Origin of the sequence: Massilia sp. CFBP9012, from assembly GCF_034045115.1 — a bacterium.
In the GTDB taxonomy this organism is placed as follows: domain Bacteria; phylum Pseudomonadota; class Gammaproteobacteria; order Burkholderiales; family Burkholderiaceae_D; genus Telluria.
Genome location: NZ_JAXCWM010000001.1, coordinates 103,988 through 159,017, shown reverse-complemented (window position 1 = coordinate 159,017; position 55,030 = coordinate 103,988). Strand labels below are relative to the sequence as shown.

At 67.8% G+C, this 55,030-nt stretch carries 56 protein-coding genes (1 of these 56 only partly in view); 38 read left to right on the top strand and 18 right to left on the bottom strand.

The genetic code is table 11. The annotated features are described in order from the left end of the window. Together SOM61_RS00645 and SOM61_RS00640 are read right to left on the bottom strand one after the other, a co-directional pair. Positions 1 to 642 carry the 5' portion of an SDR family oxidoreductase gene (locus tag SOM61_RS00645; RefSeq protein ID WP_320472281.1) on the bottom strand. The gene continues 171 nt to the left of window position 1, outside the view, so the window shows 642 of its 813 coding nt (coding positions 1–642); the start codon lies at positions 640 to 642; its stop codon lies off the left edge, out of view. A gap of 38 nt (positions 643 to 680) precedes the next feature. Next, positions 681 to 1,085, bottom strand: coding sequence for a GlcG/HbpS family heme-binding protein (locus SOM61_RS00640; RefSeq protein ID WP_320472280.1), 405 nt, complete (start codon positions 1,083 to 1,085; stop codon positions 681 to 683). Positions 1,086 to 1,301: 216 nt separating this feature from the next. Here SOM61_RS00640 and SOM61_RS00635 point away from each other — a divergent pair, with 216 nt between their 5' ends. From SOM61_RS00635 to htpX, 4 genes are all read left to right on the top strand, one after another. Continuing rightward, complete coding sequence (locus SOM61_RS00635) at positions 1,302 to 2,195, top strand: AraC family transcriptional regulator (protein WP_320472279.1); 894 nt, start codon at positions 1,302 to 1,304, stop codon at positions 2,193 to 2,195. A gap of 45 nt (positions 2,196 to 2,240) precedes the next feature. Continuing rightward, positions 2,241 to 2,624 (top strand): hypothetical protein, encoded by a 384-nt coding sequence (locus tag SOM61_RS00630; protein WP_320472278.1) that lies wholly within the window; start codon positions 2,241 to 2,243, stop codon positions 2,622 to 2,624. A gap of 134 nt (positions 2,625 to 2,758) precedes the next feature. Then, positions 2,759 to 4,342, top strand: coding sequence for a TerC family protein (locus SOM61_RS00625; RefSeq protein WP_320472277.1), 1,584 nt, complete (start codon positions 2,759 to 2,761; stop codon positions 4,340 to 4,342). 39 nt (positions 4,343 to 4,381) lie between these two features. Beyond that, on the top strand, positions 4,382 to 5,257 hold the full coding sequence (htpX, locus tag SOM61_RS00620; RefSeq protein ID WP_320472276.1) for a protease HtpX: 876 nt from the start codon (positions 4,382 to 4,384) through the stop codon (positions 5,255 to 5,257). 4 nt (positions 5,258 to 5,261) lie between these two features. Here htpX and SOM61_RS00615 read toward each other — a convergent pair whose 3' ends face one another. From SOM61_RS00615 to SOM61_RS00595, 5 genes are all read right to left on the bottom strand, one after another. Then, complete coding sequence (locus SOM61_RS00615; protein WP_320472275.1) at positions 5,262 to 5,873, bottom strand: TadE/TadG family type IV pilus assembly protein; 612 nt, start codon at positions 5,871 to 5,873, stop codon at positions 5,262 to 5,264. 13 nt (positions 5,874 to 5,886) lie between these two features. Beyond that, positions 5,887 to 6,363, bottom strand: coding sequence for a TadE/TadG family type IV pilus assembly protein (locus SOM61_RS00610; RefSeq protein WP_320472274.1), 477 nt, complete (start codon positions 6,361 to 6,363; stop codon positions 5,887 to 5,889). Continuing rightward, entirely contained in the window at positions 6,360 to 7,874 is a 1,515-nt protein-coding gene (locus tag SOM61_RS00605; RefSeq protein WP_320472273.1) for a pilus assembly protein TadG-related protein, read from the bottom strand. The genes SOM61_RS00610 and SOM61_RS00605 overlap by 4 nt, the downstream gene beginning before the upstream one ends. 72 nt (positions 7,875 to 7,946) lie before the next feature. Next, positions 7,947 to 8,993, bottom strand: a complete 1,047-nt coding sequence (locus SOM61_RS00600; RefSeq protein ID WP_320472272.1) for an Lnb N-terminal periplasmic domain-containing protein — start codon at positions 8,991 to 8,993, stop codon at positions 7,947 to 7,949. Further along, a complete protein-coding gene (locus SOM61_RS00595) occupies positions 8,990 to 10,369 on the bottom strand; it encodes a nucleobase:cation symporter-2 family protein (RefSeq protein ID WP_320472271.1) in 1,380 nt (459 codons plus the stop codon). The genes SOM61_RS00600 and SOM61_RS00595 overlap by 4 nt, the downstream gene beginning before the upstream one ends. A 66-nt stretch (positions 10,370 to 10,435) precedes the next feature. On the opposite strand from SOM61_RS00595, the gene SOM61_RS00590 reads away from it, so the two are divergent. After that, complete coding sequence (locus SOM61_RS00590) at positions 10,436 to 11,827, top strand: MBL fold metallo-hydrolase (protein ID WP_320472270.1); 1,392 nt, start codon at positions 10,436 to 10,438, stop codon at positions 11,825 to 11,827. On the opposite strand, the gene SOM61_RS00585 is transcribed toward SOM61_RS00590, so the two are convergent. Continuing rightward, a complete protein-coding gene (locus tag SOM61_RS00585) occupies positions 11,821 to 12,525 on the bottom strand; it encodes a lipid-binding SYLF domain-containing protein (RefSeq protein WP_320472269.1) in 705 nt (234 codons plus the stop codon). The two genes, SOM61_RS00590 and SOM61_RS00585, sit on opposite strands and share 7 nt — an antisense overlap. 215 nt (positions 12,526 to 12,740) lie before the next feature. On the opposite strand from SOM61_RS00585, the gene SOM61_RS00580 reads away from it, so the two are divergent. From SOM61_RS00580 to SOM61_RS00550, 7 genes are read left to right on the top strand one after another with little or no spacing between them, the layout of a single operon-like run. Beyond that, positions 12,741 to 13,613, top strand: a complete 873-nt coding sequence (locus tag SOM61_RS00580; protein WP_320472268.1) for a hypothetical protein — start codon at positions 12,741 to 12,743, stop codon at positions 13,611 to 13,613. Positions 13,614 to 13,637: 24 nt separating this feature from the next. Beyond that, positions 13,638 to 14,582: an HAD family hydrolase gene (locus SOM61_RS00575; protein WP_320472267.1), complete on the top strand. Its 945-nt coding sequence runs from the start codon at positions 13,638 to 13,640 to the stop codon at positions 14,580 to 14,582. Then, complete coding sequence (locus SOM61_RS00570) at positions 14,579 to 17,077, top strand: autotransporter (RefSeq protein WP_320472266.1); 2,499 nt, start codon at positions 14,579 to 14,581, stop codon at positions 17,075 to 17,077. Before SOM61_RS00575 ends, SOM61_RS00570 begins: the two co-directional genes overlap by 4 nt. A gap of 29 nt (positions 17,078 to 17,106) precedes the next feature. Beyond that, positions 17,107 to 18,108 carry a DUF1254 domain-containing protein gene (locus SOM61_RS00565; protein WP_320472265.1) on the top strand — a complete coding sequence of 334 codons (1,002 nt, stop codon included), beginning with the start codon at positions 17,107 to 17,109 and terminating at the stop codon, positions 18,106 to 18,108. A 12-nt stretch (positions 18,109 to 18,120) separates the two neighbouring features. Continuing rightward, positions 18,121 to 18,591 carry a YidH family protein gene (locus SOM61_RS00560; protein WP_320472264.1) on the top strand — a complete coding sequence of 157 codons (471 nt, stop codon included), beginning with the start codon at positions 18,121 to 18,123 and terminating at the stop codon, positions 18,589 to 18,591. Positions 18,592 to 18,622: 31 nt separating this feature from the next. After that, positions 18,623 to 20,185: an arylsulfatase gene (locus SOM61_RS00555; protein ID WP_320472263.1), complete on the top strand. Its 1,563-nt coding sequence runs from the start codon at positions 18,623 to 18,625 to the stop codon at positions 20,183 to 20,185. Positions 20,186 to 20,197: 12 nt separating this feature from the next. After that, the gene (locus tag SOM61_RS00550) at positions 20,198 to 21,211 is read left to right on the top strand and encodes a formylglycine-generating enzyme family protein (RefSeq protein ID WP_320472262.1); all 1,014 of its coding nucleotides are present in this window, start codon (positions 20,198 to 20,200) and stop codon (positions 21,209 to 21,211) included. Here SOM61_RS00550 and SOM61_RS00545 read toward each other — a convergent pair whose 3' ends face one another. Together SOM61_RS00545 and SOM61_RS00540 are read right to left on the bottom strand one after the other, a co-directional pair. Then, complete coding sequence (locus SOM61_RS00545; RefSeq protein ID WP_320472261.1) at positions 21,212 to 21,523, bottom strand: hypothetical protein; 312 nt, start codon at positions 21,521 to 21,523, stop codon at positions 21,212 to 21,214. It abuts the gene before it with no gap. Positions 21,524 to 21,532: 9 nt separating this feature from the next. After that, positions 21,533 to 22,240, bottom strand: coding sequence for a DUF3313 domain-containing protein (locus SOM61_RS00540; protein ID WP_320472260.1), 708 nt, complete (start codon positions 22,238 to 22,240; stop codon positions 21,533 to 21,535). Positions 22,241 to 22,367: 127 nt separating this feature from the next. Here SOM61_RS00540 and SOM61_RS00535 point away from each other — a divergent pair, with 127 nt between their 5' ends. From SOM61_RS00535 to SOM61_RS00515, 5 genes are all read left to right on the top strand, one after another. After that, a complete protein-coding gene (locus SOM61_RS00535) occupies positions 22,368 to 24,554 on the top strand; it encodes a patatin-like phospholipase family protein (protein WP_320472259.1) in 2,187 nt (728 codons plus the stop codon). An 83-nt stretch (positions 24,555 to 24,637) separates the two neighbouring features. Then, positions 24,638 to 25,384 (top strand): hypothetical protein, encoded by a 747-nt coding sequence (locus SOM61_RS00530; protein ID WP_320472258.1) that lies wholly within the window; start codon positions 24,638 to 24,640, stop codon positions 25,382 to 25,384. Between the two features lie 280 nt (positions 25,385 to 25,664). Further along, positions 25,665 to 26,318: a response regulator transcription factor gene (locus SOM61_RS00525; protein WP_320472257.1), complete on the top strand. Its 654-nt coding sequence runs from the start codon at positions 25,665 to 25,667 to the stop codon at positions 26,316 to 26,318. Positions 26,319 to 26,436: 118 nt separating this feature from the next. Continuing rightward, entirely contained in the window at positions 26,437 to 27,186 is a 750-nt protein-coding gene (aqpZ, locus tag SOM61_RS00520) for an aquaporin Z (protein ID WP_320472256.1), read from the top strand. Between the two features lie 220 nt (positions 27,187 to 27,406). Beyond that, a complete protein-coding gene (locus tag SOM61_RS00515; RefSeq protein WP_320472255.1) occupies positions 27,407 to 28,312 on the top strand; it encodes a PLP-dependent cysteine synthase family protein in 906 nt (301 codons plus the stop codon). Positions 28,313 to 28,344: 32 nt separating this feature from the next. Here SOM61_RS00515 and SOM61_RS00510 read toward each other — a convergent pair whose 3' ends face one another. The 3 genes from SOM61_RS00510 to SOM61_RS00500 all read right to left on the bottom strand — a co-directional run bounded on the left by SOM61_RS00510 (position 28,345) and on the right by SOM61_RS00500 (position 31,420). Then, complete coding sequence (locus SOM61_RS00510; protein WP_320472254.1) at positions 28,345 to 29,034, bottom strand: trimeric intracellular cation channel family protein; 690 nt, start codon at positions 29,032 to 29,034, stop codon at positions 28,345 to 28,347. 89 nt (positions 29,035 to 29,123) lie between these two features. After that, a complete protein-coding gene (locus tag SOM61_RS00505) occupies positions 29,124 to 30,566 on the bottom strand; it encodes a catalase (RefSeq protein WP_320472253.1) in 1,443 nt (480 codons plus the stop codon). A 29-nt stretch (positions 30,567 to 30,595) separates the two neighbouring features. Beyond that, positions 30,596 to 31,420, bottom strand: a complete 825-nt coding sequence (locus tag SOM61_RS00500; protein WP_320472252.1) for an alpha/beta fold hydrolase — start codon at positions 31,418 to 31,420, stop codon at positions 30,596 to 30,598. A 303-nt stretch (positions 31,421 to 31,723) separates the two neighbouring features. On the opposite strand from SOM61_RS00500, the gene SOM61_RS00495 reads away from it, so the two are divergent. Further along, a complete protein-coding gene (locus SOM61_RS00495) occupies positions 31,724 to 32,521 on the top strand; it encodes a winged helix-turn-helix domain-containing protein (protein WP_320472251.1) in 798 nt (265 codons plus the stop codon). Here SOM61_RS00495 and SOM61_RS00490 read toward each other — a convergent pair. Together SOM61_RS00490 and SOM61_RS00485 are read right to left on the bottom strand one after the other, a co-directional pair. Continuing rightward, complete coding sequence (locus SOM61_RS00490; RefSeq protein ID WP_320472250.1) at positions 32,508 to 33,059, bottom strand: cysteine hydrolase family protein; 552 nt, start codon at positions 33,057 to 33,059, stop codon at positions 32,508 to 32,510. The genes SOM61_RS00495 and SOM61_RS00490 overlap by 14 nt on opposite strands. A gap of 73 nt (positions 33,060 to 33,132) precedes the next feature. Then, positions 33,133 to 33,885: a hypothetical protein gene (locus tag SOM61_RS00485; RefSeq protein WP_320472249.1), complete on the bottom strand. Its 753-nt coding sequence runs from the start codon at positions 33,883 to 33,885 to the stop codon at positions 33,133 to 33,135. A 260-nt stretch (positions 33,886 to 34,145) separates the two neighbouring features. Between SOM61_RS00485 and SOM61_RS00480 the strand changes: the two genes are divergently transcribed. The 5 genes from SOM61_RS00480 to SOM61_RS00460 all read left to right on the top strand — a co-directional run bounded on the left by SOM61_RS00480 (position 34,146) and on the right by SOM61_RS00460 (position 39,188). Continuing rightward, positions 34,146 to 34,850, top strand: a complete 705-nt coding sequence (locus tag SOM61_RS00480) for an SDR family oxidoreductase (protein ID WP_320472248.1) — start codon at positions 34,146 to 34,148, stop codon at positions 34,848 to 34,850. A gap of 125 nt (positions 34,851 to 34,975) precedes the next feature. Beyond that, positions 34,976 to 35,194, top strand: a complete 219-nt coding sequence (locus SOM61_RS00475) for a hypothetical protein (RefSeq protein ID WP_320472247.1) — start codon at positions 34,976 to 34,978, stop codon at positions 35,192 to 35,194. Between the two features lie 138 nt (positions 35,195 to 35,332). Continuing rightward, on the top strand, positions 35,333 to 35,872 hold the full coding sequence (locus SOM61_RS00470) for a 2Fe-2S iron-sulfur cluster-binding protein (RefSeq protein ID WP_320472246.1): 540 nt from the start codon (positions 35,333 to 35,335) through the stop codon (positions 35,870 to 35,872). Continuing rightward, complete coding sequence (locus SOM61_RS00465) at positions 35,869 to 36,855, top strand: FAD binding domain-containing protein (RefSeq protein WP_320472245.1); 987 nt, start codon at positions 35,869 to 35,871, stop codon at positions 36,853 to 36,855. Before SOM61_RS00470 ends, SOM61_RS00465 begins: the two co-directional genes overlap by 4 nt. An 11-nt stretch (positions 36,856 to 36,866) precedes the next feature. Further along, entirely contained in the window at positions 36,867 to 39,188 is a 2,322-nt protein-coding gene (locus SOM61_RS00460) for a xanthine dehydrogenase family protein molybdopterin-binding subunit (protein WP_320472244.1), read from the top strand. A gap of 46 nt (positions 39,189 to 39,234) precedes the next feature. On the opposite strand, the gene SOM61_RS00455 is transcribed toward SOM61_RS00460, so the two are convergent. Genes SOM61_RS00455 through SOM61_RS00445 form a run of 3 tightly spaced genes read right to left on the bottom strand, consistent with a single transcriptional unit; the run spans position 39,235 to position 41,696 of the window. Then, complete coding sequence (locus SOM61_RS00455; protein WP_320472243.1) at positions 39,235 to 40,602, bottom strand: TadE/TadG family type IV pilus assembly protein; 1,368 nt, start codon at positions 40,600 to 40,602, stop codon at positions 39,235 to 39,237. Position 40,603: 1 nt separating this feature from the next. Further along, positions 40,604 to 41,221 (bottom strand): TadE/TadG family type IV pilus assembly protein, encoded by a 618-nt coding sequence (locus SOM61_RS00450; RefSeq protein WP_320472242.1) that lies wholly within the window; start codon positions 41,219 to 41,221, stop codon positions 40,604 to 40,606. Between the two features lie 40 nt (positions 41,222 to 41,261). Then, entirely contained in the window at positions 41,262 to 41,696 is a 435-nt protein-coding gene (locus tag SOM61_RS00445; RefSeq protein WP_320472241.1) for a TadE/TadG family type IV pilus assembly protein, read from the bottom strand. A gap of 128 nt (positions 41,697 to 41,824) precedes the next feature. On the opposite strand from SOM61_RS00445, the gene SOM61_RS00440 reads away from it, so the two are divergent. From SOM61_RS00440 to SOM61_RS00370, 15 genes are all read left to right on the top strand, one after another. Then, complete coding sequence (locus SOM61_RS00440) at positions 41,825 to 43,546, top strand: sensor histidine kinase (protein WP_320472240.1); 1,722 nt, start codon at positions 41,825 to 41,827, stop codon at positions 43,544 to 43,546. A gap of 23 nt (positions 43,547 to 43,569) precedes the next feature. Then, positions 43,570 to 44,223, top strand: coding sequence for a response regulator transcription factor (locus SOM61_RS00435; protein WP_320472239.1), 654 nt, complete (start codon positions 43,570 to 43,572; stop codon positions 44,221 to 44,223). Positions 44,224 to 44,434: 211 nt separating this feature from the next. Continuing rightward, positions 44,435 to 44,569, top strand: coding sequence for a hypothetical protein (locus tag SOM61_RS00430; protein WP_267871923.1), 135 nt, complete (start codon positions 44,435 to 44,437; stop codon positions 44,567 to 44,569). Between the two features lie 35 nt (positions 44,570 to 44,604). Next, positions 44,605 to 44,787, top strand: a complete 183-nt coding sequence (locus SOM61_RS00425; RefSeq protein WP_320472238.1) for a Flp family type IVb pilin — start codon at positions 44,605 to 44,607, stop codon at positions 44,785 to 44,787. 81 nt (positions 44,788 to 44,868) lie between these two features. After that, complete coding sequence (locus SOM61_RS00420; protein WP_320472237.1) at positions 44,869 to 45,444, top strand: A24 family peptidase; 576 nt, start codon at positions 44,869 to 44,871, stop codon at positions 45,442 to 45,444. A gap of 8 nt (positions 45,445 to 45,452) precedes the next feature. Then, entirely contained in the window at positions 45,453 to 46,808 is a 1,356-nt protein-coding gene (locus tag SOM61_RS00415; protein ID WP_320472236.1) for an ATP-binding protein, read from the top strand. Further along, positions 46,801 to 47,664 (top strand): Flp pilus assembly protein CpaB, encoded by an 864-nt coding sequence (cpaB, locus tag SOM61_RS00410; protein WP_320472235.1) that lies wholly within the window; start codon positions 46,801 to 46,803, stop codon positions 47,662 to 47,664. The genes SOM61_RS00415 and cpaB overlap by 8 nt, the downstream gene beginning before the upstream one ends. A gap of 14 nt (positions 47,665 to 47,678) precedes the next feature. Continuing rightward, positions 47,679 to 49,121 (top strand): type II and III secretion system protein family protein, encoded by a 1,443-nt coding sequence (locus SOM61_RS00405; RefSeq protein WP_320472234.1) that lies wholly within the window; start codon positions 47,679 to 47,681, stop codon positions 49,119 to 49,121. A 2-nt stretch (positions 49,122 to 49,123) separates the two neighbouring features. Further along, the gene (locus SOM61_RS00400; RefSeq protein WP_320472233.1) at positions 49,124 to 49,366 is read left to right on the top strand and encodes a hypothetical protein; all 243 of its coding nucleotides are present in this window, start codon (positions 49,124 to 49,126) and stop codon (positions 49,364 to 49,366) included. A 19-nt stretch (positions 49,367 to 49,385) separates the two neighbouring features. After that, on the top strand, positions 49,386 to 50,564 hold the full coding sequence (locus SOM61_RS00395; RefSeq protein ID WP_320472232.1) for a CpaE/TadZ family protein: 1,179 nt from the start codon (positions 49,386 to 49,388) through the stop codon (positions 50,562 to 50,564). A 39-nt stretch (positions 50,565 to 50,603) separates the two neighbouring features. Then, positions 50,604 to 51,989 carry a TadA family conjugal transfer-associated ATPase gene (locus tag SOM61_RS00390; RefSeq protein WP_320472231.1) on the top strand — a complete coding sequence of 462 codons (1,386 nt, stop codon included), beginning with the start codon at positions 50,604 to 50,606 and terminating at the stop codon, positions 51,987 to 51,989. Positions 51,990 to 52,008: 19 nt separating this feature from the next. Beyond that, positions 52,009 to 52,983 (top strand): type II secretion system F family protein, encoded by a 975-nt coding sequence (locus SOM61_RS00385; RefSeq protein WP_320472230.1) that lies wholly within the window; start codon positions 52,009 to 52,011, stop codon positions 52,981 to 52,983. 20 nt (positions 52,984 to 53,003) lie between these two features. Beyond that, complete coding sequence (locus SOM61_RS00380; RefSeq protein ID WP_320472229.1) at positions 53,004 to 53,933, top strand: type II secretion system F family protein; 930 nt, start codon at positions 53,004 to 53,006, stop codon at positions 53,931 to 53,933. Between the two features lie 75 nt (positions 53,934 to 54,008). Beyond that, the gene (locus SOM61_RS00375; protein ID WP_320472228.1) at positions 54,009 to 54,311 is read left to right on the top strand and encodes a hypothetical protein; all 303 of its coding nucleotides are present in this window, start codon (positions 54,009 to 54,011) and stop codon (positions 54,309 to 54,311) included. Positions 54,312 to 54,481: 170 nt separating this feature from the next. Further along, a partial coding sequence (locus SOM61_RS00370) for a transposase (protein WP_414674919.1) occupies positions 54,482 to 55,030 on the top strand: 549 nt, incomplete at its 3' end.

Below are 55,030 nucleotides of genomic sequence, written 5' to 3'. Positions count from 1 at the left end.
GCCCTTGCGCAGCTGGGTGCGGCTGGTGAGATGCTTGCGCTCGTCGAGCCAGCGGAAGGGATTGTCCGCCATGGTTTCGTTGTAGCCGGTGTAATAGGCGCCGGGGTTGATGGTCTGGATCCGGATCCCGTAGGCGGCCAGCTCTTGCTGCAGCGCTTCGGCGATGGCTTCCAGCGCATGCTTGGTGGAGACATAGGTGCCCCAGTTGGCTGGCGTGAACAGGCCGCCCATCGACGAGGTAAACACGACTTTCTTGCCCTGTGACTGTCCGCCGTCGATCCACTTTCGCACCACGCGCTGGGTGAGCGTGAGCGGCAGGAATACGTTCACCTCGTAGTTCTTGCGCACCAGGTCGACCGGGATTTCCCAGACCGGCCCGGCCTCGCCCATGCCGGCATTGTTCCACAGGACGTCATAGTCCCATGTCAGCGCCTGGTCGATGTCGTAGGGGTCCGTCAGGTCGAGGCGTTCGACCCGGATGCGGTCGGCCAGGCCCAGCTCCTGCATCTGCTCGCGCAAGGCCGTCACCTGCGACGACACGTGTACGGTGGCAATAATGTTGTGGCCGTTCTTCGCCATGCCGATGGCGGCGCCGCGGCCGAAACCGACGGCGGCGCCGGTGATGAGGATAGTCTTGGACATGTGAATACTCCTGATTGTTGGAGAAATGAAGGAAGGGTTCAGGCTGCGTAGGCAGCGGCGCCGGCGCGGGCGATCTCCAGGTCCTGGGATACCGCGCCGCCCGAGACGCCGACCGCGCCAATGACGGCGCCGTCGCCGGACCTGAACGAGATCCCGCCGGCGAAGGTCATGAGCCCGCCATTGCTGAGCTCGAGACCGGGCGCCGGCGCGCCGGGCTTGCAGTACTCCCAGACGTCTTCGCTATTGCATCCGAACAGGGCCGCGGTCCTGGCCTTGCCCAGGGCGATGTCGATCGATCCCAGCGGGGCGCCATCCATGCGCTGGAAGGCCTTCAGGTGGCAGCCGCCGTCGATGACCGCGATCACGGCGGGTACGCCCAGGGCCTGGGCCCTCGACTGCGCCGCCTCGATCATTGCTTGCGCCTGCTGGCTAGTGATAAGCATGTGCATCCTCCCTCGTCGAGCGTCACGGATCGGGTGCTCGCGGCTGCCACCAACGGCAGGTAGCGAGATATGGCCGAGGGCAGGGTATCGCCTGGCTTGGCCAATGGCCCGCTGAAGCTGCCAGCACCTGATACCGATTATCTTTAAAACATGGTTCGCGGCGTGGTAAGTTATTGCCAAGTTTTGGTATTTACTTGCCATCAGTGGGGGGCAATCGTGCATGCTTCGTCTGTGCCGGATAACCTGCTGCTGGCCACCTCGGTCGCGTCCAGCCAGGGCCGTCCCTGGAGCGGCGTCGGCATCAACGTCTACGAGTGGACAGCGGCGGGGAGCGTCGGCTCCGGCGTGCTCGACCAGGACGTGATCGGGATGCGCATCTCGGGCGCCGTGCGCCTGACCCAGGTGCGTGACGGCAAGACCCATAGCGCCATGATCGGTCCCGGCAATATCGGCGTCCATCCGCGCGGCATGCCGTCCGAATGGGCCTGGGACGGACCCGGCGCGATCATGTTGATGCGGGTGCCGCCGGCGCTGCTGCAGCAGGCGGCCGAGACGGCGCTGCGCGGCGCGCTGCCCCGGACCGAGCTGGCCAACTGTTTTTCGGCCCGCGATCCTTTCGTCGAGCGCATCGTGGCGCTGTTCCTGGCCGAGATCGAGCGCGCGCCGCATCCGGCCCAGGCTTATGTGAGCCAGGCCTTGTCGAGCGCGCTGGCGTTGCACCTGGTGCACCGCTTTAACTGCCAGTTGGCGCCTTTGGCGCCGAGCCCGCGCGGCCTGAACCCGCGCAGCCTGCAGCGGGTGAAGGACTTCATCGACGCCCATTTGGGCGAAGAGATCGACTTGCAGATGCTGGCAAACGTCGCCAACGTCAGCCGCTTTCATTTCGCGCGGCTGTTCCGGCGCAGCACCGGCGCCAGCGCCATCGCCTGGCTGGAGCAGGCGCGCATACGGCGTGCGCAGGAGCTGATCCGGCAGGGCCGGCTGCCGCTGGTGCAGGTGGCGGCGCTGGTGGGTTACGCCGACCAGAGTTATTTCACGCGGCGCTTCCGGCTGGCGGTGGGGGTGACGCCGGCCAGGTATGCGCGCTTGTGCGCGGCGGGGCGGAGCTAGGTGAACGCATGTTATACTGGCGCCGTTCCGACTCTCGCATCGTATATGAGACGATTTTTCGTCATCTGCCTGATCCTGCTGCTCCCCCTGAATATGTTTGCCCTGGCCATGGCCGCATCCGCGATGCAGCCGACCGGCGCGACGGAACACGTCACACCTTCCGAAGTCCTCATTCACACGGCAGCGCTCGAAACGGATGCGGCCGTCCCCCTGTTCGCCGATGCCTACTTGTCGGGCGGTTACGATTGCCAGGCCGGCTGTGAGATCGATCCCGACGAGCCGCCAGCCGGCGCCGACGTCCACGATTCCGTGTATGAAGACCTCGGCCTGCAGCTGTACGGCTTGCCGGGAGGCGCGATCGCGCCGCCGGCGCCGCCACGCGCCAATCACTCCTCGTTTCCACCGCTAAAACCCCCGCGCATGGCCTGAGGGCCTGCTTCGCCGCCTGCGCGGCGCCCCTGGCCGATCACGATCCCTGCATGGATGACGCACGTCGCTTCGACTGCTGCGCCGTGTCCGCGATCGGCCGCGACACACATTTAGCAAAATAACGAGGTAATCCAATGGAATGGCTATTCGACCCGGCAATCTGGGCGGGTCTGCTCACACTCGTTGTCCTGGAAATCGTCCTGGGCATCGACAACCTGATCTTCATCGCGATCCTGGCCGACAAGCTGCCGCCGCACCAGCGCGACAAGGCGCGCCTGATCGGCCTGACCCTGGCCATGCTGATGCGCCTGGGCCTGTTGACCATCGTGTCCTGGCTGGTGACGCTGACCACGCCGCTGTTCGCGCTGGGGCCGTGGTCGCCCTCGGGGCGCGACCTGATCCTGCTGCTGGGCGGCGTATTCCTGCTGTTCAAGGCCACCGTCGAGCTGCACGAACGCCTGGAAGGCGTGACCCAAGTCCAGACCCAATCGAGGGTGTATGCCAGCTTCGGCGCCGTGATCGTGCAGATCGTGGTGCTGGACGCGGTGTTCTCGCTCGACGCCGTGATCACCGCGGTCGGCATGGTCGACGAACTGGGCGTCATGATGGCGGCCGTGATCATCTCGATCGGCGTCATGATCGTCGCATCCAAGCCGCTGACGCGCTTCGTCAACGCGCACCCGACCGTGGTCGTGCTGTGCCTCTCCTTCCTGCTGATGATCGGCCTGTCGCTGGTGGCCGAGGGCCTGGGCTTCCATATCCCGAAAGGCTATCTGTACGCGGCGATCGGCTTCTCGATCCTGATCGAGGCCCTGAACCAGTTCGCGCGCCGCAACTTCCTCAAGAACGAGGAGCGCCTGCCGCTGCGCGATCGCACCGCCGACACCGTGCTGCGCCTGATGGGCGGCAAGCGTCGCCAGGATGCCGAGCCGGACGCGCAGGATGCGCAGACCGAAGAGCCACAAGCCTTCGGCGTCGAGGAACGCAATATGGTCAGCGGGGTGCTGACCCTGGCCGACCGCTCGATCCGCTCGATCATGACGCCGCGCTCCGAGATGTCCTGGGTGAACCTCGACGACGAGCCCGACGACATCCTGCGCCAGCTGCAGGAGTCGCCACACAGCCGGATGCCGGTCGGCCGCGGCCAGCTCGACAACCTGGTCGGCATCGCCCGCACCAAGGACCTGATCAGCCAGCTGGTGCTGCAGGCGCGCATCGACGACGGCGTCGTCGACGGCAATGGCCTCAATGGTCCAATAAGGAAGCCAATCCTGCTGCCCGATACCGCCGGCGTGCTCAAGGCGATGGACACGCTCAAGCGCGCCCATGGACAGCTGGTGCTGGTGACCGACGAATTCGGCATCGTCCAGGGCCTCTTGACTCCGGTCGACATCCTGGAGGCGATCGCCGGTGAGTTCCCCGACGAGGACGAGCAGCTGGCGATCCAGCCCAGGGGCCCCGGCGAGTGGGAAGTCATCGGCACGGCCGACCTGCACCAGCTGGAGCAGGTGCTGGAGACCGAGGGCCTGGTGAGCATCGACGATGACTACACCTCGCTGGCCGGCTTCCTGCTGGCGCGCTTCGAGAGCATGCCGGAGCCGGGCCAGGAGATCGAGATCGACGGCCTGCGCTATCGCATCCTGAGCGTGGAGGAGCGCCGCATCGCCAAGGTGCTAATCCAGCGCATCGTCGCCGACGATGCCGAGCAGGCCGCCTGAACCCGTTTTTTATACCGCAACCGTACCAAGAAGGACATCATGAAACGTACTCTTTTGTTTATCGCGACTAACCTGGGCATCATGCTGGTGCTGGGCATTACCGCCAGCCTGCTGGGCGTGAACCGCTTCCTCACTTCGAACGGCCTGGATCTCACCAAGCTGCTGATGTTCGCCGGCCTGATGGGCTTTGGCGGCGCCTTCATCTCGCTGCTGCTGTCGAAACCGATCGCCAAGTGGTCGACCAAGGCCCGCGTGATCCAGCAGCCGTCCAATTCGACCGAACAGTGGCTGCTGAACACGGTTGCGGCCCAGGCCCAGCGCGCCGGCATCGGCATGCCCGAAGTGGCGATCTACGACGGCGAACCCAATGCCTTCGCCACCGGCGCCACCAGGAACTCGTCGCTGGTCGCGGTGTCGACCGGCCTGCTGCAGTCGATGACCGAGCAGGAAGTCGAAGCCGTGCTGGCCCACGAGGTGGCCCACATCGCCAACGGCGACATGGTCACGCTGACCCTGATCCAGGGTGTGGTCAACACCTTCGTGATCTTCCTGGCGCGCATCGTCGGCTACTTCGTGGACGGCATGCTGCGCAAGAACGACCAGGAAAACAGCGGCCCCGGCATCGGCTACATGGTCACCGTGATCGTGTGCGAGATCGTGTTCGGCATCCTGGCCAGCATCATCGTGGCCTGGTTCTCGCGCCAGCGCGAGTTCCGCGCCGACCGCGGCGCCGCCAACATCATGGGCCAGCCGCAGCCGATGATCGCGGCCTTGCGCCGCCTGGGCGGCATGGCCGAAGGCGAACTGCCGAAGAATATGAGCGCCTTCGGCATCTCGGGCAAGGGCGGCGCGATGGCGCTGTTCTCGAGCCATCCTCCGATCGAGGAACGCATCGCCGCCCTGCAGGCGCGCTGACCGCTCAGGGACAGGGGCAGGGCGATTCGCCCGGCTGGTAGCCGAACGATTCCACCGGCACGATCGTGGTCGACCTGTGCAGCGGCACGTGCAGGTCGACCAGCGGCAGCATCATGCGCGAGCGCACCAGCGGACACTCGCCGGCGCCATCGGCGCCCGTGCCACAGATGCGAACCTGGACGAAGCGGATGCAGTCGGCCGCGTTCGGATTGGCCATGCACAGCTGCCGGTTGCGTGCGGCGGAGTTCGGGATGGAGCCCGATGCGACCGGCGCCAGGCTCAGTTCACCGTCGTCAGGGTCGCGGATCAGGGCCAGGTAGTCGATCTTCAGGTGGGCATCCGATACCGGCGGGGCGAGCGGCAGTTCGCCGGGGCTGGTGCGAAACATCGCCGCGTACTTGATGCGGGCGATGCCTGCGGTGTCGGTCGGGTACACGTGGGCCGCGCTGGAAGCGGCGCGGCGCGTCACCTCCTGCAGGGTGCCGTAGACGTAGAGCATGCGCGCCACTTCGATGATCCCGAACACGGTCAGGAAGAACAGCGCCGCCAGCAGCGCGAATTCGACGGCGGCGGTGCCGCGCTGGCGGCGCTGCGGGCGAGGCGGATGGCGTGACAACGGGCCGCGTTGGTTATTTGCCGACATAGGGCTCTATCACCACGACATCGATCGGCAGGCCCCACGGCCCGAGGTAGGTATTGAAGATGGGGTCGTGCATGTAGAAGAACAGCCCGACCTCGACCGTGCTCGGCACCGTGCCGCCCCTGAATCCGCACACCCGGGAGTCGCACTGCACGTCGGCATCGGCCAGTTCCTCGCCGGGCGCCAGGTCGCCCAGCTCCCGTTTCGCGATCTCGACCGCCACCGTGGCCGCCCGGGCGGCAAGGACGCGCGAGCGCATTTCGACGGCCGGCACCGTGGCCATGTAGCGCGCGGCATCCTGCGCCGCCTTTTGCGCGACGGTGTAGTGCCACATGAAGCGGGCGCACAGGATCAGCGGCGCCAGTGCGATGGCCAGGCATGGCAGCAGGACGGCGAATTCGACGGCTGCCGCGCCGCGCTGGCGGCGGCCGTTGGGATTCCTGCGCCAGGGAAGTCTCAGGTTCATGGATAGAGCTCCACTGCGCCGGGAATCGATTGTTCGGACGCCGCTCCGGCGAATTCGGCGATGAGGGTGTCGCTAGTGGCCGGCACGGTCATGAAGAATTTACCGACGCCGAGAACGGTAGCCGGGACGTTGGCGCCGGACGGCGGCGCCCCCTGGCACGACAGCAGCGGCACATACAGCACCCGCCGCAGCGGCGTTGCAAAGTCGCGGTGCGTGGCGCTCGGCGAAGCGACGGTGGGCGGGTCCATCGTGTTGATCGGATTGTAGGGACTGTTCTGGCCTGTGCCGGGATAGTTGCTGGAGCTGATATCGCTCCGGTACAGCTTGGGCCAGTCGCCAGTACTGAACGGCGTGTAACCGCTCGCCGGTTCGGGCTCGCCTGGGGTGTAGGACGAAAACCGGACCGCCTTGGCATACGACCAGAGCGGCCCGAAGGATCCGCCGTTGAGGCCTGGCGCCGTGCTGCCCATGCCGGGAATGTCGGCCACGGTCTCGAGCCGGCCGCGTTCGGTGGTGATCTTCGCAGCCGGAAGGCCGATAGCCGGCGACATCCATGGCGCGCCGCCCGCGCTCTCGTAGGTGTAGGCCCGGATGTTGGTGTCCGGCGGCGCGCCGGCAGGGAAGCACAGGCCCCGGCCAAAGTCGTCGAAGCGGGCATTGAGCTGGGTGACCAGTCCGATCAGTGGCGCCGCCGATGCCAGCGACGACACTCGGATCGGGCCGCCCGTCAGGCGCGGCATCCAGAGGTTGGAGGCGCATACGAAGGGGCCCAGGATTCCCGGGTTGAACGAGGTGCTCGGCATGCCCGGCGGGATGACCGGATTGATCATGTAGCGCGCCGCAGTGTTGCCGCGCGGGTTGAGCTGCATCAGGTCGTAGCTGACGCCGCGCCGGAAGCCGTATTCGATCAGCTCGCTATTGCTCAGGCCGGTATTGATGCGCTCGCCGGCGCGGGTTTCCGACATGGCGCAGATGGCGAGCGGCACGGCATGGATGCCGGCGCGTCCGGCGATCGCCGTGTCGGCCACTTCAACCGTGGCCAGGCCGTCCGAGAGGACGCGCATGAAGAGGGTGCTGACGCTGGCGGATAGCGCGCCGATCGCCGCGGTGTCCACCCGCGCGTAGAAGAAACCGGAGGCGTCACCGACACTGTCCGCCCCGACCCAGGTGCCGCCGCGTGCCGGCGTGGTGGAGAAGCTGAGGGCGGCATCGTCCCAGGCGACCGCAGCGCCGTAGCGGTAGGTGAAGCGCTGGGCGGCTTCGCGCGCCCGGGTCCTGGCGGTGGCGATGCCGCTGCTCCTGCCGTTGAGTTCCTTGGCCGCGGCCAGCGCGGCGGCCTTGGCGATGCCGCTCAGCTCCACTTTGCGGTTGTAGACCATGCCCATGTCCATCGCGAGGCCGGCGAAGGCCACCACCAGCACCAGCAGCGGCACGAACATGATGGCGAAGGCGCCGTCCTGGGCGGCCGGTCGAGGCGGGCGTTGCCACGGCGGATGTCGACCCGATACCATTGCGTTTCCTTATCGATTCCTGGCAGCGTTGCAGGAGCAAATCGAACCTGAGTCGATTCTATCGAGGAGGGGTCAGTGCCTATTGATCTTCAACAGTTGATCGGGGACAGCTGGTGCGGCAATGCCCGGCACGCCGGCCCGGATCGCTTGCGAAAAGTTGTGCGCATTGGTATCGGAAGCTTGCGCGCGCGCATTGATGTGGCCACGCTCGCGCAAGACCGCGTAGGGCAGGCCCGGGGTGAGGGCGCCCTGGTCGTAGGCGTACTCGGCGAAGTGTCCGGACGCCAGTAGCCGATAATCGAGCGGCAGGGCGGGATCGATCTGGCGCGCCAGCTGGAACAGGATCGTGGTGCAGTTGCTGGTCAGGGTATTGTAGAACTCCGGATGGCGCTGCAGCTGCTCGGCGCGCGCCAGGTAGTCCAGCAGCACCGAACGCAGCTGCTCGGGTGTCGCCCGCAGCCGGTACAGATAGACTTGCTCGCCGCGCGCATTGCTGCGCGTGCGGATCAGGTCGCGTTCGTCGGACGCGACGATCACCTGCTCGAACTTGCGGAAGAACCCGCCGATGGCGGAAAATTCCTCGTCACGCTCCTTGCGGATCTCGAGCGAGAACACCAGTCGTTGGCCGTCGCTGAAGCCGAACGACACCAGCGTGTGGGCGATGTGCGGCCCCATCCAGTAGGACAGGACCAGGTCGGCCGACTCGAGCCGGGACAGGTCGTAGCGCCGGGTTTCCCAGCGCGGTGTGTAGTCGGTCTCGGTGCGCCACTCGAAGGCGCGCACATTGCGCAATTCCAGGCGGTCGCCGTCGACCGTCGACTCCAGCAGGCGCGCGACGTCGTCGGCCCAAGGCCGATCGTGCGACGGCGCGAGCGACTGCCACCATCCCAGCATCGCGAGCGCTGCCAGCGCGCCGGCCAGCAGCAGCCGGCGCTCGTGCAGCCAGCCCGGTGGGCGCGCCAGGACCAGCGCCACGGCCAGTCCGAGCAGGGTCCAGGCGCCGCCGATGGCCAGCGCAAGCGCCGGCGCCAGCTGGAACCACAGCGCCAGTGCGCCCCACGCCGTCACCGCCACGACCGGCAGCGCCAGCAAGCCCCTGGCCAGCCGCGTCCAGTTCATTGCGATTCTCTCGGGCCCGCCGCCTGTTCGGGCAGGAACCAGTTCAGCAGCAGCGCGCACAGGCCGCCGGTGGCGACGCCCGATTCGAGCACGTTGCGCACCGGGGCCGGCATATGGGCCAGGAATTCAGGCACCTGGGACACGCCCAGGCCCAGCGCCAGCGATACCGCGATCACCAGCAGCGCGCGGCGGTCGAGCGTGACGCTGGCCAGGATATTGATGCCGGCCGCGGCGACGGCGCCGAACATGACCATGGCGGCGCCGCCCAGCACCGGTTCCGGCACCGCCTGGATCACGCCGGCCACCGCTGGGAACAGGCCAAGGATCACCAGGAACAGGGCGATCCACATGCCGACGTGGCGGCTGGCGATGCCGGTCAGCTGGATCACGCCGTTGTTCTGCGCGAAGATCGAGCTGGGGAAGGTGTTGAAGATGCCGGCCAGCAGGGAATTGGCGCCGTTGACCAGCACGCCGCCCTTGATGCGCTGCATCCACAGCGGTCCCTCGACCGGCTGGCGCGAGACCTTGCTGGTGGCGGTTACGTCGCCGATCGCTTCCAGCGAGGTGACCAGGTAGATCACGATCATCGGGACGAACAGCGACCACGAGAAGCCCAGGCCGAAATGCAGGGGCGTGGGCACCTGGAACAGCGGCGCATCGTGCATGCCGCTGAAGTCCAGGCGGCCCATCCAGCCGGCCAGCGCATAGCCGACGGCCAGCGCGATCACGATGGCGGCGCTGCGCATCCACACCACCGGCACCCGGTTCAGGATCACGATGATGGCCAGCACCACGCCGGAGAGCAGCAGGTTCTCGCCGTTGGCGAAGCTGCCATTGGCCATGGCCGCGTAGCCGCCGCCCATGCTGATCAGGCCGACCTTGATCAGGGTGAGGCCGATCATCAGCACCACGATGCCCGTGACCAGTGGCGTGATCAGGCGTTTGACGAAGGGCAGCACGCGTGAGACGCCCATCTCGATGAAGGAGCCGGCCACCACGACGCCGAAGATCGCCGCCATCACCGCCTCCACCGGCGTGCCCTGCTTGACCATCAGGGCGCCGCCGGCGATCAGCGGGCCGACGAAGTTGAAGCTGGTGCCCTGCACGATCAGGAGGCCCGCGCCGAACGGCCCGAAGCGGCGGCATTGCACGAAGGTGGCGATGCCGGAGACGACCAGCGACATCGAGACGATCAGGTTGGTGTCGCGGCTGGATACCCCCAGCGCCTGGCAGATCAGCAGGCCCGGCGTGACGATGGGGACGATGATGGCCAGCAGGTGCTGCAGGGCGGCCAGCATGCCGGGCAGGGGCGGTGGGCGGTCATCGAGTCCGAGGATCAGTTCCGAGTGAGTCTGCTGGGAGTGCGATGTCGACATGGGATGCGGCCGGGCAAAGACGCGATTCTACAGCCAGACGGCCGCGGCAGGCCGCCGGCGTGTAGAATGCCGCCTTTCACGGGGAGGGCGCTGTACATGAAGGAGTTCACGGCGGAGTTGACGATATCGAGGATCCTGCATGCGGGGTATGTCTTCGAATGCGGGGGCTGCCGTATCGCCTTCGATACCATCTTCGAGAATCCCTTCAGCCGCAACTGCCACGCCTTCCCCGACGTGCGCTTCGACCTGGATGCGATCCGGCGCCAGCGCTTCGACGCCGTCTTCATCTCGCACTTCCACGACGATCACTGCTCGCTCGAGAGCCTGGACCTGCTGGAACGCGCCACGCCAATCTACCTGTATTGCCAGTTCGAGGCGCTGTTCGACATGCTGCGCCAGCTGGGGTTCACGAACGTCCATGCGCTGGCGCTGGATCGGGCGGTCGAGGTGGGACCGTTCACGGTCATCCCGCGCGAGGCGATGGATATCGACGTCGATTCGATGTTCCAGGTGCGCGCGGCCGGCATGAATGTGCTGAACGTGGTCGACTCCTGGATCGACGACGGCACGCTGGCCAAGCTGGTCGCGCAGGGGCCGTGGGACATGGTGCTGTGGCCGTTCCAGACCATGCGCGAGCTCGAGGTGCTGGCGCCGTCGCGCCACGCCGCGGCGCCGCCCGGCCTGCCGGAAGAGTGGATCGCCCAGCTGCAGGCGCTGGCGCCGCGCTACGTCGTGCCGAGCTCCTGCCAGTTCGTGCATGAGCCGTGGTCCTGGTATAACCGCGCCTTTTTCCCGATCTCGTACGCGCGCTTCGGGCAGGAAGTGGGAGCGGCCTTGCCGGAGGCGCAGGTGGTGCGCCTGAACCCCTCGGTATCGATGCGGCTCGACGCCGCCGGCCTGCACCCGGCGCCGCCGTTGGACTGGGTCATTCCGGTGGGCGAGCAGGACGTCGACTACCCTTATGCGGGCAATGCGGCGCCGCCGCCCACGGGCGAGATCGCCCGCCATTTCGCGCCGCTGGGCGCGCGCGAACAGGCGCGTGTGGACGAGTACTGCCGCCAGGGGCTGGTGGCGAAGTATGGCGACACCGATGCCGGATCGGCCTATTTCGACCAGCCCCGCATCTGGCGCCTGTCGGTGTTCGACCATGCAGGCCAGGCCGGCCACTATCATTACCGTCTCGACGGCGACAGCGCGGTGCTGGTGGACGGCGCGGCAGGCCCGCTCGGCTGGAGCACCGAGATCCCGGCCGCCAAGCTGTACGCGGCGCTGGCGCTGGGCGAATCGCTGACCTCGATGTATATGCGCATCAATGACGGCCGCTTCGAGCCGGATGCCGAGCGCGAACTGCAAGAGGCCGACGTGGTGGACGACCCCTTGATCCGCTGCCTGTTCGGCGATACATTCGGCGCCTACCAGGCGGCCCAGCTGCGCCGCCTGCTGGCGCGCCCCTACTGATCGCCAGCGTCGCCGTTGACCGCGCTCGACGCCACCCGCGCCAGCGTCTGGCCGTGGGGATTGGTCACGCTGCGCGTGACCAGGATGTCCACCGGCGTCGCCCCCGCGCCGTAATAGGCGTGGTTGCGGCCGTCGTCGACCGAGATCACGGTGCCATCCAGATTCAGGCCGCCATACAGGCCCTTCGAACGCGTGTACACCACCATGTCGGCATTGAGCGGCGCACCGGTGCCGGCGCCGACGGGGCCAGCGGCGACGCTCACGTCGGCGCCCAGCTTGAACGTGGTCGACAGCAGTGAATTGAGACCCTTCTCGGTCATGATCAGGGCCACCATTTCTGACGCCTGGGCGCCGGCCTGCAGCCCGATTGAGCCGGCCGCGATGCGATAGAAGGCCGGCCCGGCCCAGGCCTCGCCCTTGCGCGCGATGAGAACCGCCGAGCCGCCCGAGCCGCCCACGATGAAGCCGGCCTGCACGATCTCGGGACTGATCAGCACCGCCTTGGCGTGGCCGACGTGCTCGCGGAACCAGCTCATGTCAGGATCGCGCACGAAGTTGTGCAGGGTGGCCTGGGCGGCGTCGACCCGGGCCTGGGTCTCGTCCCGGGTGGGCTGGCCGGCGCAGGCGGCCAGCGCCAGCGCGGCGCCCAGGATGGTTGGCATCAGCACGCGTCTCGTGTTGCCTGGTTGTGCCTTCATGGTGACCTCATGGGGAAGTGGATGGGGGCGGGCCGGTTCAGCCGTCGCCGCGGCCTGTCACAGCCTAACGCCGCCCTCGACGCCGGCGCTATTGGACTTTCGTCCAACCCGGCCATTCCTTGGGACCATGGTCCAATGCCGCCTCACGGGCGGTGCGGCTACCATCGATGGACGGTCGGCGCGTTGGTGGCCGGGCCTTGGGTGGGGAGACGACTATGGACTTGCTGCACGAACTGGTGGCGCTGGCCCTGCACGCGAGCCTGCTGCTGCTGGCGCTGAGCATCGGCCTGGACATCGCCAGGGGCGACGGCCTGTACGTGCTGCGCCGTCCGCGCCTGCTGCTGCGCGCCCTGTTGGCGCTGGTGGTCGTGGTGCCGCTGGTCGCGGCGTTGCTGGTGGCGCTGCTGCCGCTGAAGGAATCGGTCGAGATCGCGATCGTGCTGATGGCGGTGTCGCCACTGCCGCCGGTGGCGCTGCCCAGGGAAATCCGGTCTGGCGGGCGCAAGCCCTACGCTTATGGCCTGCTGGTGGCGATCGGCGTGCTGTCGATCGTGACGGTGCCGGCGGCGGTGGCGATCCTGGCATGGCTGTTCAACGCCCATGCCGTGGTGGCGCCGCTGGCGGTGTCGCCGCTGGCAGTGGCGCAGCTGGTGTTCGTCTCGCTGTTCGTGCCGCTGGGGCTGGGCCTGGGCCTGCGCGCGCTGGCGCCCGGGCCGGCCGCGCACGCCGCGCCGGTGGTCAGCAAGGTCGCGGTCGGCTTGCTGGCGCTGGCCTGCCTGCCGGTGCTGGTGACCGCGGCGCCCGAGCTGGCGCGCCTGGTCGGCGACGGCACGGTGCTGGTGATCCTGGCCGTGGTGCTGGCGGGGCTGGTGGCCGGCCACCTGCTGGGCGGTCCGGAACCGCACGACCGGGTCGCGCTGGCGCTGTCGAGTGCGACGCGCCATCCCGGCATCGCGATGCTGGTCGCCAGCGCCAATTCGATGGGCTCGGAGGTGCGGGCGACGGTCCTGCTGTTCGTCATCGTCGGCCTGCTGGCGGCCGTTCCCTACCAGCTTTGGCTGCGGCGCCACGCGCTGGTGCCGCAGTGAAAAGACGTCAATGAGGAGACGCCAATGACACCGGTGCTGCCATCCTGGACCGACGGTCCCGCGCGCGACGAGATCATCGCCTTCGTGCGGCGGGTGACGGACGAAGAGTCGAGCGCCCATGTGCCGCCGTCCGGCCGGATTGCCGTGTTCGACAACGACGGCACGTTGTGGTGCGAGAAGCCCGGCCCGATCCAGGCCGAGTTCCTGTTCCGCCAGCTCGCGCGCATGGCCGAACGCGAGCCAAAGCTGGCCGAGCGCCAGCCGTGGAAGGCGGTGATGGCGCGCGACTATGCGTGGCTGGGCGCCGCCATCGAGCAGCGCTACCGGGGCGACGACACTGCCCTGCATGCGATGGTCGATGGCCTGTTGCAGTGCTATGTGGGCCTCAGCACCGACGACTTCGCGCGCGCGGCCGCCGATTTCCTGCGCGCCGGGCGCCATCCGCAACTGGGACGACCCTATCTGGAGTGCACCTATGCGCCGATGACCGAGCTGTTGCACTATCTGGCGGGGCACGGCTTCACGAACTGCATCGCCAGCGGCGGCACGCGCGACTTCATGCGCACGGTGACCGAGGAGGTGTACGGAATCCCGCCCGAGAACGTGGTTGGCAGCTCGGTCGCGCTCGAGTACCGCGAGGACGTGGGCGACATCGTCCATACCGCCGCGGTCGAGGTGTTCGACGATGGGCCGATGAAGCCGGTGCGCATCTGGAGCCGGCTGGGACGGCGGCCGATCTTCGCCGCCGGCAACGCCAATGGGGACATCCAGATGCTCGATTACTGCGCGCGCGGAACCGGCGCGTCGATGTGCCTGCTGATCCACCACGACGACGCCGAGCGCGAATATGCCTATACCGGTGGCGCCGAGGAAGCCCTGCTGCGGGCGGCCCGCGATGGCTGGATCGTGGCCGGCATGGCCGGCGCGTGGCGCACCGTGTTCGCGCCAGCCGCGGGAGCACTGCAATGAGGCCCGGCTCGATGCTTGCGCTGGCGGTGGTGCTGGCAGCCGGTGTGTCGTGCGCGGCGCAGGAGCCGCAGGAAAGCCTGCCGGAAAACCCGCAGGCGGCCGTACAGGCGGGCCAGGATGCCGCGCCACCGGAAGTCGCGCCCTGGCCGCGCCAGGTGCGCGCCGGCGCCACCACCCTGACCATGTACCAGCCCCAGCTCGACGCCTGGGACGGCGCGCGGTTGCAGGCGCGCGCCGCGGTCGGGGCCAGCGGCGGCGAACCGCCGCGCACCCGCTATGGCGTCGTCACGCTCGAGGCCGAGACCCTGGTCGACAAGGGCACCCGCAGCGTGACCCTGGCCCAGGCGCGCATCGTGCAGTCCGAGTTTCCCTCCGCCTCCGCCGCCGAGAAGGGCGCCTGGGAGGCGGCGATCCGCGCCGAGCTCGCAGGCCGTTCGCGCACCATCGAACTTGACCGCCTGGAGGCGGACCTGCAGGTGCTCGGCGCCGGGCGCGCGGGCGCGCAGCAGGCGCTGCGCAATACGCCGCCGCGCTTCGTCTTTTCCACCGTGCCGGCGCTCCTGGTGAGCATCGACGGCGCGCCGGTCTACCGCCGCCTGGCCGAGGCGCCGCTCGAGCGCGTGATCAATACCCGGCCGCTGCTGCTGCGCGATGCGCGCGGCGTGCACTACCTCAAGATCTTCGACGGCTGGATGAGCGCGCCGGCGCTGGACGGCCGATGGAGCGTGCTGGCCGCGCCCGGCGCCGACCTCGAGCGGGCCTGGCGCCAGGTGTCGGACGCGCACCTGGCCGACCCGCTCACCGGCCAGGCGGGGCCGGACGATCCGCCGCCGCGCCTGGCCGCCGGGGCGCCGGCGATTCATGTCGCCACCACGCCGACCGAGCTGGTGGTGACCGACGGCGCCCCGCGCTACGTCTCGATCGCCGGCACCCGCCTGCTGTATGTCGACAACACCACCGGCAATATGTTCAAGTCGACAAGCGACAACCGCAGCTATGTGCTGGCCTCGGGCCGCTGGTTCCGCGCCGCTGACGAGGGCGGACCCTGGGAGTACGTGGCGCCGTCCGCGCTGCCGCCCGATTTCGCGGCGATTCCGGACGATAGCGCCAAGGAGAACGTCAAGTCCTCGGTGGCCGGCACGGCCCAGGCGCGCGAGGCGGCGATCGCGGCCGTCATTCCACAGACGGCGACGGTGCAGGTCGCGCAGACCACCTTGCCGGCGCCGGTGTTCGACGGTGCGCCCCAGTTCAGAGCGATCGCCGGCACCTCGTTGCGCTACATCGTCAATACCGCCACCACCATCATCGAGGCCGGGCCGGCCAGCTACTACGCGGTGCAGGACGGCGTCTGGTTCAGCGCCAGCAGGCCTGCCGGCCCGTACCGGGTGGCCACCGGCGTGCCGGCCGAGATCTATGCGATCCCGCCCGAGTCGCCGCTGTACTTCGTGACGGCGGTGCGCATCTACGGCGTCGAGGACGGCAGCGTGACGGTCGGCTACACCCCGGCCTACCAGGGCACCCTGATCGATCCCGGCAGCGGCGTCGTGGTCTACGGCACTGGGTACGCCTACCAGCCCTGGATGGGCAGCTACTGGTATGGCACGCCCGTCACCTATGGCTATGGCGCGTCGGTGGCCTACACGCCCTGGACCGGCTGGGCGGTGGCTTTCGGCCTGGGCTGGGCCTGGGGCGCGGCCACCTCGTCCTGCGGCTGGGGCTGGGGCGCCTATCCCTACTGGGGCGCGTGGGCGGCGCCGGCATGGGGCGCCGCCTATGGCGCGCGCGGCGGCGCCGTCGCCTGGGGTGCGCGTGGCTGGGCCGGCTATACGGGCAATATCTATTCGCAGTGGGGCAATCGCGCCAGCGTGGGGCGCGCCGCGGGCGGCTTCGATGCCTGGAGCGGCAATGCCTGGGCCAGCAGGGTCGGCTCGTCGTATAACTCGCGCACCGGCGTGGCGTCCGCCGGCCAGCGCAGCGCGGTGCGCAATGTGTACACCGGCGAGTTCGCGTCCGGCGCACGCGGCGTGGCCCAGGGGCCGCGCGGCGCGGTGGCCGTCGGCGGACGCGGGATCGCGGCCGACCCCGCACGCGGCGTCGCGGCCGCCGGCCGGCGCGGCGTGTTTGCCGATCCGGTCAGCGGCAGGGCGGTGCAGGGCGCAAGCGGCGTGGTCGTCGACCGCGCCAGCGGCCAGGCCGAACGGGTGGCCGGAGCGCGCGGCGCCGGGGGCGGCGCGGTGGCGCGGGTCGGCAACGATGTGTATGCCGGGCGCGATGGCCAGGTGTACCGCAATGCTGGCGCCGGCTGGGAGCGGCACGGCGCCCAGGGCTGGAGCGCCGCCGGCGACAGGCAGGGCGCCGCGACGATGCGCCAGCGGCTCGACGGCGACCGCGGCGCGCGCCAGCTCGGCGAGATGCGCACCCATAACTTCGACCGCTCGGCGATGAACCTGCAGCGCAATTTCGGCGGCCATCGTGGCGGCTTCCGGCGGCGCTAGCCGATTTTCATGCGATTGGGGAGGACACCATGAACAAGCCGATCAACCCCGAGCTGGCGCGCGGCCAACGGGTCGCGGTCAATATCGACAACTTCACGCGCGCCGAGAGCGATATGTATTTCGCCTCGACGATCAAGCTGGCAGGCGGCATTGGCAGGTTCGACCATCGACGCGAGCTGATGCCGATCGATGCCCAGGCGGTGGTGCGGGCCAACCGCGACACCCTGTATTCTGCCGCCGTACTCGATCTCGACGCCGGTCCTGCCACGATCACGCTGCCCGATGCCGGCACGCGCTTCATGTCGCTGATGGCGCTGGACGAGGATCAGTATGCATTCGGCGTCTGGTATGGCGGGACGGTCACCTTCAGCCGCGACCGGGTCGGCACGCGCTACATGATGGTGGCGGTGCGCACCCTGGTCGATCCCACCGCGCCAGGTGACTTCGAGCGCGCGCATGCGCTGCAGGACCGGATCGCGATCGATCAGGCGCGCGCCGGGCGTTTCGAAATACCTGATTGGGACGCGGCCAGCCAGGGCCGGGTGCGCGACGCCCTGGTCGCGCTGGGCGCCAGCCTGCCGGATTCGCGCCGCACCTTCGGCACCCGCGAGCAGGTCGATCCGGTGCGCCACCTGGTCGGCACCGCGGTCGGCTGGGGCGGCAATCCCGAGCGGCATGCGATCTACCTCGGCGTGGCGCCGGCGCGCAACGACGGTCGTACCGTGCACCGGCTGCGCTTGGGCGAGGTACCGGTGGACGGCTTCTGGTCGATCAGCGTCTACAACGCGCGTGGCTACTTCGAGCCGAATGTGCGCGATGCCTACACGGTGAACGGCTACACGGCGCGGCGCGACATGGACGGTACGGTGCTGGTGCAGTTCGGCGGCTGCGGCAACGGCGATGAGCATGCCAGCGCCGTCAACTGCCTGCCGGTGATGCCGGGCTGGAACTACACGGTGCGCCTGTACCGGCCACGGCCCGAGCTGGAGTCCGGAGAATGGACCTTCCCGCCGGCTGAACCGGTGGACTGAGGGAGAGAGACCGTGGACACCGTCTCCGCGCCGCGCAGCGGCAATCCCTTCGACGACCCGGCGGTCGAGCTGTCGGCGCGCCGCACTGGCATGTCGTTCCAGCGCACCCGCATGAGTGCCGACCGCACGTTGATGTCGGTGATCCGCACCTCGCTGTCGCTGATCAGCTTTGGTTTCACCATTTTTCAACTCTTCCTCAAGCTGGCCCAGGCCAAGGTGCTCGAGGAGGGCAGCGGCGCGGCGCGCGGCTTCGGGGTGTCGCTGGTGCTGCTCGGGATCGCGATGCTGGTGTGCGGCATCGGCTTTCACCTAGCGTTCATGCGCGGCCTGCGCAAGGAGCGCAGCGAGATGGCGGCCGAGGGCCTGATCCATGCCCAGAGCGCCTTTCCGGTGTCGCTGACCCTGCTGGTGGCGCTGGCCATGCTGTTGATCGGGCTGTTCGCGATCGGGGACATGGTAATCGGCTTCGGACCGGTCGCCTGATTTTTCATCTTTCAACACGAGGGAGAGCACGATGGCACAAACATCGACATCCTCCGGCGCCAGGCCGAACATCCTGGTGATCTGGGGCGACGATATCGGCATTACCAACCTGAGCTGTTATTCGGACGGCCTGATGGGCTACCGGACGCCGAACATCGACCGCATCGCCAACGAGGGCATGCGCTTCACCGACTGCTACGGCGAGCAATCCTGCACCGCGGGACGCTCGTCCTTCATCACCGGCCAGAGCGTGTTTCGCACCGGCTTGTCGAAGGTGGGCATACCAGGCGCGCCGATCGGCCTGCGCGCCGAGGACCCGAGCATCGCCGACCTGCTCAAGCCGCTCGGCTATGCGACCGCCCAGTTCGGCAAGAACCACCTGGGAGACCGCAACGAATTCTTGCCCACGGTGCATGGATTCGACGAGTTCTTCGGCAATCTCTACCACCTCAACGCCGAGGAGGACCCGGAATCGCCCAACTATCCTAAAGTCGAGGACTTTCCCGAGTACCGTGCGCGCTTCGGCCCGCGCGGCGTGTTGCGCTCCTGGGCCTCGGACCAGGACGACGACACCACCTTGCCGCGCTGGGGCAGGGTGGGACGCCAGCGCATCGAGGATACCGGCCCGCTCACGGCCAAGCGCATGGAGACCTGCGACGACGAGTTCGTGGACGCTGCCGAGGATTTCATCACACGCAAGCACGGCGAGGGCCAGCCCTTCTTCTGCTGGGTCAACACTACCCATATGCACCTGTTCACCCACACCAAGCCGGAAAGCGTTGGCCAGGCCGGGCGCTGGCAGTCGCCCTATCACGACACCATGATCGACCACGACCGCCACGTGGGCCGGCTGCTCGACCTGCTGGACCGGCTGGGCATCGCCGACGACACCTTCGTCATGTACGGCACGGACAACGGGCCGCACATGAATACCTGGCCCGACGGCGCCATGACGCCGTTTCGCAGCGAGAAGAACACCAACTGGGAAGGCGCGTTCCGGGTGCCGATGGCGGTGCGCTGGCCAGGCCGCATCCCGGCCGGGGTCGTGTCCAACGAAATCGTGCAGCACCATGACTGGCTGCCGACCTTCCTGGCCATGGCCGGCGAGCCGGACATCGTCAACAAGTGCAAGGCCGGTCACCAGGCCGGCGACAAGCGCTTCTGCGTGCATCTGGACGGCTACAACCTGCTGCCCTATCTCAGCGGCGACGAGGCGAAGTCGCCGCGCAAGGGCTTCATCTACTTCTCGGACGACGGCGACCTGGTGGCGCTGCGCTTCGACCACTGGAAGCTGGTGTTCATGGAGCAGCGCGTGGCCGGGACCTTGCAGGTGTGGGTGGATCCTTTCATCCCGCTACGCATCCCCAAGCTGTACAACCTGCGCACCGACCCCTTCGAGCGGGCCGACATCACGTCGAACAGCTACTGGGATTGGTACGCCCACAACGGCTACCTGGCCCTGGCGGGGCAGGCCATCGTGACCGATTTCCTGGAAACGTTCAAGGATTTCCCGCCGCGCCAGAAGGCGGCCAGCTTCACGATCGACCAGGCGCTCGAGAAGATGCACGATGCGGCCGGCGGCGCCTATCACTGAAGGAGGTAGCATATGCAGGAAACAGTCATCCTGGCGGCGGCCGGCATCGACCGCCGCGCCGCCTGGCTGGCCGCGGCGCCGGCCCCGGGCCCGGCGCCGCGGCCGGGCCTGGCCTGGATCCCCGGCGGACAGTTCCGGATGGGGTCCGACCGCCACTATCCCGAGGAGGCGCCGCCGCACCCGGTGCGGGTGTCCGGCTTCTGGATGGCCGCGACGGTCGTCACCAATGCCGACTTCGCGCGCTTCGTCGACGCCACCGGCTATGTGACGCTGGCCGAGCGCGATCCCGATCCGGCCCTGTATCCAGGGGCGATTCCCGGCATGCTGGTGCCGGGCGGGATGGTGTTCTTCAAGCCGCCGGGGCGGGTCGACCTGCGCGACATCGGCAACTGGTGGGCCTATGTGGGTGGCGCCGACTGGAAACATCCGCGCGGGCCAGACAGCTCGCTGGCGGGCCTGGACGACCATCCGGTGGTGCAGGTGGTGCACGAGGATGCGCTGGCCTATGTGCGCTGGGCCGGCCTGGAACTGCCGACCGAGGCCGAATGGGAATTCGCGGCGCGCGGCGGCCTGGACGGCGCCGACTACGTGTGGGGCGCCGACTTCTTGCCCGACGGCGCCCCGATGGCGAATACCTGGCACGGCGAGTTCCCCTGGCAGCGGCTGCCGCCCTCGACCGCGGCGGGCACGATGCCGGTGCGCGCCTTCGCGCCCAACGGCTATGGCCTGTACCAGATGGCGGGCAACGTCTGGGAATGGACGGCGGACTGGTACCGGGCGCGCCATCCGGCGGCCGCGCACAAGGCCTGCTGCGTGCCGCAAAATCCGCGCGGCGGCGCCCTGGACGGCAGTTACCAGGCGGGCCAGCCCGGCGGCGCTCAAAGGATCGCGCGCAAGACCATCAAGGGCGGCTCGCACCTGTGCGCACCGAATTACTGCCGGCGCTACCGGCCGGCGGCGCGCTACCCGCATCCGCTCGACACCGCGACTTGCCACCTCGGCTTTCGCTGCATCCTGAGGGCGTGATTACTCAACGGTATAGCCGCGCCCGCGCATGCAGGCATTCCAGGCGCGGTTGTATTCGCCGAGGGCGGACCGCTGCGCGCCGGCGTCGCCGCCCACGGCGGGCCCGGTTTCCTGGGACGGAGGATTGGCCGCGAGCGCGGCCGGATCGACGCCGGTCTCCTTCCTGGCCCAGACCTGGCATTCGCCGTCATCGCGGTCCTGGCGCGCCTGGCCCTGGCCCTGGGATGGATAGGCGACCGGGCGCTGGGCCTGGGCGGCGCTGAAGCAGGCTGCGAGCAGGGCGGCGCAGGACAGCTGGCGGGCCATGGACATGGCAGCCTTCTATTCGTCGGCGCTGGCGCGCGCCGTCCCGCTTCCCCGCATTTCGTCGAGCCGGGTGCGGAAGTTGCCCGCCCAGTAGTCGCTGACCGACTGCAGCTCGGCCCAGGTGATCTGTTCGCCCTGCGGCAGGGTCTTGTCGCCGCGCCGGGTGGCGGTGGCGGCGACGACCCGCCGGCCATCCGGCGCCAGCGCTTCCATCTCGGCGGTCATCTCGACCAGGCGCGGCGAGGTGCCGGCCGCCGCGCGCCCGGCGTTGTACAGCGCCTTGATCGGCAGGAAGTCGCTGGCGCCGGTGGGCGGCTTGACGGTCTGCAGATTGGTGATCGCGATGCGCACGCGCAGCACGTCGGGACCGGCTGCGGTGACGACCTGGTAGGTCGGCGCCAGCGCCCGCTGCAGCGACTGCTGGAAGTCGGCGCTCATGCGCGCGACCGCGTCGGGCGCGGGCGGCGGCTGGCCGGGCGCGGGCGTGGCCAGCACCTGGATCGGATCGAGCAGCAGCTTGGTGTAGCGCGTGTAGTCGACCGAGCGGTCGATGTACAGCTCGACGCCGTCGCGGTCGGGCGCCGGCTTGAGCTGGGAATAGTCGCCCAGGAAACCCGAGCGCTGGGCCTGGGCAGTACCGACATCGCCAGGCTGCGTGGTTTGGCTCGATTGGCAGCCTGCCAGCACCATGACCGCAAGCACTGTGCCGATGGTAGTTTTCATTTGAAGGTTCCCTCAAAAGTCTGATGGCCATCGTCATCTTGGGCGATTCGACGGAACAAGCCTATTGTCCTTTGGTCCTACCGCAAAGCCGATCGACGGCCACGACAGTGCAAAGGACATGAGGACAATGACGGCGAGCACCTGCCTGCGCCTGGCGTTGCTATTGGCGCTCACCCTGATCTCGACCTTGTCCGCGGCATGGGCGCAGCCGGGGCCGCGCATCGGCCTCGTGCTGGGCGGGGGCGGCGCGCGCGGCACCGCCCAGGTCGGCGTGCTCGAAGTGCTCGACGCCTTGCGGGTGCCGGTCCATTGCGTGGCCGGCACCAGCATGGGCTCGCTGGTGGCCGGGGCCTGGCTCGGCGGGCTTACGCCGCCGCAGATGCTCGAGCGCATGGGCAAGGTCGACTGGCACGACCTGTTCGACGACGAGACCGCGCGGGGCCAGACCAACTACCGCGAGCGGCGCCTGGCGCAAAGCTATTATCCGGGCCTCGAAGCCGGCGCCACCCCTGATGGCCTGCGCATGGCCCGGGGCCTGGTCGGCGGCCAGAAGATCAAGCTGTTCTTCAACACCCTGGTCGGCGCCGACCGCGGCGAACGCGCCATCGAGAGCCTGCCGCTGCCCCTGTCGATCATCGCCACCGACATCGGCACCGGCGAGCGGGTCGTGTTCCGCAGTGGCGAACTGGCGGCCGCCATGCGCGCCAGCATGAGCGTACCGGCGGTTCTGGCCCCGGTTTCCTACAAGGGCCGTTACCTGGTAGACGGTGGGCTGGTGGACAACCTGCCGGTGCGCGAGGCGCGCGAGCGCTGTCAGGCCGATGTCATCATCGCGGTCGATGTCGGTTCGCCGCTGCTGCAGCCGCAGCAGGTGGAGTCGCTGGCCAGTGTGTCCCTGCAAATGATCAATATCCTGACAGAGCAGAACGCCCAGGCCTCGCGCGCCCAGCTGGGGCCCGGCGACATCTATATCCAGCCCGACCTGAAAGGCATCACGGCGGCCGATTTCGGCAAGTTCCGCGAAGGCGCCGCGCGTGGCAAGGCGGCGGCCGAGGCCGCGGCGCCGCAGCTGGCGCGCCTCGCACTGCCGGCCGCCGACTACGCGGCCTGGGCCGCGCGCCTGCGCGCTGCGCCGCAGCCGGCGCCGCTGATCGACGATGTACAGATCGCCGGCTTGCGCCATGTGAACCCGGTCCTGGTGCGTGAACACCTCGATATCGCGCCCGGCCGGGCGCTCGACACCGTCCGCCTCCAGGACAGCCTGGCCCGGGTGTATGGCGAAGGCGACTTCGAGAGCGTCGACTATGCGCTGCTGGGCACCCGCGCGCGGCGCATCCTGCAGGTCACGCCCACCGAGAAGAGCTGGGGGCCGGATTACCTGCGCTTCGGCGTTGACCTGCATGCGTCGAACAAGGAGAACGACTTCGCGCTGCGCGCGGCCTACCACCGCAAATGGCTCAACCGGTTTGGCGGCGAATGGCTGTCCGGCGTCCAGATCGGCGAGCGCGCCACGCTGTTCACCCAGTTCTACCAGCCGCTCGAGGCGCGCCAGCGCTTCTTCGTCCAGCCGGCGCTGGCCGTGGCGCGCGACCGGCTCAATGTGTACCAGAACGACAGCCGCATCGCCGAGTACCGCTTGCGCAACCGTGGGGCCAGCCTCGGGCTGGGCTACAACGCCGGCACCGTCGGCCAGCTGCGCCTCGAGCGCACGGTGCGCGAGATCGATGCGACCGTGGAAACCGGACCGGCGTCCCTGCCTACCGGCGACTCGACCCTGCGTGGCTGGCAGGTCGTGGCCGATCTCGACCAGCTCGACCGCGCCTTCTTTCCCAGCCGCGGCTGGTCGGCGCGCGCCGCCTGGTTCCGCCACGACGGCGGCGACTACGGCCGCCTGGCGACCGACCTGCGCGGCGCGCGCGTCTGGGGCCCGTACGTGATCAACGCGCGCCTGCACTATACCGGCTCGACGAGCGGGCGGCTGCCGCTGGCCGATGCGGGCGCGATGGGCGGCTTCCTGAACCTGTCGGGCTATGTGCGCAACCAGGTGCTGGCCGACGACGTGCGTTTTGCCATCGTGCGCGGCGAGAAGATCATCGGCCGCATGCCGCTGGGCCTGCACGGCGACCTGCGCATCGGCCTGTCGCTCGAGGCCGGCAGTGCGCGCAATCGCTTCACCGAGACAAGGCTCGACGGCTGGCAGGCGGCGGCCGCCATCTACCTGGGCGGCACCACCCCCCTTGGTCCGCTGTACTTCGGCGCCGGGCTGGCCCAGGGCGGCCGCGCGTCGCTCTACCTGTTCATCGGCTTGCCTTGATGCGCCTGTGCGGGCCGGTGGGCAAACAGGCCGGCGCCGCGGCGATCCTTCCCAACCGTAGGTCCTGACAATCGGAGGCTTGAATGAACATCCGTTCCATCAGCAAGACGGCAGTGGTGCTGCGAAGCTGTGCAGTGCTGACGGCGTTCGCGGCCCCGGCCGCCGCCCAGGGGCAGGCCCAGGATGGCCAGCGCTGGGACTATGAATTCTCGCCCTATCTATGGGCGGCAGGTCTCGACGGCACCACCACGGTGGGCGATCTGTCGGTTGAAAGCGAGCAGAGTTTTTCCGACCTGCTGGACAAGATCGATTTCGGCGTCACCGGCGCTTTCGAGGCGCGCAAGGGGCGCTGGGGCATCCTGTTCGACGGCATCTACATCAAGCTGTCGGACGATGTCGCCACCGCCCGAGGAACGGTGGATGTGGAAGTGGTGCAGCAGGTGTATACGCTGGGCGGCGCCTGGCGCGCGCTCGAGGGGCACGCACCGGTCGACCTGATCGCGGGCTTGCGCTTCAATTACCTGAAGCCGACGCTCAGGCTGGGCGGCGTCGAGCGCGGCCAGAGCAAGGATGCACTCGATCCCTATATCGGGGTGCGCGGACACTATCGGCTGGACCCGGGCTGGAACCTGGTCGGCTACCTCGACGTCGGCACCTTCGACGGCAGCGATTATGCCTGGCAGCTGCTGGTGGGCGCCAGCTATGCCTGGCGTCCGGACCGCTCGATCAAGTTCGGCTATCGCCAGCTCAAGACCAAATACAGCGGCGAGCGCATCGAGGTCGATACGACGATGCAGGGCCTGTATGTGGGCGTCGGCTTGCGCTTCTGAAGGGCGATTTCTACACTTGATGCGCGGTCAAAACCAGGTCGCGCGGCAACAACGATGCAACACGACCGCGCCCACCGCAATTGGTTTCGCTGGAGGCTGGCTAAACGCACCCGAAGTTTGTGACATATCAAGGATGCCATGTGTCCTCCGGTGTGTGGGTAGGCGGGCATCTAGAATCGTTTGCACCGCGCTTCATGCGCCGGGTGATGGTTGACAGCGGAAGGCGCAGGCCACCAGTACGGCGGCGGCTTCCGGTGCATTCTTGCAGCGGGAGTTGCCTATGCATACGATAGAACCCCTGACCTATCTAGTCGATGGCGATGCCGGGACGCTCAAGGACATGGCGTGCCTGCTGCAGGCCGTTGGCCTGCGCGTCGCCGCCTTCGACCGCACCGACGGTTTTTTGCGGGCGCACGATCCGGCGATGCCCGGCTGCGCCGTGATCGACGTGCGCATGCCCGGCCTGGACGGCCTGGCGCTGCTGAACGAACTGCAGCAGGGCGGCGCCGAGCGCGCCATCGTGTTCGTCACCGGCGGCGGCGACGTCGAACTGGGTGTCCGGGCCATGAAGGCCGGCGCCGTCGACTTCCTGATCAAGCCGCTCGAGGCGGATGGCTTCATCGCCGCGGTGCGGCATGCGCTGGCGCGCGACGCCCATGAGCGCGCGGTGCGGCTCGAGCTGCAGCGCATCCGCGCCCACCTCGACACCCTGACCCGGCGCGAGCAGCAGGTGCTGCGCCACGTGGTGTCGGGCCGCCTGAACAAGCAGATCGCCTTCGATCTCGGCATCGCCGAAAAGACCATCAAGGTGCACCGCGCCCGGGTGATGGAAAAGATGGGGGCGACCTCGCTGGCCCAACTGGTGCGCGAGACGCTGGAACTCGAGGCGGGCGCCGTGTTCGCCGGCGATGGCGTCGACAAGGACGGGACCTGACCCGGCCCGCACACGCGGGCATCGGGCTTTGGTCCAATAGGCGCATGGCGCGGGCTGGCGCAGGATGGCGTTCCGTTGACGCGCGGGGGCCGCGCGCCCGGCACGATCGGAGGGCGTCATGCTGAACAAACTTCTGGCCGAATTCATCGGCACATTCTGGCTGGTGCTGGGCGGCTGCGGCAGCGCCGTACTGGCCGCCACCTTTCCCGAGGTCGGCATCGGCCTGACCGGGGTTTCGCTGGCCTTCGGCCTGACCGTGCTGACGGCGGCCTATGCGCTCGGACCGATCTCGGGCGGCCATTTCAATCCCGCCGTGTCGGTGGGCCTGTGGGCGGGCGGACGCTTTCCGGCGCGCCACCTGGCGCCCTACGTCGTGGCGCAGGTGGCCGGGGCCATACTGGCCGCGGCAATGATCTATGTGATCGCGAGCGGCAAGGCAGGCTTCGACGTCCAGGCCGGCTTCGCGGCCAATGGCTATGGCGCGCACTCGCCGGGCGGCTACTCGCTCGAGGCGGCCGTGGTGTGCGAACTGGTGATGAGCTTCATGTTCGTGCTGGTGGTGCTGGGCGCGACCCATACCCGGGCGCCGGTCGGTTTCGCCGGCATTGCGATCGGCCTGGCCCTGGCCCTGGTGCACCTGATCAGCATCCCGGTGACGAACACCTCGGTCAACCCGGCGCGCAGTACCGGGCCGGCGCTGTTCGTCGGCGGCTGGGCGGTGGCCCAGCTATGGCTGTTCTGGCTGGCGCCCTTGCTCGGCGGTGCGCTGGCAGGCGTGTTGTACCGCAAGGTGTTGCAGCGCGAACCGGTCGAGCCGTCGGTCACCGGCCAGCTGGAGCCGGGCCTGGGCCTGGGCGCCCGCACCTGAGGCCGGCGCCGGTGCACATCTATATTGCAAGGGAAATTACCCTGAAAATATTCCTAACATTCAGGCACATTAGCCACTACAATCGACACGCATCCTGTTATGACGATGCACCCGTCAGCGCCCGCCCTTGTGCGGGCGCTTGTTCGTTGTGCCTCGCATGCAACTGGCATAGCCGCTCTGGCGGATATGGCATCGCGGGTCTGGTTCGAAAGGAAGTGGCGTGCAATCCCACATCAAGTCATCTGTCATGGAAGCGATCGGCAACACCCCGGTGGTCAGGCTCGGCCGCGTATTCTCTACGGGCAACGTGGTGGCCAAACTGGAGTTCATGAATCCCGGCGGCAGCATCAAGGACCGCATGGTGCGGGCCATGCTGCGCAAGCTGCCGCAGCAGGCGACGCGCGTGGTCGAGGCGTCGTCCGGCAACACGGGCGCGGCCCTGGCCATGGCAAGCGCCGTGCTCGGCCTGGACTGCGAGGTCGCCGTCCCGGTCGCCACCAGCCGTGAAAAGATCAGGCGCATCGAGGCCTATGGCGCCACGGTGCGGGTATGCGATGGCGAGCGCGGCCCCGACTACCAGGAGACGGCCCTGGACATCGCCCGCCAGGGCGGCGTCCACCACCTGGACCAGTACCGCTCGACCCTCAACAGCCAGGCGCACTACGCCGACACCGCGCCCGAGCTGTGGTCGCAAATGGAGGGCCAGATCGACGTCTTCGTGTGCGGCGTCGGCTCGGGCGGGACGATCTCCGGCATCGGGCGCTACCTGAAGGAGCGCGATCCGGCCATCCGCGTGATCGGCGTCGAGCCCCTCGATTCGGCCTACAGGAAGCTGGTGACCGACCTCCCGGCGGGCGGCGAATTCTCCAGCGCGATCGAGGGCGTCGGCAAGGGCTGCCCGTCGCCCGTGTTCGATCCTGGGGTGGTCGACGACGTGGTCCAGGTGCCCGACGAAGAGGCGCTGGCGTGGATCCACCGGCTGGCGCGCGAAGAGGGCATTCTGGCGGGCGGCTCGAGCGCCTGCGTGGCGGCCGGCATCGCCCGCCTGCTGCCGCAGCTGGGCAATGCCCGCGTGGTGACGATCTTCCCGGACTCCGGCGCGTTCTACCTGTCGAAGTACTTCTAGCAGGAGTTGCAACAGTACTGCCAACTGTACTTCTAGCGTCCGTCGCGGCCAGCCTCCTGCTCGCCCTCGGCCGGTTCCGGCGCGCGCGCCGTCGGCAAGTGCCAGCCATAGCGGATGGCCGCCAGGCGCAGGCCGAAGCACAGGGCGGCGCCGGCCAGCGCGGTCGGGGTGCTGGGCAGGCCCAGGGCGTCGCCGGCCACCACCACCGTAGCCCCGGCCAGGGCGGCGACGGCGTAGATGTCCGACCTGAACACGGCCGGTACGTTCGACAGCAGTACGTCGCGGGCGACGCCGCCGCCGATGCCGGTCAACATGCCGAGCAGCGCCGCCATTACCGGCTCCAGGCCGAACACCAGCGCCTTCTGGGCGCCGGCGACGCAGAACAGGGCCAGGCCGGCGCCGTCGAACACCAGCACCGGGTGGCGCAGGCGGTGCAGGGCGGGCGACCAGAAAAAGATCGCGACCCCGGCCAGCAGTGACACGCCCAGATAGCGCCAGTCGGTGAAAGCTGCCGGCGGCGTGGCGCCGATCAACAGGTCGCGCACGATGCCGCCCGAGGTGGCGGCGACGAAGGACAGCACCAGCACGCCGAACAGGTCGAGCTGGCGCCGCAGGCCGGCGGTGGCGCCGCTCAGGGCGAACACGAAGGTGCCGACCAGGTCGAGCGTCAGCACCAGGGTCTTCATGGCGGCGCCCATGTCGAGGGCGGAAACGGGGAACACGGCGTACCTCTGCGCTTGAAAGGTGCAATCCGCACCGAGGATGCGGATTCTATAGCACCGCGCCGGTCCTTGCCGAGCTGCACCCGTCCTCAGCTCCCTTCGCTGCCCTGTACGATGGCGCGCGCCACGCCGTCGCCATAGGCCGGATCGCACATCGTACAGTTGGCGATGTGGCGCGCCTTGACCTCGTCCGAGGCACCGGCGATGGCCCTCGCCGTATTCTGGAACAACGCTTCGCGCTGGGCCGGCGACATCTTCCTGAACAGCAGGGCCGGCTGCGAATAATAGTCGGCGTCGACCCGGTGGTTCCAATGGTCGGCGGCGCCTTCGAGCGACAGCCGCGGCTCCCTGAAGTCGGGCTGCTCCTGCCACTCGCCATGGCGGTTCGGCTCGTACGAGGTAGTGCCGCCGCGGTTGCCGTCGACCCGCATCGCGCCGTCGCGGTGGTAGCTGTGCACCGGGCAGCGCGGTGCGTTCACCGGGATCTGGTGGTGGTTCACGCCCAGCCGGTAGCGCAGCGCGTCGCCGTACGAAAACAGGCGGCCCTGCAGCATCTTGTCGGGCGAGAAGCCGATGCCCGGCACGATGTGGGCCGGGTTGAAGCCGGCCTGCTCGACCTCGGCGAAGTTGTTTTCCGGATTGCGGTTCAGCTCCAGCACGCCGACTTCGATCAGCGGATAGTCGGCGTGCAGCCAGACCTTGGTCAGGTCGAACGGGTTGTACCGGTAGGTGGCCGCTTCGTTCTCGGGCATGATCTGCACGTACAGGGTCCAGCGCGGGAAGTCGCCGGCCTCGATGCTGTCGTACAGGTCGCGCAGATGGCTTTCGCGGTCGCGGCCGATCAGGGCGCCGGCATCAAGGTCGCTCAGGTTCTGGATGCCCTGCTGCGTCTTGAGGGTGAACTTGACCCAGAAGCGCTCATTGGCGGCGCTGATGAAGCTGAAGGTATGGCTGCCGAAGCCGTGCATGTGGCGAAAACTCCTGGGGATGCCGCGCTCGCTCATGACGATCGTCACCTGGTGCAGCGCCTCGGGCAGGCTGGACCAGAAGTCCCAGTTGTTGTCGGCGCTGCGCAGGCCGGTGCGCGGATCGCGCTTGATGGCGTGGTTCAGGTCGGGGAACTTGAGTGGGTCGCGCAGGAAGAACACGGGCGTGTTGTTGCCCACCAGGTCCCAGTTACCCTGTTCGGTATAGAACTTGATCGCGAAACCGCGGATGTCGCGTTCGGCGTCGGCCGCGCCGCGCTCGCCCGCCACCGTCGAGAAGCGCAGGAACAGGTCGGTCTTCTTGCCGACCTCGGAGAACATGCGCGCCTTGGTGTAGCGCGTGATGTCGTGGGTCACGGTGAAGGTGCCGAAGGCGCCGCCGCCCTTGGCGTGCATGCGGCGCTCGGGAATCACTTCGCGGTCGAAGTGGGCCAGCTTTTCCAGGAACCACACGTCCTGCAACAGGGCCGGGCCGCGCGGGCCGGCGGTCATGGTGTTCTGGTTGTCGACCACGGGGGCGCCCGCGGCGGTGGTCAGTTCTTTCATGGCATCGTCCTCTGGTTTTGGGGGGGCGGTCAGCCGCGCACGAAGGCCAGCAGGTCGGCATTGACCTGGTCCTTGTGGGTATCGGTGAGACCGTGGGGCGCGCCCGGATACACGATCAGCTGCGCGTGCGGGACCAGGCGTTTGGAGGCGCGTCCGGCGGCGTCGATCGGCACGATCTGGTCGTCGTCGCCGTGGACGATCAGGGTCGGGATCGTGAATTTCTTCAGGTCTTCGGTGAAATCGGTCTCCGAGAATGCCTTGATCGAGTCATAGGTGTTCTTGTGGCCGCCCAGCATGCCCTGCATCCACCACGACTGGATCAGGCCCTGCGAGACCTTGGCGCCGGGCCGGTTGAAGCCGTAGAACGGACCGCTCGGGATGTCCAGGTAGAACTGGGAACGATCGGCCAATTGGGCAGCGCGCAGGCCGTCGAATACCTCGAGCGGCAGGCCGCCAGGATTCGCCTCGGTCTTGAGCATCAGCGGCGGCACCGCCGAGATCAGGCCAGCCTTGGCGATCCGCGCGGTACCGTGGCGGCCGATATAGCGCGCCACTTCGCCGCCGCCCGTCGAAAAGCCGAACAGCACCGCGTCCCTGACGTCCAGGTGCTCCAGCAGCTCGGCCAGGTCGTCGGCGTAATGGTCCATGTCGTTGCCGTCCCATGGCTGGCTCGAGCGGCCATGGCCGCGGCGGTCGTGGGCGATGCAGCGGTAGCCCTGGTCGGCGAAGAAGATCATCTGCGACTCCCAGCTGTCCGAGTTCAAGGGCCAGCCATGGCAGAACACGATGGGCTGGCCGCTGCCCCAGTCCTTGTAATAGAGCTCGACGCCTTCCTTGGTGGTGAAGATGGTCATGCGGTTTCTCCTAGGTATGAATGGTGGGGGGGGGGAAGGGACGGTGATCGGTGCACGCCGCGCCCGCAACGGTGAGTAGACGCGAATTCACACGGCGGCGACACCTGACTGAAGGAAGAGGTCGCGGCCACACGATCGATGGCCGCGCGCTCGGGCAGTCCCGCCGCCGCAACGGTTGGGCAGTGCCGTGTATTTACTTCTTGTCATTAAGATGGAGAACGCTTAAGGTAGCGAGGTATCGACGGACGATCCGTTGGCCACGGCCGGCGGCGCCCGTCCTGTCTGCCACGCGATACCGACCGCATGCATACCGATACCATCATCGCGCCGCCGACTCCGCCATCGCCTCCTGCGGCTTTCCGCATCGGATTGGCGCCGGCTGGCCCCGACTGCACATTCGGCAGCTTCGCGCTCTATGCGGCGCGCAAGCTGCTCGTGTGCGTTCCGGAAGGGCGCCAGGTGGTGCTGGGCGGGCGGGCCTTCGATCTGCTGCTGGCCCTGGTCGCACGCGCCGGCGAGGTGGTCGGGCACGACGAGCTGGTGTCGGCCGTATGGCCGTGTTCCGTCGTCGAGGACAACGGACTGCGGGTGCACATGTCGGCCTTGCGCAAGGCGCTGGGTGACGGGCGCGCCGACCCCTATATCCTGACGGTGCCGGGCCACGGCTATCGCTTCGTCAAGCCGGTCTGCGCCTGCCCGGGCGCCACCACGCAATCCGTGGCGCGCCTTGCAGCCCGCTCCGCGCGCGGCCTGCCAGCGCCGGCGCCGGTCTATGCCTTCGACGACTTCCAGCTGCTGCGCGCGCCGGCCCAGCTGTGGCGGGGGACGACGCCGGTGCGTCTCGGCCGGCGCGCGTTCGCGCTGCTGCTGGCGCTGGTCGAACGCGCGGGAGAGGTGGTCAGCCACGCCGAATTGGAACGCGTCGTCTGGCCCGGCAGCATCGTCGACGACAGCTGCCTCCGGGTCCACGTCGGCGCGCTGCGCCGTGCGCTGGGCGACCGCGCCGTCACCCCGCGCTACGTCGCCAATATCCCGGGCCGCGGCTACAGCTTCGTGGCGCGGCTGGAGTGGTTGGAGCGGCCCACGTCTACCCGCGCGTGAGTTCGTCGGTGGAGCGCATGTCGGCGTAGGCAAAACCGAGTGCCGCCATGAAAGCGGCGTGGACGTGCGCCGCAGGCACCGTGACGCCGCCGAATTCGAGGTCGCGCGAGGCGCAGGCGTCGTGCGCCACCGTGACCTTGAAGCCGAAATCGTTGGCGGCGCGGGTGCAGGCGTCGACGCACATATGGCTCATGGCGCCGCAGATCACGACCTCGTCCGTCTCGTGGCCGCGCAGGATGTCGAGCAGCGGCGTGTCGCGAAACGAGTTGATATGGTGCTTGAGCAGGACCGGCTCGCCGTCGGTGGGCGCCGCCGACGGGTGGATCGCCGCGCCTTCGGAGCCGGGCGCAAAGAAAGGGGCGCTGGCCGCATCCGGGAATTCGTGGCGGATATGGATGACGGGCGCGCCGTATTCCCGGTAGTGGCGCAGGAGCCGGCCGACGTTGGCGCTGGCGGCGTGCATTCTCGCCAGTTCCCAGCGGCCGCCGGGGAAGTAATCGTTCTGGACATCGATGACGATCAGGGCTTGCTTGTTCATGGTGGACCTCGGCAGGTGAAGGTGGTGAAAGGAACGGATGTCGTGAATGCGGGGAGGGCGGAACGGCGCGCCGCTACTGGTTGACCTTGCCAGGCAGGCTGAGGTTCCCGGACGCGACCTTGAACACGTCCGCCACGCACAGGAGCGGATTGTGGACGCTGGCATTGACCCGCAGCGCCGCCGTGACGCCATCGAAGCTGGCCGCCTCGACCACGCCGATATCGTCGAACGGCACCTTGACCTCGAGCGAGTCGCCCTTGAACAGCGGGCTCCAGCCGGGACTGTCGAGCAGGATTGGAAAGCCGGGCCAGGTCTTGGGCAGGCGCGGCCTGGCGCCCGCGGGGATGTCGACCACCTTGAGCGCGTCCTTGCCGCAGGCATCGTCCCTGGTGAGCACGACCCAGTGCGAGTGCCACAGGTTGCCGTCGTTGCCGGTGTCGCCGTCGCCGTTCTCGTCGTACAGTGGGGTGTCGTCGAAGTCGGGGTGGGAAGTGACGGCGAAGGCCAGGATCCCGGCCTTGCTCTCGAAGCCGACCGCGTAGGGGTCGATGGTGGTCGGCCACACATAGGAAAACACTGCGCTGCCGCCCAGTTTGCCGGTCTTGGTGGGATAGGTCTTGCCGGCATTGCCGGACACCGCGATGTGGAATGTGGCGACATTGCCCTCGGTGCTGATCCGCGTGTGGACGATATCGTAGTCGGCCTTGACGGCCTTGGCGGAGGCGCCATGGATGCCCCCCTGGTGGCCGGTCTTGCCTTGGTGGGCGCCGGCCGGCAGGGCGGCTAGCAGGAGGGCAACTGCGAAGATGATGCGCTGTGAAGTCATGGACTCTCCCTGTTCTGGTGGTGGCCGGATGTTTTGCTGCTGGAACCGGGATCGAGCTTAGCCGCGGCGCGCGGCGACAGGTGTGAATTTCTGTTATGAAGCGCACCCTCGCAAGCCGTTGGCGGCCAAGGGGAGAGGCCGTGCTCCATCGTACGGACAAGAGAAGGACGGATTCACGAGGTTTCACAACCCGGGCCGGCGGAGCAGGCCTAGTATCGGCAATGGTCCGGATGGCCGGACATCGACAGGGGAGGGTCGCCATGCAAATCAGGGATTCCATCGTACTCGTCACCGGCGCCAACCGCGGGCTGGGCCACGCCTGGGCCCGACTGCTGCTCGAAGCCGGCGCGCGCAAGGTGTATGCCGGCGCGCGCGATCCACGCGGCATCGACCTGCCCGACGTCATTCCCCTCGAGCTCGACATCACCGACCCTGGGCAGGTGCGGCGTGCCGCCACCGAATGCGGCGACGTGACGCTGCTGGTGAACAATGCCGGCATCGTGCGCGGCGGCCACATGTTCGACGACGAGGCCGTCGATCGCGCGCGGCAAGAGCTTGACACCAACCTGTTCGGCACGCTCGCCATGTGCCGCGCCTTCGCGCCCGTCCTGGGCGCCAACGGCGGCGGCGCCATCGTCAACGTGTTGTCGGTGCTGAGCTGGATCAGTATCCCCGGCGTGGCCACCTACGCCATGTCGAAGGCGGCTACCTGGTCGATGACCAATGGCGTGCGCATTGCCCTCAAGCCGCAGGCCACGCAGGTGCTCGGCTTGCACGTGGGCTTCATGGATACCGACATGACGGCCGGGCTCGACGCGCCGAAGGCGTCGCCCCAGGACGTCGTGACCCAGGCCATCGCCGCCATCGAGGCGGGCCAGGAAGAAGTGCTGGCCGATGCGCTGACGCGCGAGGTCAAGCGCGGCCTGTCGCTCGAGCACGGTGTCTACCTGGATGCGGCCGGCTGAAACCGGATGATGCCGAGGCACGATGCCGGCGCGGGATTCATCCCGTGCTGGCGCAAGCGCCCGCGGTGCACTACCCTGAAACAGGGTGGCCGCCGTCGGCGGCCACATCATAGGGGAGCAAGCCGATGAGCATTTCCAAGTCCGGCGCGAAGCAGCGCGCGAAAACGTCGCGCCGGCAGAAGGGCGGCGATCTGCCGGGGTCCGAGGACCCGCACCAGGAGGCGGCACTCGACGAAGCGCTTGCCGAATCCTTCCCGGCCAGCGACCCCGTGGCCGTCTCGATCAGCAAGGCCGCTCCGGGCGCAAATCCGCGTGTTGCACGATCCTCCGAACCGCCATTATGAGCCTCAAGCGTGCGCCTTTTCGGCACGGCTGACTCTACACTTGGTACTCGTTATCGGAACACATACGGTCGCTTTCCTGCATGGATTTGCCCATGATTTTGCAGGCAGGTGACCGCCACCCGAGAAGGAGTTTCTACCGTGTCGACCACCATCACCATCAACGGAAACGCCGTCGCGCTGCCGAGCGACCCGCGCGTCTCCCTGCTCGATTTCCTGCGCGAGTACCTGCACCTCTGCGGCACCAAGAAGGGCTGCGACCAGGGCGCCTGCGGCGCCTGTACCGTGCTGCTCGACGGCGAGCAGCGCATCCTGTCCTGCCTGGCCCTGGCCGTGCAATACGAGGGACGCGCGATCACCTCGGTCGAGGGCCTGGCGCAAGATGGCCAGCTGCACGCGCTGCAGCAGTCGTTCATCGAGCATGACGGCTTCCAGTGCGGTTACTGCACGCCAGGCCAACTCTGCTCGGCGCTTGGCATGGAAGCCGAGCTGCGGCGCGGCCTGCCAAGCTACGTCACCGACGATGTCGGCGCAGAGTCGATCGCGTTCAGCGAAGACGAGGTGCGCGAGCGCATGAGCGGCAACCTGTGCCGTTGCGGCGCCTACAACGGCATCGTGGCGGCGGTCACCGAACACCATGTGCGCTTGCACGGCAAGGCTGCGGCCGGGGAGGCCTCATGAATCCGTTCACCTTCGCCCGCGCGCTGGATGCGCAGGACGCCGTGCGCCAGGGCGCGGCGGCGGGCAGCCGCTTCCTGGGCGGCGGCACCAACCTGGTCGACCTGATGCGCGAGACCATCGAACGACCGGCGCAGCTGGTCGACGTCAGCGGCCTGTCGCAGCAGATCGACGAGCATCCTGACGGCAGCCTGCTCGTGGGCGCCGCCGTCAGGAACACGGCGCTGGCCGAGCACCGTGCGGTGCGCGCGCGCTTTCCCTTGCTGGCGCGCGCCATCGCTTCCGGCGCCTCGGGCCAGATCCGCAATATGGCCACCGTGGCCGGCAACGTCCTGCAGCGCACCCGCTGCACCTATTTCTACGACCGCGACGGCGCCCACTGCAACAAGCGCAACCCGGGCGAGGGCTGCGACGCGTTCCAGGGCGTGCACCGCATGCACGCGGTGCTGGGCGCCTCGAGCGCCTGCATCGCCACCCATCCGTCCGATATGTGCGTGGCGCTGGCCGCGCTCGACGCCGTGGTCCACCTGCAGGGCGTGGGCGGCACGCGCCAGGTGCCGTTCACCGATTTCCACCTGCTGCCCGAGGATCGCCCCGAGCGCGAGACCGTCCTCCACCCCGGCGAGCTGATCACCGCGATCGAGATCCCGGCGCTGGCCTTCGGCGCCAACTCCACCTACCGCAAGGCGCGCGACCGCGCCAGCTATGCCTTCGCGCTGGTGTCGGTGGCGGCCGCGCTCGAGGTCCGGGATGGCGTGGTCAGGGACGTGCGGCTGGCGCTGGGCGGCGTCGCGCACAAGCCGTGGCGCGCGTCGACACTGGAGCGGATGCTGCGCGGCCAGCCGGCCGATGCGGTCCATTTCGAGGCCGCGGCGCGCGCCGAGATGGCCGACGCCAGGCCCTTGCGCGACAACGCGTTCAAGATCCCGCTGGCGCAGCGCACGATGGTGGCCGTGCTCGACCGCCTGGCCACCGTGCATTCCTGAGGAGACCGACCATGAAGATCGTGCAGAATATCCAGAAGGCCGGCCAGGCGATCATGCAGAAGGCGGTGGCGCTCGCGCCCGAGCGCTACGTCACGGGCGGAAAGCCCGACCCGCTGACGTCCAGCGACGATCCGCTGATCGGCGCGCCGGTATCGCGCCTGGACGGCCCCGTCAAGGTGAAGGGCGAAGCGAAATATGCCGCCGAGTTCGCGCTGGACGGCATGGTGCATGGCGCCCTCGTGTACAGCACGGTGGCGAAGGGACGCATCGCCGCCCTCGACGTCGCGAAGGCCGAGGCGGCGCCCGGCGTCGTGCTGGTGATGAGCCACCTGAATGCGCCGAAGATGCAGCCGCCTCCGCTGCTGATGCGCGAGCCGCTGGGCGGGAGCGGGGATGCGCTGCCGGTGTTCCAGGACGACCGGGTGCACTGGAACGGCCAGCCGGTGGCGGTGGTGCTGGCGGAGACCCGCGAGCAGGCCGAGCACGCCGCGTCCCTGGTGCATGTGCGCTACCAGGCCGAGGACGGGGTGACCAGCATGGAAGCCGCGCGCGCGGCCGGCATGAAGGTGGCCCAGTTCATGGGCGGGCCGCTGCAGGACATCATCGGCGACGCCGAGGCCGCGCTGGCGTCCGCGCCGCAGCGGGTCGATCAGGTCTACCGCACCCCGCGCCAGAACCATCATGCGATCGAACTGCACGCGGTGACGGTGGCCTGGGAGGGCGAGGTCCTGCGGGTCCACGACTCGACCCAGGGCGTCGTCAACGCCGCCTTCACCCTGGCCCAGGTGTTCGGCATCGCGCAGGAACAGGTGCGGGTCACCTCGCCCTTCGTCGGCGGCGGCTTTGGCGGCAAGCTGGTGTGGCGCCACCACCTGCTGGCCGCCGCCGCAGCTAAGGTGTCCGGCAGGCCGGTGCGCATCATGCTGTCGCGCGAAGGCGTGTGCCGCGCCGTCGGCGGGCGCACGACGACCGAGCAGCGAGTGGCCATCGGCGCCGACCGCGACGGCCGCTTCGTGTCCCTGATCCACACCGGCGTGGCCGTGATGACCGAATACAATGCGATGCCCGAGCCGTATATCCATAATGCGCGGGTGCTGTATGCGGCCCCCGCCATGAAGCTCGAGGTACAGGCGGTGACGATGAATATGGTCGCCAACGTCCCGATGCGCGCGCCGGGCGAATCGGTCGGCTCGTTCGCCCTCGAAAGCGCGGTCGACGAACTGGCCGAGCAGCTTGGCATCGACCCGATCGTGCTGCGCCGGCGCAACGAGCCGGTGCAGGATCCGACCGCGGGCACGCCGTTCTCGTCGCGCCATCTGATCGAAGCCTATCGCGCCGGCGCCCAGGCCTTCGGCTGGCAGGAGCGGCACGCCAAACCACGCATGCGGCAAGAGGGCGAATGGCTGGTCGGCCTGGGCTGCGCCAGCGCGGTGTTTCCCTATTATCGGATGGAAGGCGGGGCGGCCCGCATCGTTCTCGCGCGCGACGGCCACGCCCGGGTGTCGGTCGGCGTGCACGAGATGGGGATGGGCACTGCCACCGCCCAGACCCAGCTGTGCGCGGTGCGGCTGGGACTGCCGATGGACAAGGTGAGTTTCGACTACGGCGACTCGGCGCTGCCGGGCGCCGTGCTGGCCGGCGGCTCGCAGCAGACGGCCGTGATCGCGGCCGCGGTCAAGGCCGCGCACGCGGCGCTGTGCGCCGAGCTGCTCAAGCTGGCCGGTCGCGAGTCGCCGCTGGCGGGCTTGAAGCCTGAACAAGTGCGTTCCCGCGACGGCGGCCTGTGCAAGGTCGACGATGCCGGCCGCTGGGAGAGCTATGCCGACATCCTGGCCCGGGCCGGCCGCGACGAAGTGGACGTGACGGCCAAGGCGCCGCCTTCGCAGGAGAGCGAGCACTGGTCGATGCATTCCTACGGCGCGATCTTCTGCGAGGCGCGGGTCAATGTCGTCACCGGCGAGCCGCGCGTGACGCGCCTGCTGGGCTCCTTCGATTGCGGCCGTATCCTCAACGCCAAGACCGCCGCCAGCCAGTTCCGCGGCGGGATGATCATGGGCCTGGGCGCGGCGCTGATGGAAGCGACGCATTTCGACGAGCGCAACGGGCGTGTGGTCAATGCCAGCCTGTCGGAATACCACGTGCCGGCCCACCTGGACGTGCCGGAGATCGAGGTGATGTGGCTCGATATTCCCGATCCGCACGCGCCGGCCGGCATGCGCGGGGTCGGCGAAATCGGCATCGTCGGCACGACGGCGGCGATCGCCAACGCGATCTACAATGCCTGCGGCAAGCGGGTAAGGGAGTTGCCGATCACGCTCGATAAATTGATGTGATGCGGCGGCGAGGGCGCCCCGGCTGCTGCCGGGGGGGCCCCAGCGCTTATTTCGAGATGCGCAGGATGGCCGAGGCCAGGCGCGAGAAGCAGGGCGTCAGGTCGGCGTCGGTGGCGGCGTAGCAATACATGCCGATTGGCTGGTTCGGGTTCTGGCAGCGTTTGGGCGCATCAACGGAGTTGGCCATGCATCTCAGGATGGTTTCGCCGTTGCTGGTCGTATCGCTCGCTTCGATATCTTTCAGTCCAGACCCGAACCCAAGCGTGAAGACGACAATGCCTTCGCTACGCGCCTTGGCTGCTGCGGCTTCGGCAAGATTGCGCGATGCACGCAGAATATTGCGTTCGTAAAGGGCAGGTGTGCTGATGTCGGCGGTAACCTGCCGTGGCCCGTCGGTCACGACGGGAAACTCGCGCACCGAACTGCTGCGCCCGTTGTACCACTCGGGCAGGCGGCGCACCGTCGGAACCGGATCGTTACGCCAGGTGGAAAAGTTAAAGGCCATGCGCCAGGTCTTGCAGCCCTCGCTTACATACCGCTTCTCGCTCGATCCCAGTTCGGCCAGACCGGCTTCCCTGAGCACGCGATCGATCGAGCCTGCGGTCTTGCAATCGCTCGGATTATTGAACTCGGGCAGGGCCCCGAAGGCCGTCGGTGCGCCGTCCGAGAAGAATACGATCACCCGCATTGTCGAACGGTTGCCGGAAGGAACCAGGTTGAGCTGGCGGCGTGCTTCCCACATGCCTTCGAAGGACGCTGTGCCGCCGTCGAATACATAGCCATTGATCGCGTTGTTCATTGTGGTGCGGTTGAATCCGCGTGCCGAGGAACTGATGGGACTATCAGCTTCCACCCCGGTAGCGAAGTGGAGGAGCGCTACCCGGTCCTGGGTCACATTAAACTTGCCAAGGAAGCTCTTCGAGGATGCCTTCACCGTGGCCGCCGAATCCTTCAGCGAGCCCGAAGTATCGATCACCAGCGCCATGTCCAGGTCGTTGCGGATGGTCTGCGCGGCCGCCACCGGGGTCAGCGATGCGAACCCCATCACTTGCATGATCGACACCGGCATCTTCGCATCCGCCTCGACGTCGATGATTGCCTGGCCACCCTTGAAGGTCACGTTCGTGCTCAGGATCCGCGGCGCGGAGAGCAGGTAATTGGTGGGTATATTGGCCGCGAAGAAATCCGCCGCCGCGGTGCGCGCGCTGGCGACCTGCTCGGCCTGGGTATTACCGGTGGTGACGGCGCGGGCGCCGGCCAGGGCGGCCGAGTCGACCGCCGCATTCAGGCGCGCCTTGATGAGGTAAGCCAGGCCGGCATCGATGGTCAGGCCCACCACGCCGAGGAGGACGAGCATGGCGATCGCCACCATGATGGCGACAGCGCCGCGCTGCCGGTGAAGAGTCGGATGCATATCAGAACACGCTCATGGAATACAGGTCGGGCCCGAAGGTGGGCAGGGCATCCTTGCGGAAGGTAAATGCACTGACGAGCATGTCGAACTTATAGAACGTCTCGACCACGTAGACGATCTCGCCATTGTCGAGCTTGCCCGTCAGCACAGCCACGGCGGGCCGCGACGTGCTGCTGATGCTGGAGCACTTGCCGGCGCTGTTCCACGAGCCGCAGGCAAAGACCCGGCTGGTTGGCTGGTAGGTACTGCGGCGGGCGCCGAGGTTGCGGGCGGCGTCGTCCCAGCGGTACTGGTCCAGTACGACGCTGCGCACGCCGCCCGTGTCGCTCACTCCCATCACGCGTGTGATGTACATCATGCCTTGCTGGTTGACGTTCAGCGGTGGCGCGCTTGCCATCACGGCATAGATGACATCCTGGCTCTCGTCATCGAGGTCGGCGCTGCCGCGCGCCACCAGGTTGGCCCCCTCCCTCGCAATATTGGTCATGATGATGTTCGCCTGCAGGGCCCGGGCGCCGTCGATGGCGCACAGCGCCAGGATCACCAGCATGGGCAGTAGCAGGGCGAGTTCGACCGCCGCAATGCCGCGCTCGGATTTGCGGATTTTCGGTACAGTCATGACGGATTTACGCGTTCTAAATTGCATCAGGTAAAGAGAATCAGGGGAATATTTCGTTGCGCATGGTCGCCGCGACTGAGAAGCGGTAGGTGCCATTGGTGAAGAAACTCGACAGGATCGGTGTCGTTACCGGCCAGCTGCAGTCGAGCTGAATCACGAGGATGTCGCCGGGCGCGCCGAACATGCCTTTGCTGTAAGTCGCGTACTTCGTGCCATTGACCGAGACCTGGGGCGATGTGCGCTCGAACATCCCGATCGAGTTGTCGCGGATCTTGGCGATGACGACGGCTGGATCGGCGGTCTGGCCCGTGATGGCGTAGCGGCCGCCTTCGCGCACCGCATACTGCATCGTCAGGGTCGCGAAGAACATCATGCTGAACTCGATGATCGCGACCAGCACCAGCAGGAACACCGGTGCGATGATCGCCATTTCGACGATTGTGGCGCCAGATTGACGTCGGGGAAGGGAATACATCGTAATCCAGGAAATTTTACGGAAAGTATGACTGGGCATGCGGTAAGCTTCGGGGATTCTACAGGGCAAAAATCATTTCCCGCATCGCTTTTAGAAAGGATTCAACGCCCCTGTCGGCGCCGCACAACATGAATTGGCTAGCTAGCATCGTCCCTTCCTTCCTTCGTTCACCGGTTCGCGCGCGCGCGGGCCAGTCAGGCGCCGAGCCGCGCGTGGCCGCCGCCGACGCGGAGGTCTGGATGGTGTTCGGCATGCGCGTGCTGCTGTCCGTGTCGGCGCTGCTCACCCTGTACATCGGGCCGGGCGGCGTGACGGTGTCGGGCGAATGGACCTGGGCCGTGTTCGCGGCCTATGTGCTGCACAGCCTGACCCTGCTGGCGATCGCCGGCTACCGCGCCGGCTTTTCGCACGGTCCGTTGGTGTACTGGATCGACATCGCATGGTATGGCCTGATCGTCTGGGCCAGCGGCGGCAGCGCCAGCCCCTTCTTCTCGTTCTTCTTCTTCGCCATCCTGGCCGCCTCGTTCCGCCACGGCTTCGACACCGGCGCCAAGCTCACCCTCGGCTCGGTCGGCGTGGTGGCGCTGTCGGTGCTGGCGGCCCAGGGCCTGGCGTCGGTGCACATCCTGCTGCTGCGCGCGACCTTCGTGCTGGCGCTCGGCTATATGATTGCGTTCTGGGGCGGGCTGGCGGTGGACCAGCGCCGCCGCCTGGCGCTGCTGCGCGACGTCAGCCGCCTGTCCAATCCCCGCTTCGGCGTCCAGCACACGCTGGACTCGCTGATGGAGAAGATCCTGCGCTTCTACGGCGCCGACAGCTGCGTGCTGCTGATGCAGGACAGCCATGAGCGCTGGGTCATGAGCACCGCCCACCATCCGAGGAGCGGGCGCGCGATCAGCCGCAGCCGGCCGGAAGCGGCCGATATCGAGCCGTTGCTCGGGCTCGAGGATGGCGCCACCCTGTACCAGGCGCCGCCGCGCCACTTCGGCCTGTTCGTGCTGGGCCGCGCCACTGCGCTTCAGCAAGGCAAGGGCGCGCGCCACTGGGTCAAGGCCGATCCCGACGCCTGCGGTCACGTCGCCGACCTGCTGGACGCCAGCGGCTATATCAGCACCTCGCTGCCCCTGCGCAAGGGCAGCGGACGGATCATCGTCACCGGCTCCCGCCCCAAGCGCAGCGACGCCGGCTTCCTGAAACATATCGTGCAACAGGCGTTCCCGGTCATCGAAACCATCGACCTGCTCGACCGCCTGGCGTCGGAAGCTGCGTTCCGCGAGCGCCAGACCATCGCCCGCGACCTGCACGACAGCACAATCCAGCCGTATATCGGGCTGCGCCACGCGGTGGCCGCTATCCGCAACCAGGCCGGTGACGACAGTCCGGTCACGCCCGAGCTGGACCGCCTGATGGCGATGTGCTCGGGCGTGATCGGCGACATGCGCGATTTCGCCCAGCGTTTCCGCAGCGGGCGCCAGGAAGAGCCGGAATTGCTTATCGCACTGCGGCGCCAGCTGCGCCAGGTCGAGACCTTCTATGGCCTGGATGTGATGCTGGAAATGCATGCCGACAGCGCCATCAATGACCGCATGGCGGCCGAGGTATTCCAGATCGTCACCGAAGGCATCAGCAATATCTGCAAGCATACGCGGGCGCGCACGGCCGGCGTGCTGGTCGAGGAAGACGGCGGCACGCTCGCCATCGATATTTTCAACCCGGCGGCCGTGGCCGGACAGGCCGCGGCGCCCTTCGTGCCGCGCTCGATCGCGGAGCGGATCCAGGGCCTGGGCGGCAAGCTGGAAGTCGAGGCCGACGGCCGCCAGACCCTGTTGCGTATCCGCATTCCGATCTGAACACCCAAGTTTCAAGGAGAAACATGACCATTCGTATCTTGCTGGTCGACGACCATAAAACCATGTTGTGGGGCCTGGAGCGCCTGATCCAGGCCGAGGGCGACGCCTTCCAGCTGGTCGGCAGCGCCAGCGACGGCATCGAGGCCAGGGCCTTGTGCGCCGAGTTCATGCCTGACATCGTGCTGCTGGACCTTGACCTGAAAGGCAGCAGCTCGATCGACTTCCTGCCGGCGCTGGTCCAGAACGGGACCAGCAAGGTGGTCATCCTGAGCGCCAACCGCGACCAGGCGACGCTGGCGGCGGCGGTCAAGGCCGGCGCGCGTGGGGTGGTCAGCAAGGAGGCGCCGACCGAGGACGTGCTGGCGGCCGTGCGCAAGGTGCATGGTGGCGAGCTGTGGCTCGACCAGACGCTGATGCAGGTCTTGCTGGGCCAGCTGGTGGCCCCAAGCCCGAAGGCCGATCCGGAAGCGCAGCGAATCGCCACGCTGACGACGCGCGAACGCGAGGTGATCGGCATGATCGTGCAGGGCAAGGGCGCCCTGAACAAGGACCTGGCCGAGCGCGCCTTCATCTCCGAGCGCACGCTGCGCAACCACCTGACCACGATTTACCAGAAGCTGGACGTGGCGAATCGCCTCGAACTGTACGTCTACGCCACCAAGCACGGTCTGTCCTGATCGTGCCCTCATTGGCGCCTCCCGGGCGCCATCCCCCCTGTCAGCCCCTCCCACACAGCGTCTAGGACATATGTCCTGGACCGCCACGGCAAGAAGTCCTCCTCAAAAAGGTAGTTTTGACGGATGGCAACAAATCCGCCGATCCGTAAGATTCAACTCATGCGCTGCGTTTCGTTTCATGCGGAACGGCGGCAAGAGGACAGGAGCGAACGTGTACGACAAGGAAGACAATCCGGAGCAGCATTATGAAAGAAGCGGCAGCCCGGCGATGTCGTACCTGGTCCTGAGCGTCCTGCTCGCAGTCGTCTGCTTCATTGCGGCATTGGCCGTGTGGACGAGCGCATAAAGCCCAACTCATTTATATAACTGAAAGGAAATACCATGAACTTCATCGCCAACCTGATCAACGAAGAAGACGGCGTCACCGCAATCGAGTACGCACTGATCGCCTCGCTGATCGCCGGCGTCATCATCGCCGCAGTCAGCCTGCTGGGTGGCAACATCAGCACCCTGTTCAACACCCTGGCGACCCGTATCTCGGCCAAGACCCCGACCAATACCTGATCGTAGCTTACCGGCCGCCGCCAGTCGGCCCCCATCCGGCACGGAAGTCTCGTGCCGGATTTTTTTTGACCGGAGCCCATCTTGACACATCTGCCACTCCTGCTGCTGCTTGCCCTGCTCGGCGCCGCCGTCTGGCACGACGTGCGCGCACGCCGCATCCCGAATGCCGTCGTGTTCCCCGGCATGCTGGCGGCGTTCGCGCTGCACGCGCTGCTGCCGGCGGGGCAGGGGCTGTTCGCTCCGCAGATGGGCGGCCTGGGCCTGCTGCAGTCGCTGGGCGGCTGGGGCCTGGGCCTGGCGCTGCTGCTGCCGATGTATGCGCTGCGTCTGATGGGCGCCGGCGACGTCAAGCTGCTGGCGATGGTGGGCGCCTTTGTCGGCGCCGGCCAGATCCTGACGGTCGGCCTGATCACCCTGGCGGCTGGTGGCGTGCTGGCGCTGGCCTTCGCCGCCTGGCAAGGCCAGCTGCGCCGCCTGGTGGGTAACGCCTGGCATATGGCAATGCACAGCGCCTACTCGGCCCTGGCCGGCAGCATCGCCGCACCGGTGACGCCGCCCGAAGCGGCCAGCGGCCGCCTGCCGTACGCGGTGGCGATCGCGGTTGCCACCGTCGGCTGCGTGCTGTGGATTGGCGTGCACGGGGAGCTGCCGCTGTGAATCAAATCATGATCAACGCGCCTTTGGCTCCGGCCGACCATCGCGCTCCGCGCACGGTGGAAGATACCGGCCTGCCATTCCTGTTCCTGGCCGAACTGATCTCGAAAGTGCTGTTCCAGCGCGGCCAGCTGCGCCTGGCCGAACTGGCCAGCCATCTGAAACTGAACGTCAGCGTCATCGATCCCCTGGTCGCTTTCCTGCGCGCCGAGAAGCTGTGCGAGATCGCGCGCGTCGGCAATAGCGGCACCGACGCCGACCTGTCGTACATCCTGACCGACGCCGGCCGCGCGCGCGCCGCCAACGCGGTTGGCCGCAACGCCTATGCCGGCCCGGCGCCGGTGACGCTGGCGGCCTATACCGCCCAGGTGCAGGCCCAGAGCGTGGCGGCGATGCACGTGACGCGCGCCGCCATGGCGGCCGCTTTCCAGGGTGTCGTGGTCAACCCGCTGGTGCTGGACCAGCTGGGCGCGGCGATGAATTCGGGCCGCGCGATCTTCTTGCACGGCCTGGCCGGCAGCGGCAAGACCTACCTGGCCGAGCGCCTGCGCGACCTGCTGGTCGGCACGGTCTCGGTGCCGTACGCCCTGATGGTGGACGGCGAGGTGATTCCCTTCTTCGACGCGGTGCAGCACGTGGTGGCCGACGAGGCTATCGCCCTGGGCACGGGCCTGGACCGCGGCAGCGCGCCGGATGCGCGCTGGGTGCGCGGCGTGCGTCGTCCCGCGGCGCTGGCCGGCGGCGAGCTGACCCTCGATATGCTGGACCTGCGCTTCGACCCGCACACCCGCCTGTACCAGGCGCCGCCGCACCTGAAGTCGAACAATGGCATCTTCATCATCGATGACCTGGGTCGCCAGCGCTGCACCCCGGAAGCCCTGATGAACCGCTGGATCGTGCCGATGGATCGCAGCGTCGATTACCTGACCCTGCACACCGGCCACAGCTTCCAGATTCCGTTCGACGTGATTGTCGTGTTCTCGTCGAACTTCGTACCGCAGCGCCTGTCGGACGGCGCTTTCCTGCGCCGCCTGGGCTACAAGATCGAAGTGCCGCCGGCGTCGCTTGATGAATACGCGACGCTGTTCCGCCAGGCCTGCGCCTCGGCCGGCGTGGCGTTCGACGGCGCGGCCTTCGACTACCTGCTGGCGCGCCACGGCGAGCGCATGGTGCCGCTGCTGGCGTGCTACCCGCGCGACCTGGTGCGCCAGCTGCGCGACCTGGCGCGCTACGAAGAGCGCGCCCCTGAACTGAACCGCCAGACCATCGACTGGGCCTGGGACAACTATTTCGCCGCCGGCGCCGCCGGCCGCCCTTTGGAAACTGAGCGCCGCGATCGCGGCGTCGTGGAGTACAACAATGCGTAAATCTGTAACAAGTTCGCGAGCCTTCCTGATCATCGGCGTGGCCCTGGTGCTGGCGCTGGGCGCGGTCGTCATGGCTGCCAAATGGATGGGCGAGCAAGGCCCGTCCGGCACCCGTGTGGTGGTGGCGATCGCCAACATCAACCAGGGTTCGCGCCTGGCGCCTACCAGCCTGCAACTGGCCGATTGGCCGGCCAGCTCGGTGCCGCCTGGCGCGATCCTTGATCCCAAGGCCCTCGAAGGCCGCATCGCGCGCGCCGAGATCCTGGTCGGCGAACCGGTGACCGAATCGAAGCTGGCGCCGAAGGGCACCCTCGGCGGCCTGTCGGCCGTGGTCAGCGCCGGCAAGCGCGCCATGACGGTGCGCGTCAACGACGTGGTCGGCGTGGCCGGCTTCGCGCTGCCCGGCAACTACGTCGACATCCTGGTCAACCTGCAGGCCACCGGCAGCGACCTGGCCGCCTCGCCATCGATTTCGAAGATCGTGCTGGAACGGATCCTGGTGCTGGCCGTGGCCCAGGAATCGACGGTCGACGACAGCAAGCCGCGCGTCGTTAATGCAGTCACCCTGGAGCTGACCCCGGACCAGGTGGAAAAACTGGACCTGGCGCGTTCGATCGGCGAGCTGTCGCTGGTGCTGCGCAACCAGGTCGACCCGCAACCGGCGGCCACCAGCGGCGCCACCCGCGAATCGGTGCTGGGCCTGCCCGAGCGCAGCCCGGCTCCGGCGCCTGCGGTCGCCCACGAACCTGCCCTCGAACCGGCGCCACGTGCGGCCGCCCCGGTGCGCCAGAGCGCCCCGCGCGGCGACGGCGTGCTCGTGATCCGCGGCCTGGACGCCGCTTCGCAAAGCTTTTGATTGAAGACCCCATCATGAATCCATCGTTCAATAAAACCCTGCTGGCCTCACACCTGACCCTGGCGCTGGCCATGCAGGCCGGCCTGGCATCCGCCGCCGACTGCATCGACCTGCGCAGCGACGCCGCTCCGCGCCTCGAGCTGGTGCGCGGCAAGTCGGTCATCAAGCGCTTCTGCACGCCGGCCAGCCAGGTCACGGTGGGGGACCCGCAAGTGGCCAACGTGGTGGTGCCGAATTCCGGCGAAGTGGTGATCGTGGCGCGCAGCGTCGGCACGACGAACCTGATCGTGTCGGGCCGCGACAAGAAGTCGACCGTGATCGACATCGCCGTCGGCGTCGATACCTCGGCCCTGCGCGGCCAGTTCGACACCCTGTTCCCGCAAGAGAAGGACGTGCGCATCGGCAGCAGCGGCAACGCCCTGATCCTGTCGGGCATGGTGAGCGATGCCGTCGTTGCCAGCCAGCTGGTGGAGCTGGCCACTGCCTTCCAGTCGATCGGATCGTCCGGTGGGGAGGCCAACAGCGGGGCAGGCAGTCCGTCGCTGGCCGGCGTCGGCGCTCCCGCGGCCGCCAGCGCCGGCGGCGCGGCGCCGTCGACTGGCGCAAAGGTGCTCAATATGCTGTCGATCGCCGCCCCGCAGCAGGTCATGCTCGAAGTGAAGATCGCCGAAGTGTCGAAGTCGCTGGTCGACCAGCTTGGCGCCAAGGCCGGGTATACCAAGACCAACGGCAGCTGGACTTATGGTGTGGTTTCGAGCCTGCTGAGCGGTGGCGCCGGTTCGATCGGCGGCGTCGGCACCGGGATCAAGGAACTGACGATCGACGGCGAGAAGCGCGACGGCCTGGTCAAGATCCTGGCCGAGCCCAACGTCATGGCCGTGAGTGGCCAGGAGGCGAGCTTCCTCGCCGGCGGTAAGATTTTCATCCCGGTCGCCCAGTCGTCCGGCGGCGGCACGCCCACCATCACGCTCGAAGAGAAGGAATACGGCGTGGCCGTGAAGTTCACTCCAACCGTGCTGGCCGGCGGCCGCATCAACCTGCGCGTGGCGCCGGAAGTGTCGGAGCTGAACCGCGAAGGCATCGGCATCTCGACTGGCGGCAGCAGCAACGCGAGCGCGATCCTGCCGTCGTTCACCACCCGCCGCGCCTCGACCACGGTGCAGCTGCTGGACGGCCAGAGCTTCGCCATCGGTGGCCTGATCCGCAATAACGTGACCAGCAATATCAAGCGTTTCCCCTTCCTGGGCGAAGTGCCGGTGCTGGGCACCCTGTTCCGCAGCAGCGACTTCCAGAACGACCGCACCGAGCTGGTGTTCATCGTGACGCCGCGCCTGGCCAAGCCGATGGAAGCCGTGCCGGCGCTGCCGACCGATCATTACGTGCAGCCGAGCCGCACCGAGTTCCTGCTCGGCGGCCAGCACGAAGGCAAGCGCACCGGCGCTACCTCCAAGGAGTAATCATGAAAACCATCCTGTGCGCCAGCCTGCTGGCTTCCCTGGGCATCCTGGCCGGTTGCGCCACCGACGGCCCGGCCACCAATGGCGACAGCGTGCGCGCCATGCTCGCCAGCCAGACGGTGCCGCCGCAGCCGCGCGTGGAGCGGGGCGTTGATGCCCGCGCCGCCGTCGCGGCCTATGCCAATTACCAGAGCTCCTACGTGACGCCGACGTCGCAGGGCGACGCCAGCGCTTTCGGCAAATAAGAGAGCAGAGAGAGCCACCATGAAGATCGCAGTCCTTTCGCGCGACGAGCGCCACCTGATCGAGCTGTCGCGCCAGTTGCGCGCGCGGCCGGGCAGCGACGAAGTCGACATGATCGCCGGCACCGCCGCGCGCCTGTCGACCATGTCCGACGAGGCCGTGCCCGACCTCCTGATCGTCGATGCGCCGCGCGCCGACGAGGGGGAGCTCGACCAGCTGGAGCGCCTGGGCCACCTGTTCCCGCGCATGGCTTTCATCGTGCTGTCCGAAGACCAGTCGCAGGACTTCCTGCTGCGCGCGATGCGCGCCGGCGTGCGCGAAGTGCTGGCGGCCCGTCCGCTGCCCGCCGACCTGGTCGCGGCGGTCGACCATGTGGCCGAGAAGTTGGGCAGCCAGGGCGCGGCCCAGGGCCGGGTGCTGGCCTTCATCTCGTGCAAGGGCGGCAGCGGTTCGACCTTCCTGGCCACCAACCTGGCCTATGCGCTCAGCGCCGGCGGCGCCAAGCGCGTGGCGCTGATCGACATGAACCTGCAGTTCGGCGACGCCTCGCTGTTCGTTTCGGACAGCAAGCCGCTGGCCACGCTGTCCGACGTCGCGACGCAGATCCACCGCCTGGACCCATCCTTCCTGTCTTCGAGCATGGTCAGCGTGACCCCGAATTTCAGCGTGCTGGCCGCGCCGTCCGATCCGGCCCACGCCAGCGACGTCAAGCCCGAGCACATCGACGCGATCATCAAGCTGGCGCGCCGCCAGTACGACTTCATCGTGCTCGACGTCGGCCGCAGCCTGGACCCGGTCAGCATCCGCGCGCTCGATCATGCCGACACCATCTACCCGGTGCTGCAGACCACCTTGCCCTATATCCGCGACGGCAAGCGCTTGCTGACCGTGTTCCGCAATCTTGAATACGGCACTGACAAGGTCGAGCTGATCGTCAACCGCCACGACAACAACAGCGACATCCGCCTGAAGGACCTCGAAGAGGCGTTCGACACCACGCACCTGCGCACGATGCCGAACCACTACGATGCCGCCGCCAAATCGGTCAACCAGGGCGTGCCGGTCACGCGCCTGGCGCCCGACAGCCAGCTGAGCATGGCCTTGATGGCCATGGCGCGCGGCCTGACCGGCGAAGCCGCGCCGGTGCAGGGCGCCGGCCTGATGGCGCGCCTGTTCAAACGCAGGAAAAGTGACGTCTGAGCGACGTCTGACCGACGCCCGAGATAAGGAACGACCGAGATGAACATGATGCCCCCATCCTCCCTGCGTGAACGCCTGGCCAGCATGAATGGCGCGACCACCACCGGCATTGGCGCCGGCGCCGTCGCCCGTCCGGTCGCCCAGCGCGGCCCGATCGACAACCGGGCCTACCACCAGCTCAAGGCCCGCATCCACGAGGCGCTGCTCGACCGCGTCGACCTGGAAAGCATGCAGCGCCTGAACCAGGACCAGATCCGCCAGGAGCTGCGCCTCTTGGTCGAGCGCCTGCTCGAAGAAGAGATGGTCGTCATCAACGACGCCGAGCGCAAGACGCTGACGCGCGACATCCAGAACGAGATGCTGGGCTTCGGCCCGCTGGAGCCGCTGCTGGCCGATCCGAGCGTGTCGGACATCCTGGTCAACACCCACAAGCAGGTCTATGTCGAGCGCCGCGGCAAGCTGGAACTGACCGACGTCACCTTCACCGACGACGCCCACCTGATGAAGATCATCGACAAGATCGTCTCGCGGGTGGGCCGCCGCATCGACGAATCGAGCCCGATGGTCGACGCGCGCCTGCCGGACGGCTCGCGCGTGAACGCGATCATCCCGCCGCTGGCGATCGACGGCCCGGTGATGTCGATCCGCCGCTTCTCGGCCGATCCGCTGCGCCTGGCCGACCTGGTCTCCTACGGCAGCATGACGGCCGACATGGCCGAGGTGCTGCAGGGCCTGGGCAAGGCCAAGGTCAATATCCTGATTTCGGGCGGCACCGGCAGCGGCAAGACCACCATGCTCAACGTGATCTCGGGCTTCATCAGCCACAGCGAACGCGTGGTGACGGTGGAAGACGCGGCCGAACTGCAGCTACAGCAGCCGCACGTGGTGCGCCTGGAAACCCGTCCCGCCAATATCGAGGGCAAGGGCGAAGTGAGCCAGCGCGCGCTGGTCAAGAACGCGCTGCGCATGCGCCCCGACCGCATCATCCTGGGCGAGGTGCGCGGCGAAGAGGCGATGGACATGCTGGGCGCCATGAACACGGGCCACGAAGGCTCGATGGCGACAATCCACGCCAACACCCCGCGCGACGCCCTGACGCGCCTGGAAAACATGATCAGCATGGCGGCGCCGAACCTGCCGCCCAAGGCCATGCGCCAGCAGATCGCGTCCGCGGTCGGCGTCGTCGTCCAGGTCTCGCGCCTGACCGACGGCAAGCGCAAGGTGCTGTCGATCTCGGAAGTGACGGGCATGGAAGGGGAGGTGATCACGATGCAAGAGATCTTTACCTTCCGCCAGACCGGCGTGGCCGACGATGGCGCCGTGATCGGACAATCGACCGCCACCGGGGTGCGTCCGCACTTCGCCGAGCGCCTGCGCACCTTTGGCGTGAACCTGGCGCCGCATATCTTCGAGCCGCGCGTCTAAGCGCCAAGCGAAAGCCGACATGGACACCACCTTTATCCTGTTCATCCTGATGCTGTTCGCGGCCGTCATGCTCCTGGTCTGGGGCGTGTACGCCGCCTGGCAGGCCAGCCGCGACCCCGAAGCCGAGCGCGTCGCGCGCCGCCTGCGCAGCGTCATCAAGAGCGATCTGCGCCAGGAGGACGTCACCATCACCAAGGATCGCCGGCTGTCCGACAATCCCGATCTCGAGCCGCTGCTGCGCCGCCTGCCGCTGGCGCGCCGCCTCGACCGCATGCTGGTGCAGGCCGGCAGCGCCCAGCTGGTGGCCTCGCTGCTGGCGGTGTGCGCGGCCTGCTTCGGCGCCGGCCTGGTGGCCGCGCTGGCGCTGCGCCTGCCGCTGCCTGCGGTGCTGGGTTGCGCGCTGGGCGCGGCCGGCCTGCCGCTGCTGCGCCTGTCGCGCGCGCGCGGCCAGCGCATGGTGCGCTTCGAGCGCCAGCTGCCCGAGGCGCTGGACATGATGGGCCGCGCGATGCGCGCCGGCCATGCCTTCCCGACCGCGCTCAAGCTGGTGGCCGACGAAGTGGCGGCGCCACTGGGCGAGGAATTCAAGACGGCCTTCGACGAAGTGAACTTCGGCGTGTCGATGGCCGACGCGCTGAACAACCTGGCGCAGCGCGTGCCGAGCATGGACTTGCAGTACTTCGTGGTCGCGGTGCTGATCCAGCGCGAGAGCGGCGGCAACCTGACCGAGCTGCTGACCTCCATCGCCACCATCGTGCGTGACCGCCAGAAGCTGGCCGGCCAGGTGCGCGTGCTGTCGGCGGAAGGGCGGATCTCGGCCTGGGTGCTGTGCCTGTTGCCGTTCGGCGCCGGCACCATGATGTACGCGGTCAATCCGGAGACGATGGGCGTGCTGGTGAACGATCCGGTGGGGCGCCAGCTGACCGGCGCGGCATTGGGCATGATGGCTTTCGGGGTGCTGGCGATCCGCAAGATCGTCCGCATCCGCATGTAAGAACTTTCAGGATCAACAAGATGACAATGCCTCAAATCGTGATGCTGGCGGCGATGTTCGTGCTGGTGTTCGGGATCGCCGTGGCGGCCATGATGCTGCTGACGCGCGACCCGGTGAAGGCGCGCCTGGTGGCGCTCGACGAACGCGACACGCCTGCTGCCCGCCGCACCGACGGCTGGCGCGAGCGCCTGGCGCGCCTGGCCGAGCCGCTGGCCAAATTGTCGGTGCCGGCCGAGGGCTGGGAAACCTCGCCGGTGCGCCTGCGCTTCATCAACGCCGGCTGGCGTGCGCCGTCGGTGCCGGGCCTGTTCCACGCCGGGAAGACCGCGCTGACGATCGGCCTGCCGCTGATCGTGTACGTCGCGCTGCCGCACCATAACGAGCGGCCGCTGGTGCTGACCTTCCTGTACCTGGTCGGTTCGGCCGCCATCGGCTACTACGTGCCGGACATCGCCCTCAAGCGCCGCATCGCCAACCGCCAGCGCGAGATCTTCGAGAGCTTCCCGGACGCGCTGGACCTGATGACGGTGTGCGTCGAAGCGGGCCTGGCGATGGATGCGGCACTGGCGCGGGTCGGCAACGAGATCGGCCTGAAAAGCCCGGTCCTGGCCGAGGAACTGCAGCTGGTGACGCTGGAACTGCGCGCCGGCAGCGGCAAGGAGAAAGCGCTGCGCAACCTGGCGCTGCGCACCGGCGTCGAGGACGTCGACGCGCTGGCCAAGATGCTGATCCAGGCCGAGCGCTTCGGTACCAGCATCGGCACCGCGCTGCGGGTGCAATCCGAACAGCTGCGTACGCGGCGCCGCCAGCTGGTCGAGGAGAAGGCGGCCAAGATCGCGACCAAGCTGCTGTTCCCGCTGATCTTCTGCATCTTCCCGGCGCTGCTGGTCGTGCTGCTGGGACCGGCGGTGTTGCAGATCATGCGTTCGGTGATGACGGTGGGGGTTTGATTGTTCTGGCAAGGCTGTCGCTGGGCGTCACAGGAAGTAGTGTGCCTAGCGCGCGGCAAGCTATTTGAATTATGAATGACGATCATCATGAATTGCAATTTGATTTCTATCTTGGAGGGCGCATACTGGAGTCATACCAGCTCACATCCGAAAGAGAAGATCATGTCCACGCTGTCGCTTCGCCCAAGCCTCGCAGTCCAACTGTCGGCCTTCGCCGCCACCCTCGCCAACTTCGTGCGTGCGAAAGCGGCGCCGGGCGCCGTCGCGCGCAGCGCTGACGCGGGCGATGTCTGGGCCCTGTACCGTATGACCCGCGGCGCCGATGCCGTCTCGCCGGCCGTCGCCCGCCGCCTGGAAGTGCACGCACGGTCCAAATAATTCACCGCTGCCCCCAGTCCGAACGCCCCGCCTAGAGCGGGGCGTTTTGTTTTGGCGATCGCTTTTGGCTCGGCAGAAAAATGGCGCTGTCATCGTTAGATATGGATGAGCAATGAACTGCTGAGCTGATCCGCGGTCCAATCCCAGTCACTATCGATCGGGAGCGCGTCATGAAAGCGCCGAAGTTCGCGAAGCTGGTCGCCCAGCTGGCGCTGCTGAACCAACCGCAGCGTCAGCAGGTACTCGCCGCCCTGCATCCCGCCGCCGGGCTCGACCGGGTGGTCGCCCTCATCGGCGAGATACGGTCAAAGGGACGCTGCTGCCCGGATTGCGGCTGCGAGCGTTGCCACCGGCACGGCCAGGCCAACGACTTGCAACGCTTTCGCTGCTGCGCGTGCGGCCGCACCTTCAACGACCTGACCGGCACGCCGCTGGCGCGGCTCAGGCACAAGGGCAAGTGGCTCGATTATCTGGACACGGTGCTCGATTCCCGCACAGTCCGCTCGGCGGCCAAGCGTCTCAGCGTGCACCCCAACACGACGTTTCGCTGGCGTCATCGCTTTCTCGACCGCGTCAAGGACGGCCGGCCCGAGCGCCTCGTCGGCATCGTCGAGGCCGACGAGAGGTTCCTGCTCGAATCGCAGAAGGGCTCACGCAAGCTCGATCGCAAGCCGCGCAAGCGCGGTGGCAAGGCCGCCCTGCGTGGTATTTCGCATCAC

What these genes read in the sequence shown, in the direction of transcription:
- SOM61_RS00640 (WP_320472280.1), bottom strand. Translation starts at nt 1,085, where the DNA reads ATGCTTATCACTAGCCAGCAGGCGCAAGCAATGATCGAGGCGGCGCAG.
- SOM61_RS00630 (WP_320472278.1), top strand. Translation starts at nt 2,241, where the DNA reads ATGAGACGATTTTTCGTCATCTGCCTGATCCTGCTGCTCCCCCTGAAT.
- SOM61_RS00625 (WP_320472277.1), top strand. Translation starts at nt 2,759, where the DNA reads ATGGAATGGCTATTCGACCCGGCAATCTGGGCGGGTCTGCTCACACTC.
- htpX (WP_320472276.1), top strand. Translation starts at nt 4,382, where the DNA reads ATGAAACGTACTCTTTTGTTTATCGCGACTAACCTGGGCATCATGCTG.
- SOM61_RS00610 (WP_320472274.1), bottom strand. Translation starts at nt 6,363, where the DNA reads ATGAACCTGAGACTTCCCTGGCGCAGGAATCCCAACGGCCGCCGCCAG.
- SOM61_RS00605 (WP_320472273.1), bottom strand. Translation starts at nt 7,874, where the DNA reads ATGGTATCGGGTCGACATCCGCCGTGGCAACGCCCGCCTCGACCGGCC.
- SOM61_RS00600 (WP_320472272.1), bottom strand. Translation starts at nt 8,993, where the DNA reads ATGAACTGGACGCGGCTGGCCAGGGGCTTGCTGGCGCTGCCGGTCGTG.
- SOM61_RS00595 (WP_320472271.1), bottom strand. Translation starts at nt 10,369, where the DNA reads ATGTCGACATCGCACTCCCAGCAGACTCACTCGGAACTGATCCTCGGA.
- SOM61_RS00590 (WP_320472270.1), top strand. Translation starts at nt 10,436, where the DNA reads ATGCCGCCTTTCACGGGGAGGGCGCTGTACATGAAGGAGTTCACGGCG.
- SOM61_RS00585 (WP_320472269.1), bottom strand. Translation starts at nt 12,525, where the DNA reads ATGAAGGCACAACCAGGCAACACGAGACGCGTGCTGATGCCAACCATC.
- SOM61_RS00580 (WP_320472268.1), top strand. Translation starts at nt 12,741, where the DNA reads ATGGACTTGCTGCACGAACTGGTGGCGCTGGCCCTGCACGCGAGCCTG.
- SOM61_RS00575 (WP_320472267.1), top strand. Translation starts at nt 13,638, where the DNA reads ATGACACCGGTGCTGCCATCCTGGACCGACGGTCCCGCGCGCGACGAG.
- SOM61_RS00570 (WP_320472266.1), top strand. Translation starts at nt 14,579, where the DNA reads ATGAGGCCCGGCTCGATGCTTGCGCTGGCGGTGGTGCTGGCAGCCGGT.
- SOM61_RS00565 (WP_320472265.1), top strand. Translation starts at nt 17,107, where the DNA reads ATGAACAAGCCGATCAACCCCGAGCTGGCGCGCGGCCAACGGGTCGCG.
- SOM61_RS00555 (WP_320472263.1), top strand. Translation starts at nt 18,623, where the DNA reads ATGGCACAAACATCGACATCCTCCGGCGCCAGGCCGAACATCCTGGTG.
- SOM61_RS00550 (WP_320472262.1), top strand. Translation starts at nt 20,198, where the DNA reads ATGCAGGAAACAGTCATCCTGGCGGCGGCCGGCATCGACCGCCGCGCC.
- SOM61_RS00545 (WP_320472261.1), bottom strand. Translation starts at nt 21,523, where the DNA reads ATGTCCATGGCCCGCCAGCTGTCCTGCGCCGCCCTGCTCGCAGCCTGC.
- SOM61_RS00540 (WP_320472260.1), bottom strand. Translation starts at nt 22,240, where the DNA reads ATGAAAACTACCATCGGCACAGTGCTTGCGGTCATGGTGCTGGCAGGC.
- SOM61_RS00535 (WP_320472259.1), top strand. Translation starts at nt 22,368, where the DNA reads ATGACGGCGAGCACCTGCCTGCGCCTGGCGTTGCTATTGGCGCTCACC.
- SOM61_RS00530 (WP_320472258.1), top strand. Translation starts at nt 24,638, where the DNA reads ATGAACATCCGTTCCATCAGCAAGACGGCAGTGGTGCTGCGAAGCTGT.
- SOM61_RS00525 (WP_320472257.1), top strand. Translation starts at nt 25,665, where the DNA reads ATGCATACGATAGAACCCCTGACCTATCTAGTCGATGGCGATGCCGGG.
- aqpZ (WP_320472256.1), top strand. Translation starts at nt 26,437, where the DNA reads ATGCTGAACAAACTTCTGGCCGAATTCATCGGCACATTCTGGCTGGTG.
- SOM61_RS00505 (WP_320472253.1), bottom strand. Translation starts at nt 30,566, where the DNA reads ATGAAAGAACTGACCACCGCCGCGGGCGCCCCCGTGGTCGACAACCAG.
- SOM61_RS00500 (WP_320472252.1), bottom strand. Translation starts at nt 31,420, where the DNA reads ATGACCATCTTCACCACCAAGGAAGGCGTCGAGCTCTATTACAAGGAC.
- SOM61_RS00495 (WP_320472251.1), top strand. Translation starts at nt 31,724, where the DNA reads ATGCATACCGATACCATCATCGCGCCGCCGACTCCGCCATCGCCTCCT.
- SOM61_RS00490 (WP_320472250.1), bottom strand. Translation starts at nt 33,059, where the DNA reads ATGAACAAGCAAGCCCTGATCGTCATCGATGTCCAGAACGATTACTTC.
- SOM61_RS00485 (WP_320472249.1), bottom strand. Translation starts at nt 33,885, where the DNA reads ATGACTTCACAGCGCATCATCTTCGCAGTTGCCCTCCTGCTAGCCGCC.
- SOM61_RS00480 (WP_320472248.1), top strand. Translation starts at nt 34,146, where the DNA reads ATGCAAATCAGGGATTCCATCGTACTCGTCACCGGCGCCAACCGCGGG.
- SOM61_RS00475 (WP_320472247.1), top strand. Translation starts at nt 34,976, where the DNA reads ATGAGCATTTCCAAGTCCGGCGCGAAGCAGCGCGCGAAAACGTCGCGC.
- SOM61_RS00465 (WP_320472245.1), top strand. Translation starts at nt 35,869, where the DNA reads ATGAATCCGTTCACCTTCGCCCGCGCGCTGGATGCGCAGGACGCCGTG.
- SOM61_RS00460 (WP_320472244.1), top strand. Translation starts at nt 36,867, where the DNA reads ATGAAGATCGTGCAGAATATCCAGAAGGCCGGCCAGGCGATCATGCAG.
- SOM61_RS00455 (WP_320472243.1), bottom strand. Translation starts at nt 40,602, where the DNA reads ATGCATCCGACTCTTCACCGGCAGCGCGGCGCTGTCGCCATCATGGTG.
- SOM61_RS00450 (WP_320472242.1), bottom strand. Translation starts at nt 41,221, where the DNA reads ATGACTGTACCGAAAATCCGCAAATCCGAGCGCGGCATTGCGGCGGTC.
- SOM61_RS00445 (WP_320472241.1), bottom strand. Translation starts at nt 41,696, where the DNA reads ATGTATTCCCTTCCCCGACGTCAATCTGGCGCCACAATCGTCGAAATG.
- SOM61_RS00440 (WP_320472240.1), top strand. Translation starts at nt 41,825, where the DNA reads ATGAATTGGCTAGCTAGCATCGTCCCTTCCTTCCTTCGTTCACCGGTT.
- SOM61_RS00435 (WP_320472239.1), top strand. Translation starts at nt 43,570, where the DNA reads ATGACCATTCGTATCTTGCTGGTCGACGACCATAAAACCATGTTGTGG.
- SOM61_RS00425 (WP_320472238.1), top strand. Translation starts at nt 44,605, where the DNA reads ATGAACTTCATCGCCAACCTGATCAACGAAGAAGACGGCGTCACCGCA.
- SOM61_RS00415 (WP_320472236.1), top strand. Translation starts at nt 45,453, where the DNA reads ATGATCAACGCGCCTTTGGCTCCGGCCGACCATCGCGCTCCGCGCACG.
- cpaB (WP_320472235.1), top strand. Translation starts at nt 46,801, where the DNA reads ATGCGTAAATCTGTAACAAGTTCGCGAGCCTTCCTGATCATCGGCGTG.
- SOM61_RS00405 (WP_320472234.1), top strand. Translation starts at nt 47,679, where the DNA reads ATGAATCCATCGTTCAATAAAACCCTGCTGGCCTCACACCTGACCCTG.
- SOM61_RS00400 (WP_320472233.1), top strand. Translation starts at nt 49,124, where the DNA reads ATGAAAACCATCCTGTGCGCCAGCCTGCTGGCTTCCCTGGGCATCCTG.
- SOM61_RS00395 (WP_320472232.1), top strand. Translation starts at nt 49,386, where the DNA reads ATGAAGATCGCAGTCCTTTCGCGCGACGAGCGCCACCTGATCGAGCTG.
- SOM61_RS00390 (WP_320472231.1), top strand. Translation starts at nt 50,604, where the DNA reads ATGAACATGATGCCCCCATCCTCCCTGCGTGAACGCCTGGCCAGCATG.
- SOM61_RS00385 (WP_320472230.1), top strand. Translation starts at nt 52,009, where the DNA reads ATGGACACCACCTTTATCCTGTTCATCCTGATGCTGTTCGCGGCCGTC.
- SOM61_RS00380 (WP_320472229.1), top strand. Translation starts at nt 53,004, where the DNA reads ATGACAATGCCTCAAATCGTGATGCTGGCGGCGATGTTCGTGCTGGTG.
- SOM61_RS00375 (WP_320472228.1), top strand. Translation starts at nt 54,009, where the DNA reads ATGACGATCATCATGAATTGCAATTTGATTTCTATCTTGGAGGGCGCA.